44 protein-coding genes (2 of these 44 cut by a window edge) are annotated in these 57,671 nt (G+C 68.2%); 6 read left to right on the top strand and 38 right to left on the bottom strand.

Annotation, left to right across the window (positions count from 1 at the left end; genetic code table 11):
- The 3 genes from AB0K73_RS10520 to AB0K73_RS10510 all read right to left on the bottom strand — a co-directional run.
- A protein-coding gene (locus AB0K73_RS10520) for an extracellular solute-binding protein (protein ID WP_360512824.1) crosses the window boundary here: on the bottom strand, positions 1-1,105 show its 5' portion. Its footprint begins 419 nt before the window's first position; only the first 1,105 of its 1,524 coding nucleotides appear in the window; the start codon lies at positions 1,103-1,105; the stop codon falls past the left edge of the window.
- Positions 1,106-1,259: 154 nt separating this feature from the next.
- The gene (locus AB0K73_RS10515; protein ID WP_360512827.1) at positions 1,260-1,907 is read right to left on the bottom strand and encodes a DUF624 domain-containing protein; all 648 of its coding nucleotides are present in this window, start codon (positions 1,905-1,907) and stop codon (positions 1,260-1,262) included.
- Positions 1,908-2,035: 128 nt separating this feature from the next.
- Complete coding sequence (locus AB0K73_RS10510) at positions 2,036-3,943, bottom strand: glycoside hydrolase family 15 protein (RefSeq protein ID WP_360512829.1); 1,908 nt, start codon at positions 3,941-3,943, stop codon at positions 2,036-2,038.
- Positions 3,944-4,151: 208 nt separating this feature from the next.
- Between AB0K73_RS10510 and AB0K73_RS10505 the strand changes: the two genes are divergently transcribed.
- The gene (locus AB0K73_RS10505) at positions 4,152-12,572 is read left to right on the top strand and encodes a N,N-dimethylformamidase beta subunit family domain-containing protein (RefSeq protein WP_360512831.1); all 8,421 of its coding nucleotides are present in this window, start codon (positions 4,152-4,154) and stop codon (positions 12,570-12,572) included.
- Between the two features lie 101 nt (positions 12,573-12,673).
- Here the strand turns inward: AB0K73_RS10505 and AB0K73_RS10500 are convergent, their stop codons facing one another.
- Together AB0K73_RS10500 and AB0K73_RS10495 are read right to left on the bottom strand one after the other, a co-directional pair.
- Positions 12,674-14,218 carry a DUF222 domain-containing protein gene (locus AB0K73_RS10500; RefSeq protein ID WP_360512833.1) on the bottom strand — a complete coding sequence of 515 codons (1,545 nt, stop codon included), beginning with the start codon at positions 14,216-14,218 and terminating at the stop codon, positions 12,674-12,676.
- Between the two features lie 70 nt (positions 14,219-14,288).
- Entirely contained in the window at positions 14,289-15,596 is a 1,308-nt protein-coding gene (locus AB0K73_RS10495; RefSeq protein ID WP_360512835.1) for a UDP-glucose/GDP-mannose dehydrogenase family protein, read from the bottom strand.
- A 63-nt stretch (positions 15,597-15,659) separates the two neighbouring features.
- On the opposite strand from AB0K73_RS10495, the gene AB0K73_RS10490 reads away from it, so the two are divergent.
- The 3 genes from AB0K73_RS10490 to AB0K73_RS10480 all read left to right on the top strand — a co-directional run bounded on the left by AB0K73_RS10490 (position 15,660) and on the right by AB0K73_RS10480 (position 17,970).
- On the top strand, positions 15,660-16,103 hold the full coding sequence (locus tag AB0K73_RS10490) for a hypothetical protein (RefSeq protein WP_360512837.1): 444 nt from the start codon (positions 15,660-15,662) through the stop codon (positions 16,101-16,103).
- 4 nt (positions 16,104-16,107) lie between these two features.
- Entirely contained in the window at positions 16,108-16,572 is a 465-nt protein-coding gene (locus AB0K73_RS10485; protein ID WP_360512839.1) for a VanZ family protein, read from the top strand.
- Between the two features lie 342 nt (positions 16,573-16,914).
- Entirely contained in the window at positions 16,915-17,970 is a 1,056-nt protein-coding gene (locus tag AB0K73_RS10480; RefSeq protein WP_360512841.1) for a hypothetical protein, read from the top strand.
- A gap of 86 nt (positions 17,971-18,056) precedes the next feature.
- Here the strand turns inward: AB0K73_RS10480 and AB0K73_RS10475 are convergent, their stop codons facing one another.
- From AB0K73_RS10475 to AB0K73_RS10420, 12 genes are all read right to left on the bottom strand, one after another.
- A complete protein-coding gene (locus tag AB0K73_RS10475; RefSeq protein WP_360512843.1) occupies positions 18,057-19,043 on the bottom strand; it encodes an acyltransferase family protein in 987 nt (328 codons plus the stop codon).
- Positions 19,043-19,597 carry a glycosyltransferase gene (locus tag AB0K73_RS10470; protein ID WP_364775209.1) on the bottom strand — a complete coding sequence of 185 codons (555 nt, stop codon included), beginning with the start codon at positions 19,595-19,597 and terminating at the stop codon, positions 19,043-19,045. The genes AB0K73_RS10475 and AB0K73_RS10470 overlap by 1 nt, the downstream gene beginning before the upstream one ends.
- 668 nt (positions 19,598-20,265) lie before the next feature.
- On the bottom strand, positions 20,266-21,183 hold the full coding sequence (locus AB0K73_RS10465) for a glycosyltransferase (protein ID WP_364775279.1): 918 nt from the start codon (positions 21,181-21,183) through the stop codon (positions 20,266-20,268).
- A 214-nt stretch (positions 21,184-21,397) separates the two neighbouring features.
- Positions 21,398-22,708, bottom strand: a complete 1,311-nt coding sequence (locus AB0K73_RS10460; RefSeq protein WP_360512849.1) for an oligosaccharide flippase family protein — start codon at positions 22,706-22,708, stop codon at positions 21,398-21,400.
- Positions 22,709-22,819: 111 nt separating this feature from the next.
- Positions 22,820-23,587: a glycosyltransferase family 1 protein gene (locus tag AB0K73_RS10455; RefSeq protein ID WP_360512852.1), complete on the bottom strand. Its 768-nt coding sequence runs from the start codon at positions 23,585-23,587 to the stop codon at positions 22,820-22,822.
- A gap of 235 nt (positions 23,588-23,822) precedes the next feature.
- Positions 23,823-24,968, bottom strand: coding sequence for a glycosyltransferase (locus AB0K73_RS10450; RefSeq protein WP_360512854.1), 1,146 nt, complete (start codon positions 24,966-24,968; stop codon positions 23,823-23,825).
- Positions 24,968-26,440: a sugar transferase gene (locus AB0K73_RS10445; RefSeq protein ID WP_360512856.1), complete on the bottom strand. Its 1,473-nt coding sequence runs from the start codon at positions 26,438-26,440 to the stop codon at positions 24,968-24,970. Before AB0K73_RS10445 ends, AB0K73_RS10450 begins: the two co-directional genes overlap by 1 nt.
- On the bottom strand, positions 26,440-27,387 hold the full coding sequence (locus tag AB0K73_RS10440; protein ID WP_360512858.1) for a hypothetical protein: 948 nt from the start codon (positions 27,385-27,387) through the stop codon (positions 26,440-26,442). Before AB0K73_RS10440 ends, AB0K73_RS10445 begins: the two co-directional genes overlap by 1 nt.
- Positions 27,388-27,401: 14 nt before the next feature.
- Entirely contained in the window at positions 27,402-28,004 is a 603-nt protein-coding gene (locus tag AB0K73_RS10435) for a low molecular weight phosphatase family protein (protein WP_360512860.1), read from the bottom strand.
- Positions 28,001-29,431, bottom strand: a complete 1,431-nt coding sequence (locus tag AB0K73_RS10430; RefSeq protein WP_360512862.1) for a polysaccharide biosynthesis tyrosine autokinase — start codon at positions 29,429-29,431, stop codon at positions 28,001-28,003. Before AB0K73_RS10430 ends, AB0K73_RS10435 begins: the two co-directional genes overlap by 4 nt.
- A 252-nt stretch (positions 29,432-29,683) precedes the next feature.
- A complete protein-coding gene (locus AB0K73_RS10425; protein ID WP_360512864.1) occupies positions 29,684-31,207 on the bottom strand; it encodes a hypothetical protein in 1,524 nt (507 codons plus the stop codon).
- A 2-nt stretch (positions 31,208-31,209) separates the two neighbouring features.
- Positions 31,210-31,974 carry a glycosyltransferase family 2 protein gene (locus AB0K73_RS10420; RefSeq protein ID WP_360512866.1) on the bottom strand — a complete coding sequence of 255 codons (765 nt, stop codon included), beginning with the start codon at positions 31,972-31,974 and terminating at the stop codon, positions 31,210-31,212.
- A 63-nt stretch (positions 31,975-32,037) separates the two neighbouring features.
- On the opposite strand from AB0K73_RS10420, the gene AB0K73_RS10415 reads away from it, so the two are divergent.
- Positions 32,038-32,514, top strand: coding sequence for a GtrA family protein (locus AB0K73_RS10415; protein ID WP_360512868.1), 477 nt, complete (start codon positions 32,038-32,040; stop codon positions 32,512-32,514).
- Here the strand turns inward: AB0K73_RS10415 and AB0K73_RS10410 are convergent.
- From AB0K73_RS10410 to AB0K73_RS10345, 14 genes are all read right to left on the bottom strand, one after another.
- Positions 32,495-34,282 (bottom strand): DUF4012 domain-containing protein, encoded by a 1,788-nt coding sequence (locus tag AB0K73_RS10410; protein ID WP_360512870.1) that lies wholly within the window; start codon positions 34,280-34,282, stop codon positions 32,495-32,497. The two genes, AB0K73_RS10415 and AB0K73_RS10410, sit on opposite strands and share 20 nt — an antisense overlap.
- A 37-nt stretch (positions 34,283-34,319) precedes the next feature.
- Positions 34,320-35,795, bottom strand: a complete 1,476-nt coding sequence (locus AB0K73_RS10405) for a sugar transferase (RefSeq protein WP_360512873.1) — start codon at positions 35,793-35,795, stop codon at positions 34,320-34,322.
- A 147-nt stretch (positions 35,796-35,942) separates the two neighbouring features.
- Positions 35,943-37,073, bottom strand: a complete 1,131-nt coding sequence (locus AB0K73_RS10400) for a heparan-alpha-glucosaminide N-acetyltransferase domain-containing protein (protein WP_360512875.1) — start codon at positions 37,071-37,073, stop codon at positions 35,943-35,945.
- A gap of 84 nt (positions 37,074-37,157) precedes the next feature.
- Positions 37,158-37,772 carry a thymidine kinase gene (locus AB0K73_RS10395; RefSeq protein ID WP_360512877.1) on the bottom strand — a complete coding sequence of 205 codons (615 nt, stop codon included), beginning with the start codon at positions 37,770-37,772 and terminating at the stop codon, positions 37,158-37,160.
- Positions 37,773-38,459: a response regulator transcription factor gene (locus tag AB0K73_RS10390; protein WP_360512879.1), complete on the bottom strand. Its 687-nt coding sequence runs from the start codon at positions 38,457-38,459 to the stop codon at positions 37,773-37,775. It abuts the gene before it with no gap.
- Positions 38,446-39,576, bottom strand: a complete 1,131-nt coding sequence (locus AB0K73_RS10385) for a hypothetical protein (RefSeq protein ID WP_360512881.1) — start codon at positions 39,574-39,576, stop codon at positions 38,446-38,448. The genes AB0K73_RS10390 and AB0K73_RS10385 overlap by 14 nt, the downstream gene beginning before the upstream one ends.
- 5 nt (positions 39,577-39,581) lie before the next feature.
- Positions 39,582-40,814 (bottom strand): ATP-binding protein, encoded by a 1,233-nt coding sequence (locus AB0K73_RS10380; protein WP_360512883.1) that lies wholly within the window; start codon positions 40,812-40,814, stop codon positions 39,582-39,584.
- A 100-nt stretch (positions 40,815-40,914) separates the two neighbouring features.
- Positions 40,915-42,744 carry an intein-containing Rv2578c family radical SAM protein gene (locus tag AB0K73_RS10375; RefSeq protein ID WP_360512885.1) on the bottom strand — a complete coding sequence of 610 codons (1,830 nt, stop codon included), beginning with the start codon at positions 42,742-42,744 and terminating at the stop codon, positions 40,915-40,917.
- A 72-nt stretch (positions 42,745-42,816) separates the two neighbouring features.
- Positions 42,817-44,574, bottom strand: a complete 1,758-nt coding sequence (locus AB0K73_RS10370; protein ID WP_360512887.1) for an ATP-binding cassette domain-containing protein — start codon at positions 44,572-44,574, stop codon at positions 42,817-42,819.
- A gap of 368 nt (positions 44,575-44,942) precedes the next feature.
- Positions 44,943-47,327: a phosphoenolpyruvate synthase gene (gene ppsA, locus AB0K73_RS10365; RefSeq protein WP_360512889.1), complete on the bottom strand. Its 2,385-nt coding sequence runs from the start codon at positions 47,325-47,327 to the stop codon at positions 44,943-44,945.
- A 10-nt stretch (positions 47,328-47,337) separates the two neighbouring features.
- Positions 47,338-48,207: a pyruvate, water dikinase regulatory protein gene (locus AB0K73_RS10360; protein ID WP_360512891.1), complete on the bottom strand. Its 870-nt coding sequence runs from the start codon at positions 48,205-48,207 to the stop codon at positions 47,338-47,340.
- Positions 48,208-48,403: 196 nt separating this feature from the next.
- Complete coding sequence (locus AB0K73_RS10355; protein WP_360512893.1) at positions 48,404-49,930, bottom strand: malate:quinone oxidoreductase; 1,527 nt, start codon at positions 49,928-49,930, stop codon at positions 48,404-48,406.
- A 15-nt stretch (positions 49,931-49,945) separates the two neighbouring features.
- The gene (locus AB0K73_RS10350) at positions 49,946-50,407 is read right to left on the bottom strand and encodes a VOC family protein (RefSeq protein ID WP_360512895.1); all 462 of its coding nucleotides are present in this window, start codon (positions 50,405-50,407) and stop codon (positions 49,946-49,948) included.
- 49 nt (positions 50,408-50,456) lie between these two features.
- A complete protein-coding gene (locus AB0K73_RS10345) occupies positions 50,457-50,876 on the bottom strand; it encodes a hypothetical protein (RefSeq protein ID WP_360512897.1) in 420 nt (139 codons plus the stop codon).
- A gap of 87 nt (positions 50,877-50,963) precedes the next feature.
- Between AB0K73_RS10345 and AB0K73_RS10340 the strand changes: the two genes are divergently transcribed.
- A complete protein-coding gene (locus AB0K73_RS10340; protein ID WP_360512899.1) occupies positions 50,964-51,584 on the top strand; it encodes a MerR family transcriptional regulator in 621 nt (206 codons plus the stop codon).
- Between the two features lie 34 nt (positions 51,585-51,618).
- Here AB0K73_RS10340 and AB0K73_RS10335 read toward each other — a convergent pair whose 3' ends face one another.
- The 7 genes from AB0K73_RS10335 to AB0K73_RS10305 form a co-directional block, all read right to left on the bottom strand.
- Positions 51,619-52,302, bottom strand: coding sequence for an SGNH/GDSL hydrolase family protein (locus AB0K73_RS10335; RefSeq protein ID WP_360512901.1), 684 nt, complete (start codon positions 52,300-52,302; stop codon positions 51,619-51,621).
- Between the two features lie 107 nt (positions 52,303-52,409).
- The gene (locus AB0K73_RS10330) at positions 52,410-52,643 is read right to left on the bottom strand and encodes an LPXTG cell wall anchor domain-containing protein (protein ID WP_360512903.1); all 234 of its coding nucleotides are present in this window, start codon (positions 52,641-52,643) and stop codon (positions 52,410-52,412) included.
- Positions 52,644-52,851: 208 nt separating this feature from the next.
- The gene (locus tag AB0K73_RS10325; protein WP_360512905.1) at positions 52,852-53,907 is read right to left on the bottom strand and encodes an aspartate-semialdehyde dehydrogenase; all 1,056 of its coding nucleotides are present in this window, start codon (positions 53,905-53,907) and stop codon (positions 52,852-52,854) included.
- Between the two features lie 145 nt (positions 53,908-54,052).
- Positions 54,053-55,327: an aspartate kinase gene (locus tag AB0K73_RS10320; RefSeq protein ID WP_360512907.1), complete on the bottom strand. Its 1,275-nt coding sequence runs from the start codon at positions 55,325-55,327 to the stop codon at positions 54,053-54,055.
- Positions 55,328-55,450: 123 nt separating this feature from the next.
- Positions 55,451-56,218: a hypothetical protein gene (locus tag AB0K73_RS10315; protein WP_360512909.1), complete on the bottom strand. Its 768-nt coding sequence runs from the start codon at positions 56,216-56,218 to the stop codon at positions 55,451-55,453.
- A 47-nt stretch (positions 56,219-56,265) separates the two neighbouring features.
- Complete coding sequence (locus tag AB0K73_RS10310) at positions 56,266-57,495, bottom strand: hypothetical protein (RefSeq protein WP_360512911.1); 1,230 nt, start codon at positions 57,493-57,495, stop codon at positions 56,266-56,268.
- Positions 57,492-57,671: the 3' portion of a hypothetical protein gene (locus AB0K73_RS10305; RefSeq protein ID WP_360512913.1), read on the bottom strand. The gene runs 96 nt beyond the window's last position; only the last 180 of its 276 coding nucleotides appear in the window; the start codon falls outside the window, past its right edge — the gene reads right to left on this strand; its stop codon occupies positions 57,492-57,494. The genes AB0K73_RS10310 and AB0K73_RS10305 overlap by 4 nt, the downstream gene beginning before the upstream one ends.

Below are 57,671 nucleotides of genomic sequence, written 5' to 3'. Positions count from 1 at the left end.
TGTTGAGGATCGGCCCGGCCTCCTCCGAGTTCAGCTTGTCGAGCACCTCGAGCACCGCGCGCAGCTGCTCCTCGGTGCGGACCTTCGCCTTCGGCACAGCGAGGAAGCCGCTGTATCCCGCCGTCGGGTGGGCGTGGAGGTCGCCATCGGGGCCGACGAGGTTGCCGGAGATCTCGACGTATCGGTCGAAGTTCTCGGGGTCGGACTGCTTCAGCAGCCCCATGATCTGGCCCGCGCGCGAGTGGACGTCGATAATGATGCCGCCATTGCCGTTCAGGAAGGGTTCGTTCCACTTGGCCGAGTCGAACGTGGCGTAGTCGGGATTCACCAGGCCCTCGTCGATGAGCTGCTTCTCGTACTGGACGGCCTCGAGGAACTCCTCCGTCATGAAGCTCGGTACGAGCTCGCCGTCACGCTCGGTCCAGCGATTGCCCGCGCCGTGCCAGGTCTCGATGACGTCGTAGGGACTGTTCGACCCGATCATGCCGGGCCACTTGGGGATGATGATCCCGTACGTGTCGGCTTGGCCGTTGCCGTCGGGGTCTCGTTCGGTGAAGGCCTTGGCGATCTCGTACAGGTCGTCCGTGGTCTCCGGCGCCTCGAGGCCGACGTTCTGCAGCCAGTCCTTGCGGAGGATCACCGAGGCGCGCATCACATCGCGCGCACGGAAGATGCCGAAGACCTGATCATTGATGCTTGCGGCCTTCTGCACCTCGGGGAAGGAGGTGCTGAGATTCGGGTACTCGTCGAGGTATTCGGTGAGATCCCAGAAGGCCCCCGCCTTCGCGTTCTTGACGAAGCCGGGGGTCTTGCCCTGGATCACCATGACGTGGGGGAGGTCGTCGCCTGCGAGCGTGATGTTCGTCTTGTCCTCGTACGACGAGTTCGGCACCCAGGTGATGTCGAGGTCGGTGTCGACGACCTCCTCGAGCGCCTGCTCGATCTCGTTGTCGGGCTGCGGTGCGTTGGTCACGAGGTACGGAGCCATGATCGAGAGGGTCTTCAGCTCGACCGTTTCCGCTTCGGCCGCGGCGGTGCAGCCGGTGAGGGTCAGCGCACCCGCGCTGAGCAGTGCCAGCGCGGCGCGCGAGGGATGACGGGTCATTTCCACGAACTCCTTCGTTGTGTTGAGTGGGATGGTGCGGGGTGGTCGGCGGGGTCGGGGTACGGACGCGGCGGGCTCGCCACCCGTCGGCAGGGCAGCCCGCGGAAGCCCGGTAGGGGCGGATCTCGCGGGGTGTCGACGGGGGCGGGTACGGTTATCGATCCGGTGGGTCGCCGCGCTCGAGGACGCGCCGATCGTTCGTGCGGAAGAACGCGAGGCCCAGCGCCGTGTCGGAGACGAGCACCGCGCCGACGGTCACGAACGGGAGCAGGCCGGGCAGCACGGTGGTGACGCCCACGATCAGCACGGTGGTCACCGCAAGGAGCAGTGCCGCGGCGGGGTTCGCAACCGCGAACCGGAGCGCCGTCGTCGCGTACCGCCGGAGCGGGAGGTCGTAGTGCGCGTAGAGCGGCACGAGGACGAGCGCCACCACGGCCACGATGGTGAATGCGACGCCGCTGAGGATGGCCGGGAGGTGCATCCCGAGGCGCGCGAACGAGGCCAGGTTGACGCCGAGCAGCACGGCGACCGCGAACACCGGCAGGAGGACGAGGTTCGCGCGAAGGAACTCGCGCCGCCAGGTCGAGGAGAACTCCGAGACGAACCGGAAGCCGTCTCCCGCCAGCCGTCGGCGCGTGAGGACGGCGGCTGCGATCGTGGCCGGCGCGACGCCGAACACGACCCCACCGAGCAGCGTGAAGGCGAGCCAGGCCAGATTCACCGCCATGATCCAGAGCACCCAGTCCGTCACCTGGTGTGCACGGAGCGCCCACGTGGGAGCGGTCGTGCCAGAAGTGCTCATGGTCGCCATCGACTCTCGTGATACGTTTCAGGTAAGCGTTTTCCCGAGAGCATAGCCATCTCTCGCGACCTCGTCAACAATGACGCGCGTGCACCGGTCCGACGCGGCCGATACCGTCAGCCGACGTGTCAGGCGCCCATGCGCCGAGCGCAGCGTCCCCGGCTCTGGCGGGCGCCGTCGGTTGCGGTGCCGCTCACGTGCGCGATGGCGTCGGCGGCGCGCACGAGGGCGAGGTGCGACAGTGCCTGCGGGGTGTTGCCGGCATGGCGTCCGGTGCGCGGGTCGACCTGTTCGGCGAGCAGGCCGAGGTCGGTGCGGTACGCGAGGATGCGCTCCATGAACGCGTTCGCGTCGTCGAGCCGGCCCGAGTGCGCGTACTGCTCGACGAGCCAGAAGGAGCAGGCGATGAACTCGCACTCATCGCCGGGAACGCCGTCCACGTCGGTCTCGGTTCGGTAGCGGCGAAGCAACCCGTCGCGCATGAGGGTCTGCTCGATGCGGGCGACGGTGCCGAGCATCCGCGGGTCGTCGTGGGCGAGGTACCCGACCTGGGGGAGTTGCAGCAGCGCCGCGTCCACCTCCGTGGTGCCGGGGAACTGCACGTAGCTGCCGAGCCCGGAGTCGAATCCGTCGCGCTCGATGGCCTCGCCGAGGCGGTCGCGGATGTCGCGCCAGCGCTCGGCGGGGCCGTGGCATCCGTCGGACTCGACCGCGCAGACGCCCCGGTCGAAGGCGGCCCAGAGCATGACGCGCGAGTGCGTGAAGTGCTGTTCGGCACCTCGGACCTCCCAGATTCCGGAGTCGGGGCGCTCGAGCTGGCGTTCGGCCTCGCCGAGGAGCGCGAGTTGCAGCGACCAGGAGAAGTCGTCCTCGTCGACGCCGACGTGGCGTGCGGCGTCGAGCGCGACCATGACCTCGCCGAAGATGTCGGCCTGGTACTGCTCGGATGCCGCGTTGCCGACCCGTACGGGCGCGCTCGCGGCGTACCCGGGCAACGTCGGAACCTCCCATTCGGTGAGGCGCCGCTCCCCCGCGAGCCCGTACATGATCTGCACGTCGGCCGGGTCGCCCGCGATCGCACGCAGCAGCCAGGTGCGCCACGCGGCCGCCTCGCGGGTGTACCCGTGATGCATGAGGGCCTCGAGCGTGAGTGCGGCGTCACGCAGCCACACGTAGCGGTAGTCCCAGTTGCGGGCGCCGCCGAGGTCTTCGGGCAGGCTCGACGTGGCTGCCGCTACGATGCCGCCGGTCTCCTCATGGGAGAGGAGCCGCAGGACGAGCAGCGAACGCCGCACCGCCGGGTCGTAGGCGCCGGGTTCCTCGCAGGACGCGACCCACGATCGCCACCACGCGTCCGTCGCAGCGATCGCAGCGTCGACGTCGAGCGGCTCGGGGGCGGCGAGATGTGCGGGGCACCACGTGAGCTGCAGGTCGACCGTGTCGCCCGCGGCGACCGTGAACTCGCCGAGGTGCCGATGGCCGCTGGGCTCCAACTGCGGGCCGCGCACGAGGAGGGCGTCGGGCCCGGCGACCGCTCGGAGTACGGGGGCCTCCGCCGTGCCGACCTGACGCACCCACGGCAGCGACGCCGCGTAGTCGAATCGCATGCGCAACTCCTGCCGCACGGCCACGGAGCCGCGGATGCCGCGCACCCGCCGGATCACGTCGCTGCGCCGTTCGGCGCCCACCTCCACCGCGGTCTGCGGCATGAGGTCGATCACCTCGACTTCGCCGTCGGCGGTCGACCACCGGGTGACGAGGGTGAAGGTGTCGGTCGCGTAGGCGCGGGCAGCCGTGGCCGTGGCATCCGCCGGCCGAAGGCTCCAGAAGCCCTGGTCGGGCCCTCCGAGGATCGCGCCGAACACGGATGCGGCATCGAATCGGGGCACGCACAGCCAGTCGATGGCGCCGTCGTCGCCGACGAGGGCCGCGGTCCGACAGTCGCCGATCACGGCGTACGATTCGATGGGACGCGTCGTCTTCGCTTGCTCGAGGGCTCCCTCACCTTCGCCACCCGTACCAACGGATGCGTCCACGATCCCTCCCCGTCAGCAGAATCCCGTTCTCCCCATGCTCTCAGCGATCCCACCGCAGGTCGACGTGTTCGACGATGCCATGACGGCGCGATCCCTGAACGTATGTTCGACCGAACCCCCTGAGTGGGGGGCATCGCATGCGTAGAAGGATTCCTAAACTGGCTGAAGCCATTGCGTTCCGAGTCGTCCTGAGAAGAGAAGCCCTGTAATGCCCCGTCGATCTCAGGACCGGGTTCGAACCCGCCCACGCTCCGCCATCGCCTCCCTCACCGCGGTCCTGCTGCTGGTGCCGGTGCCCTTCGCGCTGCTCCCCGCAGCCGCTGCGCAGTCGGTCGACAACGAGATCACCGCCGAGAACAGCCTGCCCGGCGCACCGGCATCCGAGTGGGAGGTCGACGGCTCGGGTGACGAGAGCATCCAGGGGTTCACGACGAAGATCAGCGTGAACCAGGGCGAGACGGTCGACTTCAAGATCGACACCGACGCGCTCGACTACCGCATCGACATCTACCGGCTGGGCTGGTACCAGGGCAATGGCGCCCGGAAGGTCGCCACCATCGACACCTCCGCGACGACGGAGACCCAGCAGCCGAACTGCGCGGTCATCGACGGTACGACCGACGACAACCTCGTGGATTGCGGCAACTGGAGCGTGTCCGCCTCGTGGAGCGTGCCGGGTGACGCGACATCCGGTCTCTACATCGCGAAGCCGACCCGCGCCGACAACGGCGGTGCGAGCCACATCGCGTTCGTCGTGCGCGACGACGACGGCAACTCCGACCTCCTGTTCCAGACCTCCGACACCACGTGGCAGGCCTACAACCCGTACGGCGGCTACAACACCTACGACAGCGGATCGTCGGGCGTGAACGCGCAGAAGGTGAGCTACAACCGACCCGTCACGACCCGAGGTGGAGAGCTCGAGAACTGGCTGTTCAACGCCGAGTACCCCATGATCCGATGGCTCGAGCGCAACGGCTACGACCTCAGCTACTCGAGCAGCATCGACACCGCCATCCGTCCGGCGGAACTCCTCGAACACCAGGCGTTCCTGTCGGTCGGTCATGACGAGTACTGGTCGCAGGAGCAACGAGACGCGGTGGAGGCCGCTCGCGACGCCGGGGTCGACCTCGCGTTCTTCAGCGGCAACGAGGTGTACTGGAAGATCCGGATGGAGGACTCGAAGCAGGACCCTGCTCCCGACGACCACCGGACCATGGCGGTCTACAAGGAGGGCTCGGCGGCGGCGGCGTCCTCGGAGCACCAGCGCTGCTACCGGGACTACACCTGCGACCCCAGCGACACGTGGACGGGACTCTGGCGCGAGTCGCCGCAGTCGTCCGCCTCGGCCCCGGTCATCGGTGAACCCGAGAACATGCTCACCGGCCAGATCAGCTGGCGGAGCAGCACGGCATCGATGCAGGTGCCGGGCGAGTTCGCCAAGCTGCGCTTCTGGCGGAACACCGCGGTCGCGAACCTCTCCCCTTCGGGGACGGTCACCCTCCCGTACGGAACCCTCGGCTACGAGTGGGACCCCGAGCAGGAGCAGTACTCCACCTGGTACCCACCCGGTCGTGTGCTCCTCTCGAGCACGACCATCCAGTCGTCGGCCGGCCCCGAGCGGCACCACCTGAGTCTGTACCGCGCGCCGAGCGGGGCGCTGGTCTTCGGCGCCGGAACCGTGCAGTGGACCTGGGGTCTCGACGGCGAGCACGACCACGGCGACTTCATGGCCGACCCGGGCAACACCGAGAACCGCAACGTGCAGCAGGCGACGATGAACCTCCTCGCCGACATGGGAGCGCAGCCGGGCACCATCCAGACCGGACTCATCGCAGCCACCGGGACCACCGACACCACGGCGCCGACCGTCGTGATCACGTCGACGGCGGCCAGCGTGACGGGGCCCGGAACCCGTACCGTCTCCGGCACGGCGACCGATGCCGGCGGCGGGGTCGTCGGAACGGTCGAGGTATCGACCGACGGCGGCTCGACGTGGCGGCGCGCGACCGGACGCGAGAGCTGGAGCCACACCTTCACCGCCCTCGCCGGTGCACCGGCCATCAGGGTGCGCGCCGCCGATGACAGCGCCAACCTGAGCGGCGAGGTCGCCCTCGGCACCCCGGTGACGGCATGCCCCGCCGGAACGACCTGCTCATCGATCTTCGACCGGTCCGTCACCGGGACGCAGGTCGCCGACCCGTCGGGCGTCGAACTCGGCGTGAAGTTCCGGTCCGACGTGCCGGGCCAGCTCGTCGGCATCCGTTTCTACAAGACGAGCGGCAACACCGGCGCGCACACGGGAACGCTGTGGTCGGCGACGGGGCAGCCGCTGGCAACAGTGACGTTCGCCGGTGAATCGGCCACCGGGTGGCAGGAAGCGGTCTTCTCGTCTCCCGTCACGATCAAGGCGGGCACCACCTACGTGGCCTCGTACCACACGAACACGGGCCACTACGCGATGGGCACGTCATTCGCGAGCGCCGGCGTCGACACCCCGCCGCTCCACGCTCTTCGCGACGGCGCCGACGGGGTCAACGGCGTGTACATGTACGGCCCCGGCGGGATGTTCCCGGCGAACTCCTGGGCCTCGGGGAACTACCTCGTCGACGTGCTCTTCAGCACGACGGCCCCACAGGACACGACCGCCCCGACCGTCACCGCGAGCACGCCCGCCGCCGACGCCGCGTCGGTGAACCCCGACGCCGACATCACCGCCAGCTTCAGTGAGGCGATCGATCCGGCCACCCTGACCACCTCGACGTTCCGACTCCGGGACCCGGCCGGGAACATGGTGCCGGCCGCGGTGACCTACAACATGGTGGATCGCCGGGCGGCGCTCAACCCCAACTCCACCCTGGCCGCCGGAACCCGGTACACGGCCATCATCTCGGGCGGAGCCGAGGGCATCGCCGACATGGCGGGCAATCGACTCGCCGCCGATTACGCCTGGGGCTTCCTCACGGCCGGCGTGAACACGACGGCTCCCGTCGTCGCCACCACCACTCCCTCCGCGAACGCGACGGGTGCGGCATCCGATGCGAACGTGACCGTGGTGTTCAGCGAGGCCATGGATGCGGCCTCCATCACGTCGTCGACGATCGAACTCCGCGACGGGTCCGGCAACGTCGTGCCGGCGACGGTCGGCTACGACGCGGGCACCACGTCGGCCGTGATCGATCCCAGCCAGCCGCTGGCCCCGGCCACGAGTCACACCGTGACGGTCAAGGGGGGTTCGAGCGGCGTCCGCGACGCCACCGGCATCCCCCTGCAGGCCGACTTCACCTGGGCATTCGCGACCGCGGGCCCCGATACCTCGCCGCCGACGGTGACCGCCACCTGGCCCACGCGGGACGCGGCCGACTTCGGGGTCGAGGCCAACCTCGCGGCGATCTTCAGCGAACCCATGGCGCCCGGCACGATCAACGGGACCACCGTGCAGCTGCGTGATGCCGCAGGGAACCTCGTGACGGCGCTGATCAGCTACGATCCGGCGACGCAGTCGGCCATGATCGACCCGGCGGCAGCGCTCGCCTACAGCACCGAGTACACGGTCACCCTCGAGGGCGGCGCCGGCGGTGTGACGGATGCCGCGGGCAACCCGATGGTCGACGACTACTCGTGGACGTTCGCGACCATCGCCCGCACGGGCGCTCGGGCGAACCCGAACATCGGTCCCGGGGGCCCGCTCCTGATCGTCAAGGGCACGAGCCCGTTCGGCGCGTACCTCCCCGAGATGGTCCGCGGCGAGGGCCTCAACCTGTTCACCGTGCGCACGACGTCGTCGTTCAGCGCGGCGGCGCTCGCCCCGTACGACACGCTCGTGCTCGGCGAGACCACGCTCACCCCCGAGCAGGTGGCGTCGCTGACCGAGTGGGTGAACGCCGGCGGCAACCTCATCGCCATGCGCCCGTCGGCCTCCCTTGCCGATCTCCTCGGGCTCGCGCCGGCCGGCGGCGGAATCGCTGAGGGCTACCTCAAGATCGACACGTCGAAGCGCCCCGGTGAGGGCATCGAGGCCGCGAGCATGCAGTTCCACGGCACGGCCGACCTGTATCGTCCGCGCGACGCGGGCACGCAGGTGGTGGCCCAGTTGTACAGCACCGCCACCGCCGCGACCGAGTTCCCGGCGGTGACGCTCCGCAGCGTCGGCACCTCCGGTGGAACCGCGTCCGCCTTCACCTTCGACCTCGCGCGCTCGATCGTGTACACCCGTCAGGGCAACCCCGCGTGGTCGGGCCAGGAGCGCGACGGGATCTCCCCGATCCGCAGCGACGACCTCTTCTACACCGACTACATCGACCTCTCGAAGGTGGCCATCCCCCAGGCCGACGAGCAGCAGCGCCTGCTCGCGAACCTCATCACCGAGACGACCCGCGATGTGCTGCCGGTGCCCAGGTTCTGGTATCTGCCACGCGGCGAGGTCGCGGCCATCGTCATGACGGCCGACGAGCACAACGGCGGTTCGGTACCCAACCGGTTCTCCACCGAGCTCTCCCGGAGCACCGCCGGCTGTTTCGTGGCCTTCTGGGACTGCGTCCGGTCGACGTCGTACATGTTCGTCGACTACCCGCTGATCTCCGACAACCAGGCGCGCACCTACGAGCAGCAGGGCTTCGAGTTGGCCCTGCACCCGAACTCCGGATGCGGCACCCCCAACCGCGCCCAGTTCGCCGCGCTCCTGACCGAGCAGCTCGCCGCACTCGGGCGGCACTACCCCAGCATCACGACGCCGATGACGAGCCGCAACGACTGCGTGTTCTGGGTCGACTACACGACCGTGCCCGAGGAGGAGGAGAAGGCCGGCATCAACCTCGATGCCAACTACTACTACTGGCCGGCGGCATGGGCGGCCACGCGACCTGGCATGTTCACCGGCTCGGGCATGGCCCAGCGTTTCCTCTCCCTGGACGGGAAGCTGATCGACGTCTACCAGGCCACCACGCAGCTGACGGATGAATCGGGCCAGGCCTACCCGTCGACCGCGATCGCGCTCATGGATGGTGCGATCGACAAGGGCTACTACGGCGCGTTCGTCGCGAACCTCCACACCGACGGAAGGGATGCCGCGTCGTATCACGACGCGGTGGTCACGGCCGCGCAAGGTCGCAGCGTGCCGATCATCACCGCCGAGCAGTTGCTCGAGTGGACCGACGGGCGCAACGCCTCGTCGTTCACCAACCTCGCGCGATCAGGTGACGTCATGACGTTCACCGTCACGGCCGGCGAGGGTGCGAGCGGACTCCAGGCGATGCTGCCCATGCAGGGCAGCACGGGAACCCTCCAGTCCCTCTCGCGGGGCGGCGCGACGGTGTCGTTCCAGACCAAGGTGATCAAGGGCGTGAGCTACGCCGTCTTCACCGCCGTCGACGGCAACTACTCGGCGAGGTACGGCGTCGACTCGACGGCACCCACGATCTCCAAGGCCACCGCGGTCGTCACGGGTGCGACGACGGCTGAGGTCTCGTGGACGACGAACGAGCCGGCATCCTCTCGGGTGGAGTTCGGCACGTCGTCGAGCGCGATGACGTCATCCGTGCAGGCGGGCACGCTCACGACGTCGCACAAGCTGCAGCTCACCGGCCTCAACCCGAACACCACGTACTACTACCGGGTCGTGTCCGCCGACGCCTTCGGGAACACCAGCCAGTGGCCGGCAGCGAACGCCCCCGTCGTGTCGTTCACGATGCCGACCGCCGCGGCGAGCGACACCTCGGCCTCGCAGTTCAGCGGCGGCACTCCGGGCGTCGGCACGTACGTCACGAACACCACCGGCGGCGAGGTGACCCTCGCACCGCTCGCGGGCTCCGAATTCGAGGGCAGTGGTCTGCCTACCGGATGGACCACCGGCGCGTGGACCGGCGGCACGACGACGTTCTCGAGCGGCACTGCGACCGTCGACGGCGCGTGGTTGCGCAGCAACGCCCTCGTCGGCTCCGGCCGCGCAGTGGAGTTCGTGGGTACCTTCAGCGGCGCCGCGAACCAGAACGCCGGTTTCGGCGTCACGCTCAACAGCGCCGCCGAGTCGTGGGCGATGTTCGGCACGAACGAGACCACCGGCGTACTGCAGGCCCGCACGCACAATGCGAACGGCGCCACCTCCGATGTGGCCTTGGGCACGCTGTACGTCGGCTCCGAGCATGTGTTCCGCGTCGAGTGGGACAACTCCGTGCGGTACTACATCGACGGCGCTCTCGTGCACACGGCGTCGACGGTCAGCGGCACGATGCGCGCGCTGGGGAGCGAGTACCGGGCGGGTGGCGGCACCCTCAAGCTGAAGTGGATGCGCGTGACACCGTATGCCACGAGCGGGTCGTTCCTGTCACGCGTCCACGACGCCGGCACGGTCGCCGACTGGGGCGCGCTCGCCTACTCGGCGCAGGTCCCCTCGGGGACGTCTGTGGCGCTCGACGTGCGCGGCGGAAACACGGCCGCGCCCGATGCCACATGGACCGCGTTCACGCAGGTCGCCGCCGGACAGGACATCCCCGTGTCGGGCCGCTTCCTGCAGTACCGGGCGAGATTCACCACCGGGAACGGCATGATCACGCCGGTGCTGGCGTCGGTGGACCTGCCCTACAGCCCGCGTCCGCCTGCGCCCGACACGACGCCGCCGACGATCTCGGCCGTCTCCGCCCAGATGGTCGGAGCGAGCACGGCGCGGATCACGTGGACCACCGACGAGCAGTCCACCACGCGCGTCGAGTACGGCACCTCCCCCGACACGCTCAACCGGTTCGCCGAGGCGCAGACGCTCACCACGTCGCACAGCATCGACCTCACCGGGCTCGACCCGGCGACGCAGTACGCCTTCCGGGTCGTGTCGACGGATGCATCCGGCAATACGGCGAGGTCTGCGACGGCGCAGTTCACCACTCCCACGCCCGACACGACGGCGCCGACCATCACCGCTCGGAACCCGGCACCGGCCGCGACCGGCATCGCCGTCGGCGCGGACGTGAGTGTGACGTTCAGCGAGCCGATGGCCGCGGCGACGTTCACGGGGGCCACGTTCACGCTTCGCGCTGCAGGCGCGGGCACGGATGTCCCGGCCACGCGTTCCGTCGTCGGAGCGGTGGCGACGCTCAATCCGAGCGCGAACCTGGCAGCGGGCACCACCTACACGGTGACCGTGGCCGGAAGCGTGACCGATGCCGTCGGCAATGCGCTCGGCGCTGCGGTGAGCTGGACGTTCACGACCACATCGGCCGTCGCCAAGGTGCTCGAGGACACGACCGCGTCGCAGTTCGGGGCGGGCACCACGGGCGCCTCGGCGTACGTGGCGAACTCCGCCGGTGGCGAGGTCGTGCTGGCACCGCTCATCGGCGCCGAGTTCGAGGGAAGCGGCGTTCCCAGTGGCTGGGCGACCGGCAGCTGGACGGGCGGGTCGACGACCTTCTCCGGCGGTGCCGCATCGGTCGATGGCTCCTGGCTGCGAACCACGGCATTGGCGGGCGCGGGGCGGGCTGTCGAGTTCGCCGCGACGTTCACCGGAGTGTCATACCAGAACGTCGGATTCGCCAACACGCTCTCCGGCTCGGGTGAGTCGTGGGCGATGTTCGGCACCAACGAGAAATCCGGCGTCCTGCAGGCGCGCACGCGCAACTCGGGCGGCGCGGTCGTCGACTTCGCCCTCGGCACGCAGTACCTCGGCTCCGAGCACGTGTTCCGCATCGAGTGGGACTCCGCCGTTCGCTTCTACATCGACGGTGCGCTCGTGCACACCGCGGCCACGGTGGGCGGATCGATGCGTCCGCTCGCGAGCGACTACACCACCGGCACCGGTGCGATCGTCATGCGGTGGATGCGGGTCTCCCCCATCCACCCCACGGTCGCCACGGAGTTCGACGGTTCGACCGTGCCCTCAGGATGGACGAGCACCCTCTGGAGCGGTGGCAGCGGCGGTTCGACCGTCTCGGGCGGCACGGTCGCCGTGAACGGGGGCCTGTTGAAGACCACGGCGCAGACGTGGCCGGGCAGTTCCGTCGATTTCGTGGCGACCTTCGGCGCTTCGCCGAACCAGCACGGCGGCCTGGCGGCCGACCTCGCGGGAGCCTCGCGCTGGGCGATCTTCAGCACCAACGGCAGCTCGAACACGCTGTATGCGCGCACCAACAACAACGGCACGGTCGCCGACGTCTCGCTGGGAACCGGCCTCGTGGGCTCCGCACACACGTATCGGGTCGAGTGGCTCGCCGATCGGGTCGTGTTCTCGGTCGACGGCACCGCGCGGCACACGCAGATGGTCACGATCGCCGGCGGTATGGGGACCGCCTTCAGCGACTACGCGGCGGGTGGAGCGAACCTCACCGTCGATCGGGCGCGGATGGAGGGTGCGCCGAGGACGGGCGCGTTCACGTCACGCGTGCTCGACGCGGGCGGCGCCGCGGACTGGCAGGCCCTGGACGTCGCGGCTCAGGTGCCCACGGGTACCTCGGTGGTCATCCACGTGCGCACCGGCAACACGCCGACGCCAGACAGCACGTGGACGGCCTTCGTACCCGTGAACGCCGGAGCCGACATCCCGGGCAGCTCGCGATACATCCAGTACCGCGCGTCGCTCTCGGGCAGTTCGACCGTGTCGCCCACGCTCGAACGGGTGGGGATCAACGGGCTCGTCGCACCGTAGTTCCCGCGCCGCCTGCGCTGCGGCGGCCGCCGATCGCGGCCGCCGCAGCGGCGAACCCTGAGTCGGCACGCAGGCGCGACTCAGGACCCCGAGCACATCACTCAGGCGGCGGACTCGGCGGGGGGCGGGCTCCACGCGGCACCGGCACCGGCACCGGCGTCGGCGTCGGCACCGGCACCGGCGCCCTCGCGAGGACTGCCGATACGGCGAAGCTCGAGGTGCGGTGACCGATTTCCGGCGCGGGGTCGCTGCTCGGGGTCGATGTGCGGCGGCGGGATGAACCATGCCCGGTTGTCACGGATCTCGATGCCCCAACCGTTGCGATGGAGCAGCCCGTGGTGGAACGCGCAGAGAAGGACGCCGTTCTCGAGGTCGGTGAGGCCGCGATGCCGCTTCCACCACCTGATGTGGTGGGCCTGGGTGTGGGCGATGGGTCGGCGACATCCGGGGTGCGCACATCCGCCGTCTCGCTCGGCGAGCGCGAGGCGCTGCGCCTTGGAGAACAGCCGCTTCGACCTGCCGAGGTCGAGGACCTCGCCCTCGCCACCGCAGACGATCGGAATGACGCCGGCGGATGCCGCCAGCTGGCGTGCCGCGGTGGCCGAGACGGGCTGGTCGATGCCGTCGATGGTGGCGTGACCGCGGCCCGTGCGCAGGTCGTCGAGGTCGATGCGGGCGACGACCGACGCGAAGGCGAGCGCCGGGAGCTCGGCCCCACCCGCGGAGATGGCGAGGCGTGCGATGTCGGCGAGCGCATCGGCGCTCATCTGCTCGATCGTGCGCGGCTCGGCCATGGCTCGGTCATCCGCCGAATGAGATCGGCCGGCCGTGTCACCGCCGGCACCCGCGTGCATCGCGCCGAATCCCGGCCGGGCATCGCGCGCCTGGTGGAGTTCGGCGCCGACGAGCGACTCGACAGCCACCTTGATGGGTGCGCCGGTCACCGGGTCGAACCGCCCGCGCAGGTTGATCATGCCGGCACTGTCTTCCCAGATGCGCAGGGTGCGCTGGCCGTGGAGCTCCTCTTCGCGGGGACGCACGCCATCGGGGTCGAGCCGGGCTTCGAGCTGCTTGATGAGCCGGGTGAGCCCATCGACACCGACCACCGGGCCGCGCTCGACGAGCAGGGATTCGGACCACGAGAGATCGTCGGCCGAAGCACGAACGGAAACCCGCGTAAGGAACGAGGTGATCACAGCCGCGGCATCGACGGTGAGCCGGCCGGCAGCGACGCCCGCGGCGACGTGCGGGAACCGTGGCGGCAGGAGCTCTCCCGTGAACGCGGCGCGCGGCTCGGTGGCCTCGCCGACCGCGATGAGCTTGACCGCCTCGGAGTAGCGCCCGCCTTTCATGGTGGCGATGAGGCCGGCAGGCGTCGAGTGCCCGGTGCGACGCGCGAGTCCGTCGTTGCCGGCCTCGCTCGGCGAACGTCGGGCCAGACCCGCGGCGCAGCGCACGGTGAGCGCATCGACCCGCTTCGACAGCCCCGCGAGCGCCTCGGTGACCGCGAGGAGACCGGCATCCGTCATCGAGGGCACGTCGGCCGCAGGACCGGAGGAGGCCATGGTCAGCGCAGCGGCCCACGCCCCCACGAGCGCATCGACCTCGGCGAGGAGTTCGCCGAGTGCTGCGGGGGTTTCAGACATGCATCCATTCTCTCAGAGCAATCGAACATATGTTCGAATCTCCGAAAGCTGTAGATAACTCATCCGCGCGTCACGGGCGCCCCAGGCCCTTGTACTGCCAGCCGGCGGCCCGCCATGCGGCCGGGTCGAGCACATTTCGCCCATCGATGATGCGCCGGCCGGCGACGATCCGCCCCACCTGTTCGGGGTCGAGCGCGCGGTACTCCCGCCATTCGGTGACGAGCACGACGAGATCGGCCCCGCGCAACGCCTCGTTCGTCGAGGTGGTGTAGTCGAGCTGCGGATGCCTCGCCCGCGCGTTCTCGATGCCCTCGGGGTCGGTTGCCACGACCTTCGCCCCGAGTCCCTTCAGCTGCACCGCGACGTCGAGCGCCGGTGAATCGCGCACGTCGTCGGATTCGGGCTTGAACGTCACCCCGAGCACGGCGATCTTTCGCTCGAACACCGACCCGTCCAGAGCGGAGACGGCCAGGTCGACGACGCGCTGCCGCTGCCGGAGGTTGATCGCGTCGACCTCCTTCAGGAAGGCGACCGAGTCGCCCCGGCCCAACTCCTCGGCGTGCGCCGTGAAGGCGCGGATGTCCTTCGGCAGGCAGCCGCCTCCGAAGCCGACTCCGGCGTTGAGGAAGCGGCGACCGATGCGCGCGTCGTGGCCGATGGCGTCGGCGAGGGCCGTGACATCCGCTCCGGTGGCATCCGCCAGCTCCGACATCGCGTTGATGAAGCTGATCTTCGTCGCGAGAAAGGCGTTGGCGGCGACCTTCACGAGCTCGGCGGTGGCGTAGTCGGTCACGATCCGCGGCGTGCCCGCCTCGATCGCGGCCCGGTAAATCTGGTCGAGCACGGATGCCGCGCGCCGGTCGCCGTCGGCGACGCCGTAGACGAGCCGGTCGGGCTCGAGGGTGTCCTTCACGGCGTAGCCCTCGCGGAGGAACTCAGGATTCCACGCGAGGCGCGCGTGGGGGGCATCCGCTTCGAGCCGTGCCGCAAGGCGGGCAGCAGTGCCGACGGGCACGGTGCTCTTGCCGACGACCAGCGCGCCGTCGGCGAGGTGCGGGATCAGCGATTCGAACGCGGCGTCGACGTACGTGAGGTCGGCGGCGCCGGTGCCTGCCGCCTGCGGCGTGCCGACGGCGAGGAAGTGCACGTCGGCGTCCGCGGCATCCGCGATCTCGGTGCTGAACCGCAGCCTGCCCGTCGCTGTGGCGGAGGTGAGGATCTCGGCGAGCCCCGGCTCGAAGAACGGCGGCCGACCCGCGGCGAGCGCGGCGATCTTGCCCTCGTCGACGTCGATGCCGATGACCTGGTGGCCGAGCTCGGCCATCGCCGAGGCATGCACGGCGCCGAGGTAGCCGCAGCCGATGACTGAGATGCGCATTGAGACCCTTCGTTCAGACACTCCGGTCCATTCTGTCGCAACCGCCACTCCTAGGCTGGTGGGATGACTCCGCCCGATCGGGCTCGCCGCTGGGCGTTGCTGGTGCTCGCGATCTACGCTGCGCTCGGCGCGGTCGTGGTGCTGATCCCGCGGCCGATCGATCAGGGATTCACGCCGTGGGTGCGGGGCCTTCTCGCCCATCTACGCAGTCATGGGCTCGCCCCGTGGATCACGTACGAGGTCGTCGAGTACGCGTCGCATGTGGTGCTGTTCGCGCCGCTCGGGATCCTGACGGTGGTCGTGTTCGGACGACGGATGTCGTGGCTCGCTGTACCCCTCCTGCTGGGTGCCTGCGCGCTCGTGGAGTTCACCCCCACCCTGCTGGGGTTCGACCACGAGGTCTCGGCGATCGACCTGGCGCTCAACGTCGTCGGCGCGATCGGCGGCGCCGCGATCGGCTACTGGGCGGCGCCCCCGGCCCGCCGCCGAACTGCGCCGTTACGCTGAATCGGTGACCGACGTCGTAGTGATTCGAACGCGGCTGAACCGAGCTCGCCTCGTCGCCCGGGTGATGCTCGCGCCATACCTCGTCGCACTCGCCCTCATCGTGTTCCTCCCCGCGCGCGAGGCCGGACGGGTGACCGGCATCGTCGGCTGGGCGGCCGACCTCGTCGCGACGTGGGGCATACCGCGCGAGCCGGCCGCGATCGTCTTCGAGTTCCTTGCGAACGTCGCCCTGTTCATGCCGTTCGGGCTGCTCGTGTCGGCGGCGGCCCCGCGCTGGTCGCCTCTGGCCGTCATCGGTGCCGGATCCCTCGTCAGCGTCGTCATCGAGCTGGTGCAGCTCGGCATCCCCTCGCGCGTGCCCACGGTCTCCGACGTGATCGCGAACACGACGGGCGTGGCGCTCGGGTGCGTGGCAGTGCTCTGGTGGCGGATGTCGCGGACCGCTTCACTCTCGACCGCGCGACACTGATCGTGCTCCGGCCGCCAAAGATCACCGGACGCGCGCGAGTACCTCGATGACGCGATCGTGGCCTGCCCTGAACTCGTCTATCGTTGGTCCTTAGCCCCTCGACGCGAGGTCCACGTGCTCCCACCAATTATCGTCTCAACAACTTTCATTCTCGCTCTGTCCCTGCGGAGGCGACCCCAGCTCACGGTGGTCCTTTACTTGCTCCTGTGGGCGGTGCTACCGCACGCCGCGGTCCAGGGGATCCTTGGATCAGCCGGGCCTTTAGGACTGCACCCCGCATCGTGGCTCATCGTCTTCGCGATAGTCATCGCCATCTTCCATGACGGCAAGTCTCTGTGGCCCATGCTCAGCTACCGGGTGCCGTATCTCGTGCTGCTACTGCTACTGGCATTCATGACGGTGACAACTGTGCGCGGCGGTGGGTCCGTCGTGGTCCTGACCAATCAGTTCATCGCCCCCGTGCTCGCCATAGTCCTCGTTTGGCTCGCTGGCCAGCGAGGCAAGGGTGCGGTGCGGTTCATCGCCTTGTCGGCGATTGCGGTTGGAGCGATTGAGGCAACGACAGGATTGCTTGAATACGCCGCTAGCTCATACCTTTTTTACGTCGACTTCAACGCGGCCGAGTATGCATGGTACTTCCCAGGCGTGTTCGACCGTCCGGTGGGCTTGACGGGCCATGCACTCGTGCTGGGATTCGCGTGTTCAGCCGCGATTCCGTTGCTCGTGCAGGTCCGTAGACCGATGCTTCAGGTCGGTCTAGCTGTGCTGCTGACGGCGGGAACGCTGGCGTCTCAAACCCGACTGTCACTCGCTGTAGCTTTCATCGGACTCGCGTATGTCGTGGTTCGATCGCACTTGCCACTGATCGGTCGCGCGATCGTAGTCACCTCATCAGTTATCGGGGTCGTGTACCTCGTTGCCGTGGCAGAGAGTATCCCTGCATTCCAGCGCATGAACCTCAACGACGGATCAGCAAAGGTTCGCTGGGTAGCCTACGAGTGGTTCATCGCCAACTGGCAGTCGATCCCCGTCGACGGGGTCGGTATCGGCCGCAGCTACGACGTAGCGCGCTCCGCGGGCGTCATGTCAAGCTTCGAAAGCTCGATCATCCAGTTGATTGTGGATGTCGGCGCGCCGGTTGCGCTGGCGTTTTCCATGGCATTGATTTGGTTGCTGCTCTCCCGCCACAAGGAGCAACGATTGCGGGGCACCCTGCCCGCCGCACTTCTCGGGATCGTACTGACGACCACGTTCAGTTCACTAAGCAACATGACTCTCGTCGGGCCGCTCATGTTCGTACTGATCGGGCTCGGTGTCGCGGGACTATGCGAACCCACGCCGGTCAAAGGCGTTCTCGCAACATCAAGGAGTTCCTTCAGCGAAGCTCGAACCCCGTAACGAACTTCAGATTTCATTACCAAACGGCGGCGTTCCGAGCCCACCGTCGAGCTTCCACTCTTCTCGTTTGCCGCAATCAGAGCAGTCTAGATGCGGCTGTTGTGCTTGCGCGCCCGTGACGGCACGCCCGTCACCCACTGTGAGATGGGCGTCCTCATCGCGACCTGGGCGATGACGACAGGCACAGCAAGAGCAAGCGCGAACACCACGAGGGTCGGGAGGAACGGCTCAGCGACCCAGATCACGGCGGGGTGGGCGAGGACGATGGTGAAGCCGCAGAGCGAAAACCATGTCACGGCGTTGCCCAAGCGTCCCAGGTGCGGACTCAAGACCTTCGCTGCCAACACAAGCGCCCAGGAGATAGCGGCTGCGGCGACCAGGCTCACGATTGGCGCACCCCACTCTCCCCGTTTGATGTCGAGCGGGGTGACGACGCCCGCCCACGTGGCCGTCGCCGCGGCCAGGATTAGCGCCACCGCGATCACGACAGACGGCGTGGCGCGCTGCGGCTCGTACCTGCGAGCTATCTGTCCAGCCGCGAGTAGGGAGAGCGCGGGAAGCGCTGCGCCGATCGCGAGCGGGGTGAGGGCGAGCATGGGACCGGCGAACGGGGTCAGCGCGATAGCGAAAACGACGACCGACGCGCGCACCGTAACCGGCGTCCGCTCCAGCGCCCGCCAGATGACTGCTGTCGCGAATAGTGCGAACACGAACCAGAACGTCGTGAACGGTCGCCCCACTGCCGCACCGCCGTACAACGGCGCAATGATGTTTCTGAATGTCAGGTCACTGCTGACAGCCAGCACGGCGATGTAAGGGACAATAAGCGCCGCCCACCAGAACACGTAAGGCTTGAGCAACGTCTTTGACCGCCGCACCACCTCGCCACGAACGGTGCGACCGCTCGTCCAAAGGTACCCGGAGATGAAGAAGAACACCGGCACATGCCATGTGTAAAGGAGGTCACGGCTCAGGGTTGTATCCCAGACGTGCCCCGACACGATCGCGATCACTCCGATGGAGCGAACTAGGTCGATGGATGTTTCGCGGGGCCTGACATCGAGAGCTGACACTAGAGCGACTCAAGAAAGGCACGGAGTTCATTGGCCTTGAATCTCCAATCAACTTCCGCGATGAAGTTCGCCGTCTCCTCCGAGGTAAGCGTTCCGCGGTCTAGAGCCACTTGTGCGGCGCGCGTGAGCTCACTATCGGATCCATACGTGAAGACCACTGACTTGGCGTTAGCCGCAAGGATCGTGCTTGTCCTTGACGCGAGGACGGGAAGACCCGCCGCGACGTACTCGTAAAGCTTCATTGGGCTCCGCCCCTCATTGAGCACTGAGTGGACTAGAGGAAGTAGCCCAACAGAGCTCTCCATAAGCAGGCGGGGAAGTGATTCATAATCGGCAGGGCCGGGGAGTTCTACATTCAAAGGCAACTCAGCGGGGGCCGCGTGATTCGGTCCATACAGTGTGATCTTCTCGTCAGGGAACGACGTCGCGAGGAGCCGTACAGCCGCCCAATCGAATCGACTGTCAAGCGCACCCACGTAGACGAAACCACGCGCAGCGAACGAGCCCCTCGGACGCGTGAAGTGCTCACCCTCCACCCCATTGCTGAGGATCATGGCTGGTCGATCTCCAACTGGCCCGAGTTGGTCGAGAACAACCGAAGAGGTCGCCACGATTGCAGTCGACTTCGAAACGATGCGGGCCTGACGAATCGCTGCTACTCGAGTTTCGTATACGTCGGTCGGTCTGTAAATGATGCGAGCCGGCCACCAAGGAGCAAGTGCATTCGCTGCCAAGGGCTGATCGACCAAGATGAAGTCGGCAGTGTCCGCGCCAACAACTTTCAACGCCCGCCGCATCGATCTCCAGCCGCCAGTGATGGTGAGAGGCAACAGCGATCGCGGCACCAAGTGCAGAACACCATCGTCGTCCTTTACGAGTCCGCGCCGAGCAGCGGCTCCACGCCCTTCTCTGGAACGCAGGACCGCATGCATGCTGGCATATGGCGTCGATACATGGTGCACTTCAACCCCTGCACGCGAGAGCTCACGCGCCAGGTGGTGACTCCCAACACGGAACACCCCACCCGCCTCGGTGTGACTCAGGAATACGACCCTTCTCATTTCAGACGCCAACCCACACCTCATCCGTCATTTGCTGCGCTGCCCTTGTTCGTTTGACGTCGCTGAGACGAACGAGCTCGTCGAACGCGTTCAGTCACGAAACCAACGTTCGTAATTTCTGCGGTTGGGAAACAGCGCATTGCGAGAGAGAATCTCAATCCTCATCGACCCCTCGACGCTGTGGCCAGTTCACTGTAGATATCCTCGAGTTCTGCGGTAAGCGTGCGCACATCAAACTGGCGCTCGACGCGATCGCGGCCGTGCCGACCCAGAGTGTCGGCGAGGTCCGGGTCCCTCAAGACTCGTTCGATTAGCGCAGACAGACGCGGGATGTCGCCCTCGGGTGCTAGCAACCCCGTCTGGCCATCCTCGACAGCTTCTACCACTCCGCCATGGCGATACGCGATCACGGGAAGCCCGGCGAGCGCTGCCTCCAAGAACACCATTCCGAATCCTTCGGAGTCACCATCTGAGGCTCGCCGCGATGGCCCCACGAAAACCGTGCTCTCTCGAAGGAGGGCTGCGATCTGTGCACTCGACCGGCGGCCAAGGAAGCGCACGTTTAACTCAAGTTCTGCGCTTCTGCGCTTCAAGTCCGGTTCCGCGGGGCCATAGCCCACTATCGCGATTGGCGTGCGACGCAGGTCGGTACTCATCAGGGCGACTGCCTCAAGCAGATCACGGACGCCCTTCTTCTCGACGAGTCGTCCAACGAAGATAATCTGCGGTTCCGCCGGGTCGGGTGTCGAACGGATTCCACTCGAACCCTCGATTGGCGTTCCGATATGAAGAACGCGGATCTTCTCCGGGGGCGCTCCCAGCGCAATGAGTTCGTCTCTGATGAAGTCGGATACTGCGATCAGTACTGAGGCGTAACTGAACACGCTCTGGAGGCGCTGAACGTATCGCTTACCGCGTTTGGCGGCCGGCATTCGCGTGACATCAAATCCGTGGAAGGTGACGAGCAAAGGTATCCCCAGTGGACCCGCGACCCCCAGTGCGTTGACTGCACCAGTGCCAAAATGTGCATGAATCAACCGCACACTGTGCTCAGCGATGTAACGACGCAGCCTCCCCATGAGAAGGCTTCCCCCGCCAATCCGAAGGAGGGCCCTCGCGATTCGCGGACTTCCAATCGGCGTCCAGCCGACTACTTCCGCAAAACCGTCAGGATACAATCCGACGCCAAGTGGCAACCAATTCGACATGGCGTTCATCTGGTCCCGGATGAACGTCTCTGACTGCGGTAACCACTCGTCGCGCCAGACGGCCACCATTGGTTTAGCATCCTCGTTAGTCATTCCGCCTCCGTCTCACGACCGCCCAAGTGGCAGCGATATCGGCTCCTTGTGGGCGAATGAAGGTCACTGGTGAGATGCCGAGAATCCGCCACGCAAACACCAGGTTGAGTCCGGCCGCAATGAGATTCCCGACCAATGTCGCGATAGCCGCACCAACCGCGCCAAGTGACGGAGCCAAAATGACAATGCAGGCGATGTTCACTACGCATGCGACGACAAGAGACACACTGCGGAGTCCCGGTCGGCCACGTGCCACCAACGCAACGCCGGCGAATGATCCGGGCGTGCCCAACGCGACTGCGACGAACAGAATGACGGACGGGGCGAGAGCAGGTGCAAACTCACTGCCAAAAACCGCGGGGAGCCAGAGATGCATTGTCAGACAGGCAAGCGCTGCCAAGGTCATAGCAATAACAAATGCTAGGCGGGATGAGCGCCCTAACGCTTCATCATCGTTATTCCGCGCATCCGACGCGAAAAGCACTGCCGTGAGGGCAGACGTCAGCACGAGAGGGACTTCGCTGATGTTGACCGCAACCGCGTACAGGCCGAGTTCAAATGTGCCCCCTAACGGCGTCAGAAGCACCTGATCGATGCGGGCGAGCAGCAATCCTGACACTGCTCCCACCCATACGCGGGCACCATATTTTGCAGTGTTCTTCATGCTGACCGGCTCGCCCGCGATAGTGCGCGCCGGCATGATAAGCGCGACGTAAGGAAGGCCCCCGACGATTGGGGCCACGGCGAGCACCACTGCGGCCGATAGAGGGGTCAACCATCCGGATAGGAGGAGCACCAGCACTCCGAAGACGCGAGCGATTCCGGTGATGAGCCGCTCCGCCGCTACGAGGCGCCAACGCTCTTCACCGCTTGCGAGTCCGCGACCGATACCAACAAGAAGTGTTGGCATCAGCGAGATTGCGATACCTCGAATCAGAATCTCGACGTCGGAATCTCCCCCCGATAGAACCGGAGCAAGAACCATGACGAGTGCGGTGGAAGCCACACCAGAGGCGGCCGACAAGATGAGCGCACCTCTAAGGACCGTTCGACCGCGCGGGCCGTACTTGGACACAAAGTAGATGACGGCCTCCGGCAAACCGAGCGCTGCAACGGCGACAGCGAGCGCCGTTGGAGCGATGGCCGCGGCGACTTCTCCGCGACCGTCGACTCCCAAGCCGCGCGCGAGAAGGGGAGCAACAATGATTGTTGAAAGCGGCAATGCGATGTTCCCGGCCAATGTCACGGACACGTTACGCAGGAACTTGCCGGGTCTAGTTCGCGTGTGTGGATTTGAAGTCACTTGCCTGCCCTCCAGGTAGGGCATGCCGCGCGTATCCCATCAGCGACGGCGAACACCAACTGCGCCCTCATCCATACACCGAGGGATGGGACAGAAAGAGCGATCGAATTGTCAACCAAAGCGACTCAGTACGTCGCCGACCTTGTCGGCGACGCCCTCCCATTCATAGTCTGAGCGCGCCAGCGGACGCACTGTAGGAACACTCCCATCGCGTGTCGCTCGAAGTGCAACAGCCCAGGCGTCAGGGTCCATCCCTTCGTCCACGGATATCCCCGAGCCACCAACTATCTCGGCGACGCTGCGGCAGCCCGTGAAATAGATGACAGGCGTGCCGCAGGAGATACTTTCAGCTGCAGGAAGGCCGAATCCCTCAATTACCGAGGGCATCACAGTTGCCTTGGCGCCGCGATACAGAACGGCCAGTTCCGAGTCGTCGAGCCCCGAATATGCTGATACACGATCCGACAAGCCAGCCCGGCTCGCCAAATCCCTGACGCGATTCACATCTGGACCGACGGCCCTTAGGGTGAGCCCTGGAACCTTGGTTAGTGCATCGATGACCACACCCAGATTCTTATGTGGGCGTACCGCCCCCACATAAAGCAGATACGGCTCAGCGTCGGAGAGCTGGTTAGGGCCACCGGGTTTGAAGTGTTCGTTTACGCCGTTTCCAGCGTTTACGACTTCAATCGATTCGTCGCCCAACCACTCGATAAGTGCTGATCGCGATGTTTCGGAGACCGTCAGCACAACTCCTGCTCGCTTGATCGCAGGTCTTACCACGAACTCGTAGTACGCGCGATATCGCATCCCTTCCGTTCCACGCGAATTGAGATGAATGAGATCGTGGAGGGTGAGCACGTGCGGCACCTTGCTCATCACGAGGTTGTAACCGGGCGAATATGTGACCGAGGTGCCGCGCGCACGCGAGAACGTTACGACGCTCAGCGCACTCGTTGGGGTTCCCGAAAGCCGCAAGTCCTGAGTCACGCTGGGCAGTCGCGGGATGACTTCGCGCGCGTACCGTGCGATTCCGTGATTCCCTTTCCACCGATTGTCAACGCCAACGGTTCGTGTGGTCCTCCACAGTCGTGGGCTCTCGAGTTGGCCCGTCTCACACATGCTGGCTCCCCGCTCTGACTTTCAGGTCAGTTGACTGGGCGACCCACCGGTGAAGCTGTTGTCCGAACCGTTCGGTGGAGAAGAACGAAGTGCGTTCGATGAGAGAGGCGCGATCCACCCGCTGGACTTCGTCGAGCGCGCGACGCCACTCTTCTCGGTCGAACTCCTTCACCAGCGCACCTCCTTGTATTGCGCGAACGCTTTCGCTTGCTCCCCCCACTTCGTAGGCAATTACCGGTGTTCCACACGCCATGGCCTCCACGGGCATGATCCCGAAGTCCTCAACGGCCGGGAAAACGAACGCAGTGGCGGACCGATACAGACTGAACAGCATCGCGTCGCAGGGACGCATGATGAAGTGAACCTCCATTCTCGCGCGCGAGGCCAGATCTCTCAGCGCACCCTCTTCAGGCCCAGACCCGGCCAATACAACGGGCAGCCCGGTGGCCTCGCCAGCTTCTATCACGCGACGAAGGTCCTTGTATGGGACGAAGCGGGAGGCCCCGAGCAGGAACGAGCTTGGCAGCCCGGCCAACGTCTGCGCTTCTTCCGCAGTGAGTCGTTCAACCCAGTTGCCGACTGCCTGGATTCGTTCTGTATCGACTGGCGGGTATATGACTCGAGCATCGAGCCCCCATGTGTCGCGGATGCGATCGCGCACGAACTCACTGTTTGCCGCGACCGATACGGCCTCGCCGGCCCTTCGCCTATCCAACGGCTTGAGGAGTCTTGAACCAGCACGAGCGATCAGTCCGTCACCGCGCTGGTCGAGTTCAGGAGTCCAGATGTATCTCGCTGGCGTGTGCGCATAGACCAACTTTGGGATGCCGCGATTGGCGCCGCGAAACCGCGCGTGGTGAGCAAAGAGGTGGGAACTTACGAGCATCCAATCGTAGGTCCGCGCCGAGGACAGCCCCCGCCAGGCCGCCGGCATCACCGGTAACGCGAGTACTTTCCTTCCGCGGAGCGGCGACCGCCCGATCCAGCTCTCCTGCACGTGGCGATCAGGGTACCGCGTTGGATCGTCGCTCCAGAGCACCCGGATATCAGCGTCAGGGAAGGTGGCAGACATTGCGTCAAGGACCTTCTCTGCTCCGCCTGTCTTCTCGATCCACTCATGAACGATCACACCGGCCATCAGACGGCGTCCTTGCCCGGCATCGCTACGGCGCGGACGGTGCGCCAGAGAATCACGATGTCGCCCACAATCGACCAGTTCTCGACGTAGTAGAGGTCGAGTCGGATGGCGTCATTCCAGTCCAGACTCGACCGCCCGCTCACCTGCCAGAGCCCGCTGATCCCGGGCTTCATCATGAGGCGTCGGTGCGCGGCTTCGTCGTATAGCGCCACCTCGGCCGCGCGCTGGGGTCTCGGGCCGACGAGGCTCATGTCCCCACGCAGCACATTGAAGAACTGCGGCAACTCGTCGAGTGAGTAGCGACGGATGTTTCGGCCGACGGTTGTGATCCGCGGGTCGTCGTTGATCTTGAAAAGCGGCTTGTCAGACGTGCCCTGCGCGTCGAGCAGGCTCTTGAGCTGGTCGTCGGCGCCCTGCACCATCGAACGGAACTTCAACATGCGGAACGGCTCGCCCCGGAGTCCGACCCGTTCCTGCGAGTAGAACACGGGCCCCGGGCTCGAGAGCTTCACGGCGATCGCGACCGCGATCATGATGATGCTGCTCAGGATGATGAGCGCCAGGGATCCGACGATGTCGAAGATGCGCTTCGTCACCTGCTTGCGGCCCTCGAACGACGGGTACTCGACGTGGATGAGCGGCAGACCGGCCACGGGTCGTGCGTGGATTCGGGGGCCCGCGACATCCGTCAGCGCCGGGGCAACGATGAGGCTCATCGAACGCGCCTCGAGGTCCCACCCGAGTTGGCGCATGTCCTGAGGATCGATGGTGTCTGCTCCCGTCAGGATCACGGTGTCGACATCCGCGGAGTCGATGGCGTCGAGTACCTCGGCGTAGCCCCCGATCACGGGAATGCCCGAGAAGAGATCTTGCGATGTGGTGCCGTGCTCGGTGATGGCTCCGACGATGTGGATGCCCGACGCGCCGTCGCGCCTCATCTGCTGCGCCACGTGCTGCGACTTCGCACGATCGCCCATGAGCACAGCGCGATAGAGGTACTGCCCTTGGGCTCGTTTGCCGTTGAGCCACTGGCGCCACGCCCAGCGACTCACGAGAAGGAGGATCAGGCCGACGGGCAACGCGATGAGCAGGTAGCCGCGGCCGACCTGAGACTGCAGCAGGAAGGCGAGGATGGCGAACGCACCGAACACTCGCACGGTCGCATCGGCGATGCGCTTGTACTCGAGGCTGCCCGTGCCGATGATCTTATGGTCGCGGGTGGCGAAGAACTCGAGCGAGAGCATCCACGCCAGCACCAGAAGGAGGGAGACCAGCGAGTAGCTCACCACGAAGTCCTGCAGTTTGTTTCGCGGGATCTCCAACTCGACCAGACGCGTACCGAAGCGAACGAGTTGCGAGCCGTAGACCGCCACCACGATGGCGACGAGGTCGGTGACGAACAGGCGCACAGCGAAGTCGCGTTGCCACCGTGCCACTCGAGCGCTCGGCGTCAACGTCTCATTCAGGCTCATCAGAGCCACGTCGCACCTCCGTCCTGCGAACGCGCGAGCGCGTCGCCCGCCCACAGCCAGGTGGTGCCGTCGTCGGCAGAGGAGAGCGCGGCTTCGCCAGGGCCGACGGTGGCGGGCAGGCATCCGCCGGCCGAACCGAGCGCGAGGCCGGCTGCGGCGACGCCGATGCCGATGAGTTGCCCACCGACGCATCCGTTCTGATTGATCACCGCGACTCGGTATCCGTCGGCACCGACACCGATGGCAGCGACGCCAGGCACCGACGCCGGCGGCAGCCAGCTTGCGCCGGCGTCGACGGTGGCGTGCACCGAACTGTCGTCGCAGAGCAGAGCGGCCGAGTTCTCGTCGACCACGGCGAGCTGAACCACTGTCGCGCAGGGCGCGGCGCGGTCACCGGCGGGTGCATGTACGACCGCACGGTTGGCCGGGTCGACAAACCACGACGCGGCGAGCTCATCTGGTGCAGGCTCCCACTCTGCTCCCCCAGTGAACGATCGCTCGTAGGTTGGCGCACAGCCCTCGGCGGCAAGCCCGATGAGTGCCACGAACGAATCGGCCCCTGTGGTGATGCGCTGCACGCTTGAGACGGTCGTGGCAGATGCCTCCCAAGTCGCGCCGGCATTGGACGTGAACTCGATGCTGGAGGGCTCGGGACATGGACTCGCGAGAGTGCGCACCGCCGTGTCGACGTCGATGGCGGCCACGGCACGAGTCGGCGCACTGACGGTCTGTGGGGCCGCCGCCGCAGGTTCGGAGGGGACCTGCTCTGCGACAGCGGCAGGGGGCTGCGTTGCGCCGGGCGTCGCGCCGGCCTCGGGCACCGACCGGTTGGCGGTCAAGGCGACGATTGAGAGCGCGCTCACGACCACGGCGAGCACGGCCAGGCCCACTCCGGCCCACACCGCGCGCCCCCCGCGCGCCGCGCTCGACCGCCGATTGAAAGCCATGACACCGATTTCTCCTACACCCTGTGCGCCGCGCGAGCGAGCAGCGCGACCGTGGCCTGCACGGCGGGCACGAGCTGCGCGGCGGACGCCTCGTAGACGTCGGCAGACCGGCGGTAGGGATCGACGACATCGGCGTCGTCGGGTGAATCGAACGGGGTGACGACACCGCGCAGTGACGCGGCGGCGACGACCGCCTCTCGGAGACGGCTCCGCAGGCTGCCATCGCCGAGCGGCGATGCGGCGTCGTCGAGGTCGTCATCGGTGACGGATGCCGCGAGGCGTGCGAACTCTCGAAGTGTGAACGTGCGACGAGTCGCCGCCGGAACCAGCTCGACGACCGACCGACGGTGCTCGCGAGCGAGACCCAGCACGAGGTCGGCGTCGAGGATGAGCTGCTCGTCGACCTGACGTGCGACGTGGGCTGCGGCATCCGTCGCTCCGTACCGTGCAGAGAGCGACTGCGCCTCGGGAGGCATGCCGTACCCGACCATCGCCATGGTTCCAGCGCTCCGAACCGTGATGCCCTCGACGCCGGCGAGCCCGGCTCGGAGCAACTGTTCAGCCAGCGGCGAACGGCAGATGTTGCCCGAGCAGACCGTGAGAATCGAAAAGGTCATGATGCGCGTCGACTCCGGGTTCGTTCGTGGGTGTCGTCGTCGCCGAAGACCTCGTCGAAGTCATGGGTGACGCCGTAGGTGTAGTTGCCGTAGCCGTAGCTGTCTGGGCCCTTCGTCGGCAGCATCGTGACCACAACCCCGAGCAATCGACTGCCGATCGCGTCGAGGGCTCGAACGGCGCCGGCGAACTCCTGCTTCTTCGTCGCGCCAGAGGCCGCCACGAGGATCGCGCCGCCGGCCAGCTTCGAGACCACCGCGGCATCCGTGACGAGCAGCAGCGGGGGCGCATCGATGAGCACGTAGTCGAACTGCTCGGTGAGGGTGGCGAGCACTGTGGCCATGGCCGCCGACCCGAGCAGCTCGCTCGGGTTCGGCGGGATGCGCCCCGACGGAAGCGCGTAGAGCCGCCCACGACCCCACTTCTGCAGCACGTCGACGAGCTCCGCCCGACCGATGAGGACATCCGTGAGCCCGACACCTCCCTCGATGCCGAGATACTCCGCGACCTTCGGCAGGCGGAGGTCGCCGTCGATCAGGGCGACGCTCGCGCCCGTCTCGGCAAGGGAGATGGCGAGGTTCGCCGTCGTGGTGGACTTGCCCTCACCGGGGCCGGCGCTCGTGACCACGAAACTGCGCGGGCCACCTTCGTAGTTGACGAACTGCAGGTTCGTACGGAGGCTGCGGAACGACTCCGCCCGCGGATTGCGCGGATCGGCGTGCACGATGAGGGGTCGACTTCGCGCATCGGGGTCGAGAGCGATGCCGCCGAGGAGCGGCTTGTCGGTGACCTGCGAGATGTCGTGCAGCGAGTGGATTCGCGTGTCGAGCACGCTGCGGAGCACCGCGATGCCGACGCCGAGCGCGAGGCCCACCAGACCCCCGAGCGCGAGGTTCAGCGGCACGTTCGGGCTCGACGCGCCCTCGGGAACGGTGGCCGGCTGGATCGTCTCGATCCTGACCAGGCTGGGGGCATCGCCCTCGGGCTTCTCGAGATCGTTCACCACGACGTCGGCGAAGTTGGTGCCCACCGAGTTGGCGATCTCGGCAGCGGTGGCAGGGTCGCTGTCGGTGGCGATGATGTTGATCAGCACCGTGTTGAGCGGCGAGCTCGCCTCGATCTTCGCTTCGAGCTCGGCGCTCGTCGTGTCGAGCGCCAACTCTGCGATCACCCGGTCGAGCACGATCGCGCTGTCGACGACGTCGACGTAACTCGTCACCGCTTGGCGGGCGAAGTTGGTGCCCTGCACGAGGTCACCGGTGGCGGAGCTGTCGCCGGAACGCACTGAGACGTAGAGCTCGGTGGTCGCCTCGTACTTCGGCGTGACCATGATCGAGTACAGGGCAGCCAGACCGATTCCGAGGAGGAGACACGCGACGATGAGCACCCAGCTCTTGTGCAGAATGCGCACGTAGTCGCGTAATTCCACGAATGTTTCCTTCCGGTCGGTGCAGCCCCGCTCCGCGCAGCGGACGTCAGTCTCGCATGGCCGCGTTACGGACCTGCGACGCCGGAAGCGGGGCGCCGTCGTCGGCGCGCACCCGGACATTGACCCTACTCCCCCAGCGAAGAATCGAAGAAATCTCCCCGGCCTTCCTGTGGAGAACTCCCGACCCCGACGTCAGGATTCGGGCGGGAGAAATCTCCCCGGCCTTCCTGTGGAGAACTCCCGACCCCGACGTCAGGATTCGGGCGGAGCGCACACCGTGTACCCCGGTGCCCGGAGCAGCACGTCGCAGGCTTGCGGGGGCTCGCCCGGCCAGACCCGGGGCTCGCCCTCGACCGCGTCGACGGCATCGATGAGACCGACATGCGCGCCCGACATGACGATGACGCTCACCGGGCCGCCCCACGGGCTCGCGAGCTCGTCGTAGCCGAGCTCGGCGATCTGCCGAGCCGCCTCACGCTGGCCTGCGAGGGTTTCCCACGTGGTGTACGGGAACGCGACGACACGACCGGCGAGCGAAACCGTCAACAGCACGAGCCCCGAAACGGCGAGCACGACGGCCAGGATCCGTGTCGGGTTGGCTCGCCGAGCGCCCCAGCGCTGCAGCGCGAGGCGTGCGAGCACGACGGACGCCGCGACGACCACCGGCAGGAACGCGAGCACGCCCGGTGCCGGATGCCGCAGCCAGACGGGCGTGTGCGAGGAGACCAACCACCACGCGAGGTAGGTCACGAGTGCGACCCCGGCGGTCGCCGCGATGACGACGAACCCACGCGGGTCGGTGCGAGCGCCGGCCGTCGCGAGCGCCTCGGGTTGCCGGGCCGCAGCCCTGGCGCCGGCCGCCGCGAGCGCCACGACGACGACGATCGCGGCGCCGACCACCCACCACGGCAGGTGCCACGCGCCGAGGAGCGCCGCGAGTTTCTCGAGGGGCGGCACACGGTAGCCGTCCTGACCGCCCGACAGCAGGAAGCCCCCGAAGTCCCGCACATTCTCGACGTACCCGCTCGGCCCGAGTGCCACGAACTTCCACGCCTCGAACGCGATCGTCGGCGCCGCGGCGCAGGCGGCTGCGGCGAGGACGCGCGGCATGGTCGCACGGAGACGCTCACCGAGCCCACGACCCGGCGCATCGAGCAGTGCGACGATCGCGAACGCGGGCAGTGCCAGGAGCGCCACGAACTTGACCTGCACGGCCAGGCCGACCAGCAGTCCGGCGAGCCAGGGGCGTCGATGCAGCGCGACCAAGCCGGCGGCGAGTAGGCCCGCCGCCGTCACCTCGCCGAGGATGTCGTACGGCGACTGGATGGGCGACGGCGGCAGGTCCGCCGAGTAGGCGAGCGGCAATGCGGCGGCGATGAGCGCGATCCAGCGCCCGCCGAGTCGTCGGCCGAGCACCCACAGGCTACCGAGCAGCACGGAGTAGCCGACCCCGGCCACCAGGCGCCCGGCGATCACCGGATCGACGCCGAATGCGGCCAGCACGGCGATCGGCAACAGCATCACCGGCCCGGTCGAGATGCGCGCATCGAACGGCGTCAGCTCACTCCCCGAGAGGGTGCCGTCGCTCGTGTAGCCGAGGCCGCGCACCACGTTCAGCGGCACGGTGAGGTTGAACGCCTCGTCCTCCCAGAGCCGAACCGTCGTGAACGCCGGCACGAGCACGGCGACGTTCGCGAACACGACGGCGACCACGCCGAGCCAGAAGACGACGTCGAGCAGGCGGATGCCCCGACCGCGCACCTCGACCGCGGACACGACTACCGACCCGGCCTCAGCGAGACGCGCCACAGCTCCACGGCCGCAGTGCGGGTGAATGCTCGTAACCGCTTCGGTGGAAGGATGGGGGCGCGTTGCGTGTCGACACCCCACATGGTGCCCTGCTCGTCGCCGCCGCGGCGCGGCTGGCTGCGCACCCGCACGTAGCGCACGTCGTACCCGCGTCGCACCTCCGCGAGCGAGAAGTGCACGTGCGGGACCTGCGCGTCGGGGGGCACCGCCGCAATGAGCACCTCGAGCACCGCCGGCCGGTAGGAGCGGAGCGGCGTGTTGACGTCGGGGATGCGGCGCCCTGCGACGAGCGCGATGAGCACGCCGACGCACGCGGTGAGCGCCCGCCGGAACCACGGATCCGTGCGACCCACGCGCACCCCGTGCACGACGTCGGCGCCGGTCGCGACGGCGGCCGACACGACCCGGGCGAGATCGTCGCCACCGAACTGCCCGTCACCGTCGACATGCAGCACGAGGTCGGGGTGCTGATCCAGCCCGGCGCGATATGCCGCGAGGGCGGTGGGTCCGTGCCCGCGGTTCACGTCGGCCGTGATGACGGTGAGGCCGGGAAGCTCGCCGCCGAGCTCCCGCAGCACGTCGGCCGTGGCATCCGTCGACCGGTCATCGACGATGGTGATCTCGAGACGCCTCGCGAGCGGCGAGAGGCTGGCGTGCATCTCACGGATGAAGCCGGTGATGCCCGCCGCTTCGTTGAACGCCGGCATGACGACGGCGAGGTGATCGAGGCTCACGCCGTCTCCCAAGCAGCTGTCCGTGTGCGGGTTCACACAGATCCGAGTAGTAGCGTAGTCGAGATGTCGAAACGAGCCCGCTGGCGTCGTCTGGCCGGGCTGGGGGCCCGGTTCCTCACCGTGGGTGCCATCAGCACCCTCATCGAGATCGCCGTGTTCAACCTGCTCTTCCTCGCCTTCGGGTGGGATGTGGTGTCGGCGAAGGTCGTGGCGTCCCTGGTCGCACTCGTGAACGCCTACTTCGGCAATCGCGAGTGGACGTTCCGCCACCGCGACCGACGCGGGCGGGTGGCCGAAGTCGTCCTGTTCGTCGTCGTGAACCTGTTCTGCACGGCACTGGGCGCGGCGATCGTCTGGGGCGGCGTCGAGGTGGCGGAAGTGATCGTCGAGCGAACCGCCGGGCCGTTCATCGTGAACGGCGTGAACCTGGTGAGCATCGCGATCGTCGTGCTCGTTCGCTTCTGGCTGTACCACAGCCTGGTGTTCCGAACGGCACCGCGCGAGGCGGAGCCGAGGTCGATCAGCAGCCGGGAGTCGTGACGGTCACATCGGTGGGCTGCACCATCGGCGTGTGCCACACCTCGAGCGGGCCGTAGTCCCCCGCTGCGCCGGTGAAGGTCGCGACCACGGTGTGGCTGGTGCCCGGTGGGTTGACGATGTTGACCTTGACCGCGGGCCGACCCAGGTGCGGCAACACCGCTGGAGCGGCCGGGGCGCCATCGACGGTCGCCGAGGCGAAGGTCGATCCGACCGGCCCGTAGAGCACGAGATCGGTGCTGATCCAGCCCCTGGGGAAGAAGCGGGCGGGCGAGATGTACTCGGCGAGATCGTCGACCGCAGCCGGATCGAGTGTGGAGGTGAACGTCGCCGTCGTGGTGACGGTCGGCGCTTCGACGGTGCACTGATCGGAGGTCACGCCGACGCCGAGCTTCGCGTAGTAATCGAGCTTGCCCTCGGTGATGTCGTCGACGTACACCCCGACGGCCGTGCGCTCGGAGTTGTCGACGGGTGGCACGCCGGCGATGCGGGTGCCGGCGATGTACGCCGCCTCCTCCGCATCGGACGGCGAGTAGAGGAGCCGCCCCTCGTCGACGGCCTGCACGAGCGCCTCGACCAGTGCGCGGGAATCGCCCGCGCCCGAACTGATGACCTTGAAGACCGATGCAGCCACCGTGGCGAAGTACTCGTCCTGCTCTTCGGGGTCCTCGAATCGGAAGTACACCCGGTTGAGCACCTCGGAGGCGGCGTTGTCGGCCGTGAGCTGCTCGCCGGTGGGCAGTGAGACCGGCCCGGTGGCGCCGAGCAGGTAGCCCAGGGCAACCGGGTCGAAGGAGACGACGGCGTCGATCGGCGTGCCGAACGTCTCCGCCCACCACGCGCGCATGATGTCGGCCGACTCTGTGAAGTCGGGCGTGAGCATGATGTCCTGCATGTAGCGACCGACCTTGTCGCCGTAGAGCGCCGTCGTTTCGGGGTTGAGCGCTGTGACCGGCGTGGGGCGCGCGTTCTGGAAGTCGGTGCTCGACGCCTGCTGGGCGATGCTGATCCGGCCGTCGGTGACGTTGACCAGCAGGATCGCTGCCGGGTTCCCGCCGGCTCCGCGCGCCTCGGCATTGTTCTGGAACAGCATCAGGTAGTTGCGCGGGCCCTCCGCTCCGAGCGCGCCCGGGAGCAGCTCCAGCGTCGTATCGGCTGCGGTGAGCGCCGGCTCGATCTTCGCGACGGCGTCTTCGAGCTTCACGACGCCGGACTCCACCTGCTCGATGAGCGCACCGCGATCGATCGTGTCGAGATCGGTGGCGACCTGCTGCACGGTGCTGGAAGCTCCGTCCACGATCGTCGCGAGTTGCTGCACTGCAGCGACGTCGATTGCGCCGTCCTTCGGCTTCAGGGCGTCGAGGCTGAGCTGGGTGGCGGGCAGGACTGCCCCGGCCACGAGGTCATCCACTGCGGCGGACGTGACACGGACCGCGTGGAGGTTCGGCCCCGCGACCGGAACCCACTCGAAGGCTCGCCAGAGCCGGCCGTTCGTCTGGGTGCGCGCCTCCGCCGCGTGCACGCCGAGCTCAGCGGCCGCCGCCTTGGCGCCCTCGGTGTCGCCGGCCGTGAGGAGCTCCTGCGTCCGCTGAGCGAGCGGAATCGCCGCCTCCAGCGAATCCTTCGCCGCGAGCGCGCGCTTCGCGAGGACATTCCCGACGACGACGAGCCCGATGACCACGAGGATGATGGCGAGCAGGATGCCCACCGGCACCCACAGTCGTGCACTGCGGATGAGGGGGCGCTTCGTCTGGGGGGCGTGCGTGCTCACCCAAGCCATCGTAGGGGGCACTGCTGAGGAAGCATCGTCAGTACGCACCGCTCGCCCGGGCGACCGCCCGGATCGTGCGGTACAGGACGATGATGTCGCCGGTCAGCGACCAGTTCTCGACGTAGTAGAGGTCGAGACGAACACTGTCCTCCCACGAGAGGTCGGAGCGGCCCTGCGTCTGCCAGAGTCCCGTGATACCGGGTCGCACGAGGAGGCGGCGGTGCGTCCACTCGTCGTACCGCTCGACCTCGGATGACAGCGGCGGACGCGGCCCGACGAGCGACATGTCGCCGACGAGCACGTTGATGAGCTGCGGGAGCTCGTCGAGGCTGTACCGGCGAAGCACCGCGCCGACACGGGTCACGCGGGGGTCGGACCTCAACTTGAAGAGCACGCCGTTGCCGTCGGATCGGTCGAGGAGCGACGGCAGCTGCGTCTCCGCATCGACCACCATCGAACGGAACTTCAGCATGTGGAACCGCTCGCCGTTGAGGCCGACGCGCTCCTGCAGGTACAGGGCCGGCCCAGGGCTGTCGCGCCGCACGAGGAAGGCGATCACGAGGAAGACGGGACTCAGCACGACCAGCGCGAGGAGCGATGCCACGACATCGAAGGCCCGCTTGAGCGCGAACTTGCGGCCGGTGAACACCGGGTAGTCGACCTGGATGAGCGGGAGCCCGGCCACCGGGCGAGCGTGGATGCGCGGGCCCGCGACATCCGTCAGCGCCGGAGCGACGATGAGGGTGGTCGAACTGCTTTCGAGCTCCCAGCCGAGCTGCCGCATGGCGCGGGGATCGATCGTGTCGTCACCGGTGAAGACGACCGTGTCGGCCCGGGCCTCCCGCAGCACTCGCGACACGCTGCCGTGGTCGCCGAGCACCGGGATGCCGTCGGCGATGTCGGGTTCGTCCGCTCCCCCGCGGGTCACGGCTCCGACGATGGTGATGCCCGACGCGGTGTCCCGCATCATCTGCTCGGCCACGTGTATCGACTTCTGCCGCTCGCCCATGAGGATCGCCCGGTGGCAGTAGGCCCCAGCCGCCCGACGGCGGAGGAGCCACTTGCGCCACATCCAGCGCGAGAGCAAGAGCATGCCGAGTCCGAGCGGCAGCGCAACGAGGAGGTAGCCGCGACCGATCTCGGATTGCAGCAGGAACGCGGCGAGTGTCAGCACGACGAAGACGCGGATCGTGGCATCCGTGATGCGCTTGTACTCGGTAGTGCCCGCGCCGATGATGGTGCGGTCGCGGGTGGCGAAGATGGCGAGCGCGACGATCCAACCGAGCGACAGAAGGGCCGACACCAGCACGTAGCTCAACTCGACGACTCCGCCGTCTTCGCCCGGGATGCGCAGCTTCGCACCGCTCGTGCCGAATCGGATGAACTGCGACGCGTAGACCGAGACCACGATGACGACGGCGTCGGTGACGAGCAGGCGTGACGCGTACGCGCGCTGCCATGCCGTCACGATCGCCGACGGTGAGTCGACCGACGACTGTCGCGTCAGGGTCATGATTCCCTCCGACTGCCCGCCCCTCGGGTCGGCGGACCCCCATGCCCGTCGTTCGGGCGACGGGCCATGGGCTAGGCTACCCCGCTCGGGGGCGCCGGCGGGAGGATCAACCCCAACTGACCCCTGAAATGGGGTCGTGAGGTGTCCTCAGCTCCGGTCGGCGGGCGAGTCCGCGCCTCCGGGAGGGACCGCCGGCGCCGGCTCGGCGATGTCGCGGTCGCGGTCGCGGTCGCGCCCGCTCGCCCACCGGAGCACCTGCTCGAGCGGCCCTCGCCCCAGGTACCGCCGCCACAGCCACGCGAAGAGCATCGACCCGACGACGAATCCGATGAGCAGCGGCCACGAGTCATCCGTCGCCACGCCGTTCTCCTCGCGGATCGCGAGTCCCAGCACGACGAGGTGCATCGTATAGATGCTGAGCGGCATTGACCCCATCGCGGTCACCGGGGAGAGGAGGGTCGATGCGACTCTGCGCACGGCTGGCCGCGCGAACGCGGTGAGCGCGAGCATCGCCGCGACGATGAGGGCGCACACTCCCACGTTGCCGACCGTCTCGAGGGAAGCGCGAAGCGGCACCGACCACTCGGCCTGACTCACGAGCTCGGGTGCCGGCAGCTGCGCCGCCAAGGGGAGGAAGACGGATGCCGCCGCCGTGCCGGCGAGCGCGGTGACGCCGACCGCGCGCGGCGATTCGAGGCCGAGGCGCGCCAGCGCCAACCCGATGAGCATCACGGCCACCCAGATGATCACCGGATACGCCCCGGCCACTGCCCAGTCGGCGAGGAACTTCAGCGGGGTCTCGAGCACGGTCTGGACGAACTCCGTGCGGGCGCCGACCGCGGTGAGCGCCGGCGTCACGGCGAGCAGCGCGACGCCCAGGCCCAGCACCACCCACGGCGGCAGGAAGAGCATCGGCAACAGCACGAGGAACGCGATGCCGTAGACATCGAGGATGATGAACACGAGCGGGTCGAGCGTGAACCAGATGAACATGCCGAGTGCGATGAGGATGACCGCACGAATGGCGATCTGACGCCGAAGTTCCCCGCGCCCGGCGGCGATCGGTCGCACGCCGCCCGAGATGAATCCGAGTCCGATGCCCGCCGTCAGGGCGAAGAGCAGGCGTGGTCGCTCATCGGCCAGCGCGATCAGCTCCGTCACCTCGGCGTTGGCGACGGCCGGAGACACATGCGCCACGAACATGCCGATGAGCGCCAACCCGCGGGCGGCATCGACGCCGACGACGCGGTGAGGCATCCGCTGCGCATCGACCGTCATGCTGCCAATGCTCGCACCTCGGCGACCGCGTGTCAGCGGCATCCTTCAGCTGCGCTCGCGGCGACGCCGGCTCGCGGCATCCGCTCAGTGGCGCCCGTTCAGCACACCGCCGCTCTCTTCGAGGTAGCACACGCCGCAGAGCGACTCGTACGTGACCTCCTCGCCGTCGATCGCGACCTGCTCGCCGTCGAAGACGAACCGGCCGTTCACGAGCCGGGCGTTGAAGATCGCCTTGCGTCCGCAGCGGCAGATGGTCTTCAGCTCCTCGATGGCGTGCGAGATCTCGAGCAGGCGCCGGCTGCCCGGGAACGCCACCGTCTGGAAGTCGGTGCGGATGCCGTAGGTGATCACGGGGATGTCGTCCATGAGCGTGATGCGCAGCAGGTCGTCGACCTGGTCGGCGGTGAGGAACTGCGCCTCGTCGACGAGCAGGCAGCTCACGTCGCGCCCCGACGCCTCGATGACCTGCGAGCGGTGATGCTGGAAGCGCTCGAGTGCACTCGAGTCGTGCTCGATGATGAAGTCGACGTCGCGCGCCATGCCGAGCCGCGACACGATGCTGCGGTCGCCCTTCGTGTCGATCGCAGGCTTGGCGAGCAGCACCTGATGCCCGCGCTCCTCGTAGTTGAACGCCGCCTGGAGCAACGCCGTCGACTTGCCGGAGTTCATCGCCCCATAACGGAAATACAGCTTCGCCATCTACTCGAGGAACCCATCCTCCGCCGCACGGCGGATCAGGTCGGCCTTCCGGCTCGCCGGCCGGCCGACACGTGCATACTTCTCGCGCACCCGCCGGAGGTACGTCTTCGCCGTCTCGTAGCCCACGTCCATGCGCTGCGCCACCTCGAGCGTCGAATGGCCCTGCGCATAGAGGCGCAGGGCGCGCTCCTCGGCGGTGCTGAGGTGTGCCGAGCCGGGCTCCGCAGACGCCGGGCCCGAGGTCGCAGCGGTGTCGCTGCCGGCAGTGTTCGAAGGCGACGGATGCCGCCGCAGCCGCTCCCCACGGGCTGCACGCCGAGCGAGCTCGGCCAGCTCCCCCGCGGGCAGCGTCTTGGGCACGAACCCCGCCGCGCCGGCGGCGAGGCACCGTGCCCGGGAGTCCTCGTCGTCGATGGCCGTCACGACCAGTACCTTCGCCCCTGCGGCCCGGCAGGCCCGGATGCGGGACTCGATCGAGACGCCGTCGCCGAGCTGGAGGTCCATGAGGACGAGATCGACCGGGAACGCCGGGTCGCGGATGAGGTCCATCCACGAGGTGGCGCGCACGGCGACCTGGAAGTCGGGTGCGTGGTCGGCGAACCAGGTGGCGAGACTGTCGACGATGAGGCCGTGGTCGTCGAGGAGTGCGAGGCGCACGGCCGAGGTCGGCACCTCACTCGACGACATGACGCAACTCCACCTTCACATTCTCCCCCGTCAGCGTCGCCTCGGCGCCCATCGCCATGGCGCGCGCGACCGCCGTGAAGCGGTCGAGCTCGCGACGGCCCGGTGGTGTCGAACCGTGTGCGGCCACGATCGAGATGCCGTTGCGTTCGGGATCGCCGCGAAGCTCGAGGCGGAGCTCCGACGAGCGGCCCGCATCGGCGAGCCACACCAGCAGTGCCGTGAGCGCTGAGCGCTGATCGTCGTTGAGGTCGTTCGCGGCCCCGGTGGGATCGTCGACCACCACCGGCATGCCCTTGGCGAGTTGGAGATCGGCGCCGAGCTCATCGAGCCACGTGGATTCGATGCCCGCCTTCAGCGCATGCCGCAGCGTCTCGGCGAGCTCGCGCGCCCGGTCGGCATCCGCCACGGAGATGCGATCGGCGGTCATGACTCCCGCGAGGAATGGGAGCACCTCGCGGCCGAGCACCGACACGCGGCTCTGCTGCACCGACCTGGCGATGCCGGCGCGAAGCTCGGCGTCGCGCTGCAACGCGGCACGGTTCGCCGACCGCTGCCAGGCCAGCGTCTCATCGACGATCGCGTACGAGTATCCGGCGGCCGCGGCCGCCAGCGCGAGCACCGCGGCCGAGTTCAGCGCGACGAGGGAGATGACGGGGGCATCCACGGCGATCTCCGACGCCGACCCCACGACGAGGAGCGAGAGCACCGCCGCCGAGAGGACTCCGGCGAGGAGCAGCGCGATCCAGGTGCAATACGGCGCCAGGCAGAGGATGAGCGTGCCCACGACGATCGAGCCGAAATCGTCGTACAGCGACGTGTTGGCGCCGATCGTGCTGATGTACTCGGCGACCGCCGCGGCGACCGCGAGCGCCACGACGAGCCACAGCCGTTCGGAGGTGAACGGCGCTCGCGATGGCGCCACCGATCTCGCCGCCGTGAGGCAGGCCACCCCGACGAGCCCGATGGCGAGCAGGGCGGCCAGCGGCCGCACGACGTCGTCCCAGTGCACGATGGTGAGCACCACCGACGTGCCGAATGCGAGTGCGGCGCCGATTGCCACGAGTGGTGCGGCCGTGATGCCGCCGAGTGGGTCGGCCTCCTGCTGGGTCAGGCGCATCCGCGTCATTCGCCGCCCTCGGGCACGGCAAGGACGACGGTGGTGCCGACCCCCTTGGTCGACCACACGCGAACCGTGCCGCCCTCCTGCTCGATGCGCGCTCGAATCGACGTGCGGAGTCCGATGCGGTCGGCGGGCACATCGTCCTCGTCGAACCCGACTCCGCTGTCCATCACCGCGACGGTCACCTCGCCGCCGCTGAATCCGATCGCCACCTCGGCCTCCCGCACGTCGGCGTGCCGCGCGACGTTGACGAGGCACTGCGCGACCGCGTCGTCGAGTGCGGCGGCGCGGCGAGGCCCGAGCATGCCGAGCACCGCGAGGTCGCCGCTCATCCGTACGTCGAGCCCGGTGTGCGCGGCGGCGGCGAACGCGGCCTCGAGCGTGGGCGGTTCGTCGGTGACGGATGCCCCGGCCGCGGGTCGGGCGAAGGTGGCGGGCGGTCGCGAGGATTCGGCGGGGTCGGATGCGCCATGGTCGACCGCCCAGTCGCGACCCACGATGAGCCCGAGGTCCTGCCGGATGCCGAGGCGGAGACGCTCGTCGACGGGGCCCGACCCTGCGGCGGCGATCGCGACGAGGTGGCTCAATGCGGTGTCGTGCAGGCGGGCGGTCGCGCGGAGCTCGTAGTCGTGGCGGATGGCGAGTTCTCGCGTGTGCTGGCTCGCACGGTGCAGTCCGGTCTCTCGCCGCGCGTCGGTGCGGCGGCTCAGTCCGTCGAAGGTGCGGGCGAGGACGAGCATGGCGAGGGCGGTCACCGCGGCGACATTCGGCGTCCACATCGCGCCCATCAGCGCCGCGCCGAGGAACGCGGCCGCCTCTCCCAACCCGTAGCCGAGTGCACCCCAGGTGATCGCGAGCACGGAACCGATGCCGGCGCCGCCCACGAGGATGAGCGCGATGCGCGGCAGCGCGAGCACGACGTTGTCGGTGGAGCGCACGCCGTAGGCCGGGTCCATGACGATGACGGTGAGGGCGAGCACGACGCCGGTACCCGCGACGAGGTACACGAGCGTGAGCGTCACGGTGGGGTACCTCGCGACGAGCGCCAGGATGCCCGCGAGCAGGGCCGCGAGGGCGGCCGTGGTCCAGCCGGCGCCATCACCTTCGACGGTGGCTCCGATGACGCCGACGGCGACGGCGATGCCGAGGCAGACCCCGGCGGCGCAGTGGCCGCCGTGGGCGAGCGCCCGGCTCAGCGAGTCACGCGCGAGGTGTCCCGGCAACCCCAGGGTCATCGTGGTCCTCCACTCGCAAGGCCGGTGGGTGTCGGGGTGCGCCCTCGGCCTTCTGCGGATTATTGCAGTTCCCGCTCCGGGATGTGAGCGTCGGTTCGGCTCAGAACAGCGCCGAGGGGTCGGGTGGAAGTCCGAGCGCGTCGGGCAGTGCCCTCGTGCCGCGCCACGCCGAAGTGGGCGCAGACGCCGACGCCGACGCCGACGACCGCACGCCGCCGGTCACGGGGTCTTCCCGCCCGGGCTGCAGCCCGTGCGCTCTGATGAGCGGATGCATCCGCTGCGCGAGCCAGCGACGGTACTCCTTCGGGGCGTAGGCGTTCCTCCCGTAGTACATCGAGCGGTACTTCGGCACGAGTGCTGGGTGCTCGCGTTCGAGCCATTGCATGAACCACGGCTTCACTCCCGGCTTCAGGTGCAGTGCCGTGTAGAGCACGCTCGTCGCGCCGGCGGCCTTGGCCTGCCGGAGGGCCTCGTCGAGGTGCGCCCTCGTATCGGTGAGGTACGGGAGGATCGGCATCAGGAACACGGCGCAGTCGAGCCCGGCGTCACGCACCGCCGTCACCGTCGCGAGGCGGGCCTTCGTGCTCGGTGTTCCTGGCTCGACCGACTGCTGCAACTCGTGGTCGTACACCGCGATCGACATGGCGAGGTCGACCGGCACCCGCGTCGCGGCATCCGCCAGCTGCGGCAGGTCGCGACGCAACAGCGTGCCCTTGGTGAGGATGCTGAACGGCGTGCCGCTCTCGGTGAGCGCGTCGATGATGCCCGGCATGAGCGTGTAGCGACCCTCGGCCCGCTGGTAGGGGTCGGTGTTGGTGCCGAGCGCGACGTGCTCATGCCGCCACGCCGGCTTCGCGAGCTCGGTGCGCAGCACGTCGGCCACGTTCACCTTCACGATGATCTGCCGGTCGAAGTCGTCGCCGGCGTCGAGGTCGAGATACGTGTGGGTGGGGCGGGCGAAGCAATTGTGGCTCACGACGCCGTTCGCGATGAAGTCTCCGGTGGTGGTCGTGATGTCCATCATGTCCATGGTTTCGCCGAGGTCTTCGATGGCAACGACCTGCAGATCGGCGTGGGTCTTCACTGCGGCCCCCGCGATCTGCAGCTTGCGGGTGATCGCCGGTCGCGCGACGTTGAAGAACGCCTGCCCGGCGGCGAGTCCGCCGCGCACTCGAACGGCGCTCACCCCGTTCTGACGCGGTCGTTCAGCGAGCGCCTCACTATCTGCGAGCGCCAGCCGGAACCGATGCGCGATGTACGACCCGCCCGCTGATCGTGGGTACTCGCGCCTGAGCATCATGCCATCGCCGCGAATCATTCCGGCGAGGTATCCACGCATGTACTCGCCGCTCAGGACGGACGGCGGCGGCCCGGTCGGCCTGAGGCCCCGGCCGAAGCCCTTGAGCGAGTTGCCCGTCGTGAGGTGGGGACGCCGGCCCGGCCCGGACGTGGCCCCGGTAACGTGCTTCCACCCGCGCTCCGTCAGGAATCGATGGTCGCCGCTCGCGATGAGGGAGGTGCCATCGGCGAGCGTCACCCGATACGCCGGCTTGCGAGTGGCCCACTTCGCCACGACCTTCGATTCCACGTAGCGCCGCATGCCGTCGACGACACGGGTGCCGATGACGATGTCGCCGACTTCGACCGACCACAGCGGCGCACTCCTCCCATCGGCCAGGGTGATCTCCGTGTCGGGATGCATGCAATACACGCACGCGTGACTGCAGCCCCGGTAGGGGTTGATCGTCCAGCCGAACGGCACCATCGACTGGCCCGGAACCTTGTTGAGCGCCGACTTCGCCAGCACCTCGTGGAACGTGACGCCGGCGAACTCGGGCGTCTGCACCGAGCGCACGAGGTTGTTGAGCTTCGCGAGCCCTGGCAGCGCGTCGGACTGCTCGACGCCCAGCTCCTGTCCACTCCATCGCATCTGCCCATTCGAACACATGTTCGAATAAGAGGCAAGCGGATGCCCCGGCGCGTCAGACCAGAAGGCCGACACCTATGCGGCAGCGACCGAGGCGTGCGCGACGCGGCGCCCCGCCTCGAGCTCGAGCCGCTCCCCCGCCCAGCGCCGCCGCAGCCACCGGTCGTGGCTGGCGATCACCACCGCACCCGGATACGTACCGAGCGCCTCCTCGAGGTCGGTCGCGAGTGCGAGCGAGAGGTGGTTGGTCGGCTCGTCGAGGAGGAACACGTGCGGCGGCCGGGCGATCACGAGCGCGAGGGCGAGCCGTCGTTGCTGCCCAACCGAGAGCGATCCGACGGGGCGGTTCTCGTCGCGCGTGGCGATGAGCCCCAGGCTCGAGAGCGGCACCTGCCCGGCGCGTCGCTCACCGAGGACGCGCTCGTAGAGGCGTCGCGGGGCGGCATCCGGGTCCGTGAAACGCACGTCCTGCTCGAGCAGCTGCACCCGTAACCCCCGACGCCGGTGCACGACGCCACGATCCACTGCAAGCGTGCCGGCGAGCACGCCGAGCAGCGTCGACTTGCCGGCGCCGTTCGCCCCGGTCACGAGCAGGCGCGTGAGCGGCGCCACGGCGAACTCATCGAGCTCGAGACGACCGTCGACCGCGACATCCGACAACTGCAGCAGCAGGCCGGACGCCTCCTCGAGCGCGTGCGAACCCGACGGGATGCCCGCGAACGCGAGCGGCGCCGGCGGCTTGCCGACCTGCTCCCGCTCGAGTGTCTCGAGGCGCTGCTCGGCATTGCGCACCCGCCGCGAGACGGCCTGCTCGACCCGGCCGCCCTTGAAGTGCTTCAGGAACTTGTCGTTGTCGGTGGCCGCCCGGCCGTGCGCAACACGTCGCGTGACGCCGCCGACACGCTCCCGAAGCTGTGCGAGCTCCTCCTGTTCTGCGTCGTACTGGCGTTGCCAGCGCTCGCGCTCCGCCCCCTTGACGGTCAGGAACTCGCTGAAGCCGCCGCCGAACACGGTGCCGCCGGATGCCGCGAGCACGTCGTCGCGGGTCGAGCCGCCGCCGGTGCCCCCGCCGGTGCCGGCGAGCGCGAGCGCACCCGCACGCCCCGGGTCGAGGTCGAGGAGCCCCGTGGCGACGCGATCCAGGAACTCGCGGTCGTGACTCGCGAACAGCACGGGTCCGCGCCATACGCGAAGGCGCTCCTCGAGGAACGCGGCCGCAGCGTCATCGAGGTGGTTCGTGGGCTCGTCGAGGAGCAGCGCGTCGGGCGCGCGGAGCAGCAGCGCCGCAAGGGCGAACCGACTGCGCTGTCCGCCCGAAATCTCGCCGATGGGACGGTCGAGCCCGACCTCCGCGACGCCGAGGCCCTGGAGCAACTCGTCACGACGGGCCTCGGCCGACCACACCTCGGCGCGCTCGGCCGCGTCGAGCGCGTCGGCGTAGCGGGTGTGTGCCGCCTCGGTCGCGCGATCGTCGTCGGCCGCGGAAAGGGCGAGGGCAGCGGATGCCGCGTCGAGCTCGCGCTCGATCGCGCGAACATCGGCCAGCGCGTCCTCGAGGATGTCACCGACGCGCTCGTGCGGTTGGAAGGGCAGCTCCTGGGCGAGCCGGCCGGTGCGGGCCGGCCGGGTGAGCCGACCCTCGACGACGGCGTCGCTCTCGCCCGCGAGGAGGCGGAGCAGCGTCGACTTGCCGACGCCGTTCTCGCCGATGAGCCCGAGACGCTGGCCAGGGGCGACGGAGAACCCGAGGTCGGTGAAGATGCGCCGATCGGGGTAGGTGGCCGAGAGCCCGTCGGCGCGGAGGTGAAGGGAATGGGAAACGTGTACAGCCATGCGGGAACGTCCGTTCGCGAGTGCTCCCGGGTCGCCGGCCGTCGCCGCACGCGGCGCGCGGGCACGATCGATGCACCGAACGGCGCGCACGCAGCACGGCGGCGCGGTCGGCGACCCGGGAGCGGATGGATGGATCCCGCCGGGCATTCGCCGTCACGAAGAGGGTGCGCGTGACACTGTCGCGATCAGTGGAGAGGGCACACCCGGTGTCGACGGCGCCTCAGGCGCGGGACGATGGGATGTGCTCACTTCATAGCGGGGTCGACCGTAGCAGATCTGCGCGCGGGAGGGCAAGCATTTCGTCGGGCCAGCCCCTGCCACGACCTGAGCGGATGCCGCGGCGAAGCTGCCGCGGCATCCGCTCACGCTCAGGCCGGCACGGGGTCGAGCTTCGCGAGCCGGAGCCAGGTCTCGACGACGGTGTCGGGGTTGAGCGACATCGACTCGATGCCCTGCCCGACGAGCCAGTCGGCCAGGTCGGGATGGTCGCTCGGGCCCTGGCCGCAGATGCCGATGTACTTGCCGTTCCGCCGGCAGGCCTCGATCGCCATCGCCAGGATCTTGAGCACGGCCGGGTCGCGCTCGTCGAAGGCCTCGGCGACGAGGGCGGAGTCACGGTCGAGGCCGAGGGTGAGTTGCGTCATGTCGTTCGACCCGATCGAGAACCCGTCGAAGTGCTCGAGGAACTCATCGGCCATCAGCGCGTTCGAGGGGATCTCGCACATCATGATGACCTTGAGGCCGTTCTCGCCGCGACGCAGCCCGTTCTCGGCGAGCAGGTCGACGACCGCCTTCCCCTCGCCCACGGTGCGCACGAACGGCACCATGATCTGCACGTTCGTCAGGCCCATCTCGTCGCGAACGTAGCGCAGCGCCTCGCACTCCATGTCGAAGCAGTCGCGGAAGTCGGCCGAGATGTACCGCGACGCTCCGCGGTACCCGAGCATGGGGTTCTCCTCGTGCGGCTCGTACTGCTCCCCGCCGAGGAGGTTCGCGTACTCGTTGGACTTGAAGTCGCTGAGCCGCACGATCACCGGCTCGGGCGCGAAGGCCGCGGCGATCATCGACACGCCCTCGGCGATGCGCTTCACGAAGTAGTCGCGCGGCGACGGATAGGCGGCGATGCGGTTCGCCACCTCCTCCTTCACGTCGGCCGGCAGCGTGTCGAACTCCAGGAGCGCGCGGGGGTGGATGCCGATCTGCCGGTTGATGAGGAATTCGAGGCGCGCGAGGCCGACGCCCTTGTTCGGGAGCTTCGCGAAGGAGAAGGCCTGGTCGGGCGTGCCGACGTTCATCATGATCTTGACGGGGGCCTGGGGCATCCGATCGAGCGCGGTCTCCCGCTCCTCGAACGCGAGCCGGCCCGCGTAGACGAAGCCCTCGTCGCCCTCGGCGCAGGAGACCGTGACCTCGGTGCCATCGGCGAGGGCGCGGGTGGCGTCGCCCGTGCCGACGACGGCGGGGATGCCGAGCTCGCGCGCGATGATCGCGGCGTGGCAGGTGCGCCCGCCACGGTTCGTGATGATCGCGGAGGCGCGCTTCATGATCGGCTCCCAATCGGGGTCGGTCATGTCGGCCACGAGCACATCGCCGACCTGGAACTGATCCATCTCGGCGAGGGTCGTGAGCACCCGCACCGGACCCGCGCCGATCTTCTGCCCGATCGCCCGGCCGACCGCGAGCACCTCGCCGCGCTCCCCGAGCACGAACCTGCGCATGACGTTGCCATCGTCACGCGAGACGACCGTCTCGGGGCGGGCCTGCAGGATGTAGAGCCGGCCGTCGACGCCGTCCTTGCCCCACTCGATGTCCATCGGACGGCCGTAGTGCTCCTCGATGGTGAGCGCCTGCCGTGCGAGTTCCTCCACGTCCTCGTCGGCGATGCTGAACCGCACACGATCCTCCAGCGGGACATCCCGGAACACCGTACTGCCGCCGACGTGGGTACCGTCGGTGTAGCGCATCGCGATCGCCTTCTCGCCGACCGATCGCTTCAGGATGGCCGGACGGCCGGCGCGCAGCGCGGGCTTGTAGACGTAGAACTCGTCGGGATTCACCGCTCCCTGCACGACCGCCTCACCGAGGCCGTACGAGCTCGTGATGAACACGGCGCGGTCGAAGCCCGACTCGGTGTCGACGGTGAACATCACGCCGGAGGCGCCGACATCCGACCGCACCATGCGCTGCACGCCCGCGGAGAGGGCGACGTCGTGGTGCTCGAAGCCGTGGTGCACGCGGTAGGCGATCGCGCGGTCGTTGTAGAGCGACGCGAAGACGCTGCGGATCGCGGCGAGGATGTTCTCGATGCCGGCGATGTTGAGGAAGGTCTCCTGCTGGCCGGCGAAGCTTGCATCGGGCAGGTCCTCCGCGGTCGCGCTCGACCGCACCGCCCAGGTCACGGCGTCGGGATCGGGGTCGTTCTCGAGCAGCTTCGCATAGGCCGAGCGGATGTCGCGCTCGAGGTCGTCGGGGAACGGCTGCGCCTCGATCCACGACCGCACCGAGGAACCCACCCGAGCGAGCTCGGCGACATCGTCGGTGTCGAGGCGCTCGACGGTGGCCTTGACGCGGTCGTAGAGGCCGTCGGCGCTGAGGAAGGAGCGGTACGCCTCGGCCGTCGTGGCGAACCCGCCGGGGACCCGGACGCCGGCGTCAGACAGGTGCGAGACCATCTCGCCCAAGGAGGCGTTCTTGCCGCCGACCTGGCCGAGGTCGGCCATTCCGATCTCGTCGAACCAGAGGATGTTGCTCATTTCGTGTACCTCACTCGATGGGTGATGCGCGCAGGTGCATGGTCTGCATGATGACCGCCGACATCTCCTCGACGCTTTTCGTGGAGGAGTTCAGGAAGGGGACGCGGTTGCGTCGGTAGAGGTCTTCGGCGCGCCGCACCTCGAGCGTGCACTGCTCGAGGCTGGAGTAGCGCGAGTGGGGGCGACGCTCATGGCGCACCTGGCTGAGCCGCAGTGGCGTGGTCGTGAGGCCGAAGCAGCGATCGGCGTACTTGGCGACCGATCGGGGCAGCCCATCGGTCGGGAAGTCGTCGTCGGTCAGCGGATAGTTCGCGACGAGGAGACCGTACTGGAGGGCCAGGTACATCGTGGTAGGCGTCTTGCCGCAGCGGCTCGGGGCGATGAGCACGACGTCGGCGATGTCGAGGGCGCGGCGGCTCTGCCCGTCGTCATGCTCGATGGCGTACTCGACGGCGCGCATCCGAGCGAAGTAGCTCTCCGCATCGCCGACCGCATGGTACTGGCCGAGCTGTGCCGAGGCGGTCGTGCCGAGCGCCCGTTCCAGCTCGACGAGGTGGCCCGCGAGGAGATCGATGATGACCGCGTTCGCGCCACCGATCACGGCGCGTACCTCGGCGGCCTTGACCGTGGTGAAGACGATGGGGCGACCCCCGTCGACACGAGCGCGGTCGATCTCGGCGACGACGTTGTGCGCCCCCTCGACCGTGTCGACGAACGGGATCGTCTGGCGCACGAACCTGATCGTGGGGAAGTTCGCCAGGAGCGCGCTGCCCAGGGTCTCGGCGGTGATGCCGGTGCTGTCGGAGACGAAGTACGCGTTCCGCTTCGCGGTCTGGATGGGGATCGCGCCGGTGGCGATCGGGACCGTGGGGTCGATCATGTGGCGCATCCGTCGTTGCATGTGCCGCGGCGAGAAGATCCCGTCATGATTCGACCTTACGCGTGGCACGCGGCGTTCTTCAGCGAATCACCACTGAAAGAAGTGCGCTTCTTGTAGTCGCGTCAAGAAGCCGCGTTCGGAGTGCGCTCGTCGAACGTGCACTCGCGTCGATGCGCCCATCGAGCGGATGCCGCCCCTACGCCGTGAGCTGCAGCACCCGCGCCGTCTCGGCGAGCGACGCCTCCGCCGCGGCCGGATCCTCCGACAGCGTCGTGCCATAGCTCGGGATCATCTCGCGAAGCTTCGGCTCCCAGCCGGCGAACCGGTCGGGGAAGCACCGCGCGAGCACGTCGAGCATGATCGGCGCGGCGGTCGACGCGCCCGGCGACGCGCCCAAGAGGCCCGCGATCGTGCCGTCGGCGCCGGTGATGAGCTCGGTGCCGAACTGGAGCACGCCGCCCTTCTCGGGGTCGCGCTTCATGACCTGCACGCGCTGGCCGGCCGTGATGAGCTCCCAGTCGCGATCTTTCGCCGTGGGCATGAACTCGCGCAAGGCGGCCATCTTCTTGGCGCGCGAGGCGAGCAGCTCGGTCACGAGGTACTTCACGAGATCGAAGTTCTTGAGCCCGACCTGCAGCATCGGCCCGAGGTTGTGCGGGCGGATGGAGAACGGCAGGTCGAACCAGGTGCTCGTCTTCAGGAACTTCGGCGTGAACCCCGCATAGGGCCCGAAGAGCAACGCGGTCTCACCTTCGACGACGCGCGTGTCGAGGTGCGGCACCGACATGGGCGGCGCACCGACGGCGGCCTTGCCGTAGACCTTCGCCTGGTGCTGCGCGACGATCTTCGGGTTGGTCGTGCGAAGGAACTGCCCCGAGATCGGGAACCCGCCGAAGCCCTTGATCTCGGGGATGCCCGAGTGCTGGAGCAGCGCCAGCGCGCCGCCGCCCGCGCCGACGAACACGAACCTCGCGTTCACGGTCTTGGGATACTGCCCCACCAGCTGGCGCACGCGCAGCTTCCACCGTCCGTCGCGACGACGCTTCAGCCAGGTGACCTGGTGGTTGGTCAGGATCGCAGCGCCCCGGCGGGACATGTCGTCGAAGAGGTAGCGCGTGAGCGCGCCGAAGTCGACGTCGGTGCCCGAATCGATGCGCGTCGCGGCCACCTTGTGGTTCGGGTTGCGCTTCTTCGCGAGCATCGGCGTCCACTCGGCGATGCGCTCGAGGTCTTCGGTGTACTCGAGGTCGGGGAAGAGGGGCTGATCCTTCAACGCGGCGACGCGCTTGCGCAGGTACTCGACGTTCGCCTCGCCCTGGACGAACGTCATATGCGGCGCGGAGTTGATGAAGTTGTGCGGCTCGGGAAGCGCCCCGGTGGACACGAGGTGCGCCCAGTACTGCCGGCTGACCTGGAACTGCTCGTTGATCGAGACGGCCTTCGACGCGTCGACCGTGCCGTCGGATGCCTCGGGCATGTAGTTCAGCTCGCAGAGCGCCGCGTGGCCCGTGCCGGCGTTGTTCCACGCGTTCGACGACTCCTGAGCGACCTCGCCGAGGCGCTCGTAGACGCGGATGCTCCAGTCGGGCTCCAGTTGGGAGATCAGGGAGCCGAGCGTCGCGCTCATGATGCCCCCGCCGATGAGCACGACGTCGACGGATTCCTCTGAAGTCACGATTTCCAGTGTAGATGCGTTGAGATGGTGCCCTTGACCGCGTATCATGCCGCGGCCGCGGGCTCACTCCACCTCGCCGCCATCGAGGTGCGGCATCCCCCGCTCGTCGAGCGGCCAGAACGGGTTGTGCGCGAACTCCCACAGGTTGCCGTCGGGGTCGGCGCCGTATCCGCTGTACCCGCCCCATTCGGTCTCTTCGGCGGGCTTGGTGACCGCGCCGCCGGCCGCCTGCCAGTCGGCGAACGCCGCGTCGACCTCCGCTCGGGAGTCGAAGTTGATGGCGAGCGCGACGCCTCGGAACGCCGGTGTCGCGGGCGCGGCATCCGTCGGCCTCGCGAGGCCTGCGTCGACGGCGAGTTCGGGACTCGTCCAGAGCGCGATGATGGGGCCCGGCGTCGAGAAGAACGTGATGCCGTCGGCGGAATGCGTCGACTGCCGCCAGCCGAGGCGGCGGTAGAAGTCGGTGGCGGCGTCGACGTCGACGACGCCGATGGTCGCGAGGGTGAAGCGCTGCGGGATGGCCATGGCGAGACGATATCGCGATCGGATGACATGCCGCCGCGGCATCCGTGGCTCAGAGCGCCGCCACCCCGCCCGCGATCAGCCCGATCCCCGCCGTGATGAGCGCAGCGGTGAGCGACACGACCCCGAGCCAGAGCAACCAGATGAGCCGGTTGGGCCGCTCGGGCTCCTTGCCGAGCACTGACAGGAAGAATCCGGCGGGCATCAGGATCGCGGCGATCGGAACACCGGTGCGGGCCAGCCAGAGCCAGAACCCGTCGAGCGCGGCATTCGAGATGACGGCGAGGATCGCGATCGACAGCACGAGCAGTACGGCGGCGTGCGCGTGACCGGCGCGGAAGAAGTTCTGCTGCAGGCGGTTCACAGGGACGTGGCCGCGAACCACGCGGGTGAGGAAATACCCGCCGCTCTCGACCGTGACGAGGGCGAGCAGCAGGATGCCGATGGTGATGAGGTCTTGCGGAGACGTCATGGCCGGCCCTTTCATTGAGGTGGGTATGGTTAGATAGTGGAACTCCCCAATACTAGAGAGTGATGCTATCTAATGCAAGGTGTCCGCATGCGAATCTCCGCCCTCGCCGACGCGGCGGGGCTCCCCCTCGCCACCGTGAAGTACTACCTTCGCGAGGGCCTGCTGCACTCCGGGGTGGCGACCTCGGCCACCCAGGCGACCTACGACGAGTCGCACGTGCGGCGCCTCCGGATGATCCGGGCACTGACCGGTCCGGTCGGGCTCAGCATGCAGCAGGCCCGCCAGATCCTCGCGCTCGTCGATGATCCGGGCGACGACCTCTACGCGACCCTCGGCCGCGCGGTGAGCGCTCTTCCACCGACCGTGCCCGAGGCATCCGCCGACGACCCCGACCCCTATCCCCGGGCCCGCGCGGCCCTCGAAGCGCTGGGCCAGGTCTACGACCCGCGCTTCGCCGCCGTCGCGCAACTCGAGTCGGCCCTCGCGAGCGTCGAGGCGGCGGGCATGCCGATCAGCGAGGAGCGGCTTGTCGAATACGGTCGCCGGTTGCGCGAGATCGCCGAGTTCGATCTCGAGCGGATGCCACGAGAGCCGCATGCCGCCGTGGAGTACACGGTGCTCGGCACCGCCCTGTACGAGCCGGTGCTGCTGGCACTGCGTCGACTCGCGCACCAGGACGTGGCGGCGCGACGGGAGCTCGCGGACTGACGGGATGCCGCGGCGGCACGCGGCGCGGCCGATGTCACAGGCCGAGCCGCTCGAGTTCCTCGTCCATGCGCCGGGCGATCTCGGCGTAGCCCTCGTCGTTCGGGTGGATCCCGTCGGCCGCCATCCATTCCGGATGCCCCTCCAGCCATCTCGAGGCACCGTCGATGTGATCGGCACCGACGCGTTCGGCGGCCTCCTCGACCCACTCGATGATGCGCTCGACAGAGCCTGGGCGCTCGTCGGTGTGCCAGAACGGCTCGACCACGACGAGACGGGCGTCGGGCAGCTCATCGCGGAAGCGCTCGAGGTCCTCGCCGATCGCCGTCTCGATCTCATCGGTCTCGTCGGGCATCACGAAGTTGTCATTCAAACCCATCGTCACGATGACGAGGTCGGGCGAGGGCTCGAAATCGACGATGAGGTCGACAAGGTCGACACCGCTGAGCCCCCGGTTGATCACGTACCCGAGCCCGTCGACGCTCGGGTTGAACTCGTACCAGCCGCGCTCTTCGGCCACGATCGACGACCAGCGCCGCTCGGGCGAACTGGCGCCCGTGCCTCGCGTGTACGAATCGCCGTAGAACGCGGCGACGGTCGCGCCAGGGGTCGGTGCCTGGTCGGGGCCTCCGGATGCCACGGCGCACGCGACGAGACATCCGCTGAGCGTTGCGGTCACGACGGATGCCGCGACCGACCCCCAACGCGAACGCCCCCGCATCCCGCGATTGTAGGCCGCCGCCTCGCAAGACGCCGGAGACGGGAACGGCCCGTTCCGATCGTCGGATCGGAACGGGCCGCTCGGCGGCGTCAGTCGACTCAGCGAGCTCAGCGGCGCTTGGCCACCATGCGGGGCACGACGAGCGCGGCGCCAGCAGCGAGGGCACCGACGCCCACGAACGCGAGCCAGCCGTTCTCGAAGCCGGTGTCGGCGAGCTTGGCGCCACCGTCACCGCCGCCGACCGGCGGCGTGGTCTCGACGGCCGGGGTCGTGGCGGGCGGGTCGGTGACCGGCGGCTCGGTCGTCGGCGGCTCGGTGGTGGGCGGCGGGGTGGTCGGCACCTCGGAGGCGAACGAGTAGTGGCTGATGGTCCTTGCCCGTCGAATGCGAAATCGTCATCGAGTTGGCTGGCGGTTCGAACTGGGCTTCGGGCATCGAGAGAGCGGCAGCCCGCAGGCCGCCGCTCGTCGATGAAGGATCGTCAGCAAACGGTAGCTGAAGAGCGCAACCCAGCCACGCCCCCCGATCGGGGCGTACCCGCGAGTGAGCTCAGACCGCGGCGGGCAGCTTCGCCGCCACGAGCTCCGCGATCTGCACGGCGTTGAGTGCCGCGCCCTTGCGCAGGTTGTCGTTCGACACGAAGAGCACGAGACCGGTGCCGTCGGGCGCGGACTGGTCCTGCCGGATGCGTCCGACGAAGCTCGGGTCGGCACCGGCGGCCTGCAGCGGCGTGGGCACGTCGGAGAGCGCGACGCCCGGGGCATCCGCCAGCAGCTCGGTCGCGCGCTCGGGCGTGATCGGGTTCGCGAACTCCGCGTGGATCGACAGCGAGTGCCCCGTGAACACCGGCACGCGCACACAGGTGCCCGCGACGCGGAGGCCCGGCAGCTCGAGGATCTTGCGGCTCTCGTTGCGGAGCTTCTTCTCCTCGTCGGTCTCGTTGTCGCCGTCGTCGACGATCGAGCCTGCGAGCGGGATCACGTCGAACGCGATGGGGCGCACGAACTTCTGGGGCTCGGGGAAGGTGACCGCGGAGCCGTCGTGCACGAGGCCGATGGCGTCCTGCGCGACCGCGGCCCGCGCCTGCTCGAGCAGCTCCTCGCCGCCGGCGAGGCCCGCGCCCGAGACGGCCTGGTACGTCGACACCATGAGGCGCTCGAGGCCCGCCTCGTCGTGCAGCACCTTGAGCACGGGCATGGCGGCCATGGTCGTGCAGTTCGGGTTCGCGATGATGCCCTTCTTCGCCTCGTCGATGGCGTGCGGGTTGACCTCGCTCACCACGAGCGGCACGTCGGGGTCCATGCGCCAGCCGCTCGAGTTGTCGATGACCGTGACGCCGGCCGCGGCGAAGCGCGGCGCCTGCGCCTTGGAGAGGGTCGCACCCGCGGAGAAGATCGCGATGTCGAGGCCCGTCGGGTCGGCGGTGGCCGCGTCTTCGATGACGATGTCCTCGCCCTTCCACGGCAGCGTCGTGCCGGCTGAGCGCGCCGACGCGAAGTAGCGGATCGACGCGACCGGGAAGTCGCGCTCCTCGAGGAGCCGCCGCACGACTGCGCCGACCTGCCCGGTGGCGCCGACGACGCCGATGTTCACTCCGTGTGCCATGTGGTTCTTCCTGTTCCCGGGCCGAATCGCCCGTACGTCTCATTCCAGTGTGCAGGACATCGGCCGATTCACAGGACGGAATCCGCTGAAGACGCCTGCGCTGGCAGTTTTCTCCTGCACGGCGGCAGGCGTGGATCCCCCGTGCTCAGCGCCCGGTGCCGGCGTGCACGATCGCCTCTTCCTCGGCGTCGAGCTCGAACGCGGAGTGCACGGCCCGCGCGGCGGCATGCACGCTGTCGGCCCGCGTGACGACCGAGATGCGGATCTCGCTCGTCGAGATCATCTCGATGTTGATGCCCGCCTCGTAGAGCGCCTCGAAGAGCCGCGCCGAGACGCCCGTCGCCGAGCGCATGGCGTTGCCGACGAGCGAGAGCTTGCCGATCTGGTCGTCGTACTGCAGCGACGTGAACCCGATGGCCTCCTGCGAGTGCGACAGCGCCGTGAGCGCCTTCTGACCGTCGGACTTCGGCAACGTGAACGAGATGTCGGTGCGCCCGGTGGAGGCCGCCGAGACGTTCTGCACGATCATGTCGACGTTGGCGTTGGTGTTCGCGACGATCTTGAAGATCTTCGCGGCGACGCCCGGCACGTCGGGAACGCCGACGACCGTGATCTTCGCCTCGGTCAGGTCGACCGCGACTCCGGCGATGACGGACTCTTCCACTTCGGCTCCTTCGGGAAGGCGCGAGGGGTCGTAGACGATCGTCCCCTCGTTGTTGTTGAACGACGAACGCACGTGCAGGGTGACGCCGTGGCGCCGGGCGAACTCGACCGCTCTGATGTGCAGGACCTTGGCTCCGGATGCCGCGAGCTCGAGCATCTCCTCGCTCGTGATCTTCGACAGCTTGCGGGCCTTCGTGACGATGCGCGGATCGGATGTGAACACGCCGTCGACGTCGGTGTAGATCTCGCAGACGTCGGCCTCGAGCGCCGCGGCGAGGGCGACGGCGGTCGTGTCGCTGCCGCCGCGTCCGAGCGTGGTGATGTCGCGCGTGTCCCGGTTGAAGCCCTGGAACCCGGCGACGATCACGATCGCACCCTCGTCGAGCGCCTCGCGGAGGCGCACCGGGGTGACGTCGACGATGCGGGCGGCGCCGTGCGTGGCATCCGTGATCATGCCGGCCTGGCTGCCCGTGAACGAGAGTGCCTGGTGGCCCATGCTCTTGATCGCCATGGCGAGCAGCGCCATGGAGATGCGTTCACCCGCCGAGAGCAGCATGTCGAGCTCGCGGGGTGCGGGGATCGGCGTGACCTCGTGCGCCAGGTCGAGCAGTTCGTCGGTGGTGTCGCCCATCGCGGAGACGGCCACGACGACATCGTTGCCGGCCTTGCGGGTCTCGACGATGCGCTTCGCGACCCGCTTAATGCTCTCCGCGTCGGCGACGGAGGACCCGCCGAACTTCTGCACGATCAAGCTCACGTGGTCTCCCGGGGTGGTGGCTGGCGCCGGGGATTCGCGTCCGGTCGCCGGAACATCAATCATACGGCGGGCCGTATGCGCGCCCGGAAATGTGACGCTGGCTGCGAACCGGCGTGAGCGGCGTCACGGCACGGGACGTCCGACCTCATCGCGATAGATGGGCGATTCGATCTTGATCGACCCGTAGGTGCCGGCGGATTGGTAGCCGACGCTCGTGCTGCCCGAGGAATTGATGCGCGAGCCCGACGGTGCGGTAATCAGGCTGGTCGCCGCGGCCTGGCGGTCCATGATCTCGAAGAACGTCTTGTTGCTCTGGGAGTTCGTGACGGCTTGGACCGCCAAGTCATTGGCACCGCCCGTCATGGGCCCGCTCGACATCGCCGCCAGTTGGGCGCGGGAGCGTTCCTGCCGCGCAGCGATGACGGCGGTGAGCGGATTGTTCGCGGCGAAGGCATCTGCCGAAGCGGACGCTCCCCCGACGATCGTCGGGCCGAAGACCGGGCCCGTCGGTTCCGGGAAGTAGACACCTCCGGCACTGCCGGTTCCGCCGACGATCGTCGGGCCGAAGACCGGGCCCGTCGGTTCCGGGAAGTAGACGCCTCCGGCACTCCCGGTTCCGCCGACGACGGCCGCGCCCCCGATGATCGCGGCGCTCACCGAGCCGACCGTGCCGATCATCGACGCGGCCTGTTGGTCGGCGAGCAGACGGTTGGTCCGCGCGAGCATATCGCTGCCCTGGTCGATCCACGACTGGGTGTGGCGCACGATGCTCGCGCGCGCCGCCTGCAGCTCTGCGTCGACTGTGCCCGCATACGCTCCGAGCCCGGCGGTGCCCGCAAGTGCAGTGAGGCGATCGAGGGCCTGATTGCCCCTCAATCCGCCCTCGAGCATCTTCAGTCCGACGAACAAGGCCTGACCCGGGTCGATCCTGATCCAGGTCATGGCTGGTCCTCCCGCCCCTGTTCATGGTGTGCGTTCGCGCCACCGTCGCGTGGCGCGGACTCGAGCACGCTCCGCAGCGCACTCGACACCGCTTCCCGATCGACCGCGGTGAGTCGCACCGCGCCGGTTTCGAGCGACGCCTCGACGGCCCAGGCTGCGCCGACGTCGTCCAACAGCCAGGTGTACTCCGCCATCTGCAACCCGTCGACGGTGCGCCTGACCGCCTGCACCCCGGTACTGCCCCGCCAGCGCGAGGAATCGTCGGTCAGGCTCCGGCGGAGCTCGACGATCGACGTGGGTCGATCCTGGTCGCTCAGCTGGGCATGATCGTGTGCGGCGAATCCGCCTGCTCCGGTCAAGCGCTCGAGCTCCTCGCCGATGTTCCGGAAGACGGGGCTGAGTCTCAACATGCCGTCGGGTTCGGCGCGCAGCAGTATCCATACGCCATCGGCCGAGCGCGCGAGCACGATCGTCTCCCGGCCCGGCCGCTGGGGCTCGTCGGATCCGGATCCACCGACCTCGACTCCCGCAGCGCCCGTGCGCGTGAGCACGACGATCTGATCACCGTCGAGAACGGCGCGCACCAACGGGTCGGCGGCGGCCGACAGCACGTTGCCGGTTTGGCCGACGTCGTCGCCGCGCAGGACCCCACGTCGGAGCAGACCGGCGATGATCTCGCTTCCGATGGCGAGCCGGCTCTCGGAAGACAGCTCCGGGTACCAGGCGGCGCCGATGAAGTTCACAGCAGGGAGCTCGAGCAATTCACCGAGCACCCTCACCTCCAGGGCACTCAGCAGCACCGTCGCCTGCGCCGCGAGCCACGCGTCGACGACTCCGAGCAGAACGCTGTCGCCCGCGGTGACTCCGTCATCCACATCCGGTGTCGCTTCGGCCACGACCCAGTGCAGCTCCTCACCGAGTCGGGCGTAGGCGGCGAGGCCGCGCCGCGGGGCACCCCGGTCGAGATACTCGAACCATCGCGTGATCGTGCCTTCCGGCCCCACGAGGTCGACCTCATCCGCGCCGACACGCAGTGCACGTCGCTCATCGGAGGCCTGACCCGTGTGCCACTCGGCGAGCTCGGCAAGCCCGAGCCCCTCGATCGCCGGCAACGAGGAGTGCTCGATACGGATGCCCCGCCCGACCAGTGCGGCATCGTGCACGGTGCGGATGCTCCACGGCGGCGCCGGCCTCCCGGCCGTCTGCGTCTCGTTCGGCGGGCTCATGTCATCATCTCCGCCTGGATGCGCCGTTCAGCCTCGTCGGCCCCTGCGTCCAGACGTGCAGCCAGTCGGAACAGCGATTCCGCCTCGGCGTGCACGCCGTTGTGCGCACGCTGCAGCACGTCGTAGAAGACCTCGGCTGAGGGGCCCTGATAGCCGAGGCCCTGCGACACCCTCAC

Origin of the sequence: Agromyces sp. NPDC052230 (genome assembly GCF_040679595.1) — a bacterium.
GTDB lineage: Bacteria > Actinomycetota > Actinomycetes > Actinomycetales > Microbacteriaceae > Agromyces.
The sequence above is the reverse complement of the archived record's forward strand: the minus strand, read 5'-3'. Positions and strand labels throughout refer to the sequence as shown.

What these genes read in the sequence shown, in the direction of transcription:
- AB0K73_RS10465 (WP_364775279.1), bottom strand. Translation starts at nt 21,183, where the DNA reads ATGGGGAGGCTGCGTCGTTACATCGCTGAGCACAGTGTGCGGTTGATT.
- ppsA (WP_360512889.1), bottom strand. Translation starts at nt 47,327, where the DNA reads ATGAGCAACATCCTCTGGTTCGACGAGATCGGAATGGCCGACCTCGGC.
- AB0K73_RS10355 (WP_360512893.1), bottom strand. Translation starts at nt 49,930, where the DNA reads ATGATACGCGGTCAAGGGCACCATCTCAACGCATCTACACTGGAAATC.
- AB0K73_RS10345 (WP_360512897.1), bottom strand. Translation starts at nt 50,876, where the DNA reads ATGACGTCTCCGCAAGACCTCATCACCATCGGCATCCTGCTGCTCGCC.
- AB0K73_RS10415 (WP_360512868.1), top strand. Translation starts at nt 32,038, where the DNA reads ATGTCGAAACGAGCCCGCTGGCGTCGTCTGGCCGGGCTGGGGGCCCGG.
- AB0K73_RS10500 (WP_360512833.1), bottom strand. Translation starts at nt 14,218, where the DNA reads ATGTCTGAAACCCCCGCAGCACTCGGCGAACTCCTCGCCGAGGTCGAT.
- AB0K73_RS10325 (WP_360512905.1), bottom strand. Translation starts at nt 53,907, where the DNA reads ATGGCACACGGAGTGAACATCGGCGTCGTCGGCGCCACCGGGCAGGTC.
- AB0K73_RS10335 (WP_360512901.1), bottom strand. Translation starts at nt 52,302, where the DNA reads ATGCGGGGGCGTTCGCGTTGGGGGTCGGTCGCGGCATCCGTCGTGACC.
- AB0K73_RS10470 (WP_364775209.1), bottom strand. Translation starts at nt 19,597, where the DNA reads ATGATCCTCAGCAATGGGGTGGAGGGTGAGCACTTCACGCGTCCGAGG.
- AB0K73_RS10315 (WP_360512909.1), bottom strand. Translation starts at nt 56,218, where the DNA reads ATGCTCGAGGGCGGATTGAGGGGCAATCAGGCCCTCGATCGCCTCACT.
- AB0K73_RS10350 (WP_360512895.1), bottom strand. Translation starts at nt 50,407, where the DNA reads ATGGCCATCCCGCAGCGCTTCACCCTCGCGACCATCGGCGTCGTCGAC.
- AB0K73_RS10385 (WP_360512881.1), bottom strand. Translation starts at nt 39,576, where the DNA reads ATGCGCCTGACCCAGCAGGAGGCCGACCCACTCGGCGGCATCACGGCC.
- AB0K73_RS10360 (WP_360512891.1), bottom strand. Translation starts at nt 48,207, where the DNA reads ATGATCGACCCCACGGTCCCGATCGCCACCGGCGCGATCCCCATCCAG.
- AB0K73_RS10450 (WP_360512854.1), bottom strand. Translation starts at nt 24,968, where the DNA reads ATGGCCGGTGTGATCGTTCATGAGTGGATCGAGAAGACAGGCGGAGCA.
- AB0K73_RS10505 (WP_360512831.1), top strand. Translation starts at nt 4,152, where the DNA reads ATGCCCCGTCGATCTCAGGACCGGGTTCGAACCCGCCCACGCTCCGCC.
- AB0K73_RS10445 (WP_360512856.1), bottom strand. Translation starts at nt 26,440, where the DNA reads ATGAGCCTGAATGAGACGTTGACGCCGAGCGCTCGAGTGGCACGGTGG.
- AB0K73_RS10480 (WP_360512841.1), top strand. Translation starts at nt 16,915, where the DNA reads ATGCTCAGCTACCGGGTGCCGTATCTCGTGCTGCTACTGCTACTGGCA.
- AB0K73_RS10395 (WP_360512877.1), bottom strand. Translation starts at nt 37,772, where the DNA reads ATGGCGAAGCTGTATTTCCGTTATGGGGCGATGAACTCCGGCAAGTCG.
- AB0K73_RS10515 (WP_360512827.1), bottom strand. Translation starts at nt 1,907, where the DNA reads ATGAGCACTTCTGGCACGACCGCTCCCACGTGGGCGCTCCGTGCACAC.
- AB0K73_RS10375 (WP_360512885.1), bottom strand. Translation starts at nt 42,744, where the DNA reads ATGCGATGGAGTGGACAGGAGCTGGGCGTCGAGCAGTCCGACGCGCTG.
- AB0K73_RS10340 (WP_360512899.1), top strand. Translation starts at nt 50,964, where the DNA reads ATGCGAATCTCCGCCCTCGCCGACGCGGCGGGGCTCCCCCTCGCCACC.
- AB0K73_RS10495 (WP_360512835.1), bottom strand. Translation starts at nt 15,596, where the DNA reads ATGCGCATCTCAGTCATCGGCTGCGGCTACCTCGGCGCCGTGCATGCC.
- AB0K73_RS10490 (WP_360512837.1), top strand. Translation starts at nt 15,660, where the DNA reads ATGACTCCGCCCGATCGGGCTCGCCGCTGGGCGTTGCTGGTGCTCGCG.
- AB0K73_RS10310 (WP_360512911.1), bottom strand. Translation starts at nt 57,495, where the DNA reads ATGAGCCCGCCGAACGAGACGCAGACGGCCGGGAGGCCGGCGCCGCCG.
- AB0K73_RS10370 (WP_360512887.1), bottom strand. Translation starts at nt 44,574, where the DNA reads ATGGCTGTACACGTTTCCCATTCCCTTCACCTCCGCGCCGACGGGCTC.
- AB0K73_RS10405 (WP_360512873.1), bottom strand. Translation starts at nt 35,795, where the DNA reads ATGACCCTGACGCGACAGTCGTCGGTCGACTCACCGTCGGCGATCGTG.
- AB0K73_RS10440 (WP_360512858.1), bottom strand. Translation starts at nt 27,387, where the DNA reads ATGGCTTTCAATCGGCGGTCGAGCGCGGCGCGCGGGGGGCGCGCGGTG.
- AB0K73_RS10380 (WP_360512883.1), bottom strand. Translation starts at nt 40,814, where the DNA reads ATGACCCTGGGGTTGCCGGGACACCTCGCGCGTGACTCGCTGAGCCGG.
- AB0K73_RS10390 (WP_360512879.1), bottom strand. Translation starts at nt 38,459, where the DNA reads ATGTCGTCGAGTGAGGTGCCGACCTCGGCCGTGCGCCTCGCACTCCTC.
- AB0K73_RS10400 (WP_360512875.1), bottom strand. Translation starts at nt 37,073, where the DNA reads ATGACGGTCGATGCGCAGCGGATGCCTCACCGCGTCGTCGGCGTCGAT.
- AB0K73_RS10435 (WP_360512860.1), bottom strand. Translation starts at nt 28,004, where the DNA reads ATGACCTTTTCGATTCTCACGGTCTGCTCGGGCAACATCTGCCGTTCG.
- AB0K73_RS10455 (WP_360512852.1), bottom strand. Translation starts at nt 23,587, where the DNA reads ATGAGCAAGGTGCCGCACGTGCTCACCCTCCACGATCTCATTCATCTC.